The organism is Peribacillus sp. YIM B13481, from assembly GCF_042787985.1.
GTDB classification, from domain to species: Bacteria; Bacillota; Bacilli; order Bacillales; family DSM-1321; genus Peribacillus; species Peribacillus simplex_A.
The window spans coordinates 1-57,671 of the sequence record NZ_JBHZPE010000008.1 but is presented as its reverse complement, the minus strand read 5'-3'; the positions used below and the strand labels follow the sequence as shown (position 1 = coordinate 57,671).

64 protein-coding genes (1 of these 64 running past the window's edge) are annotated in these 57,671 nt (G+C 42.5%); 51 read left to right on the top strand and 13 right to left on the bottom strand.

Annotated features, from left to right (window positions below; genetic code table 11):
* From ACFX4X_RS07585 to ACFX4X_RS07490, 20 genes are all read left to right on the top strand, one after another.
* Positions 1-324 carry the end of a FecCD family ABC transporter permease gene (locus tag ACFX4X_RS07585; RefSeq protein WP_377382750.1) on the top strand. 732 nt of this gene lie to the left of the window's left edge, so 324 of the gene's 1,056 nt are visible here — the last part of the coding sequence; its start codon lies off the left edge, out of view; its stop codon occupies positions 322-324.
* A gap of 6 nt (positions 325-330) precedes the next feature.
* The gene (locus ACFX4X_RS07580; protein WP_377382748.1) at positions 331-1,803 is read left to right on the top strand and encodes a heme ABC transporter ATP-binding protein; all 1,473 of its coding nucleotides are present in this window, start codon (positions 331-333) and stop codon (positions 1,801-1,803) included.
* On the top strand, positions 1,800-2,765 hold the full coding sequence (cbiB, locus tag ACFX4X_RS07575) for an adenosylcobinamide-phosphate synthase CbiB (protein WP_317778024.1): 966 nt from the start codon (positions 1,800-1,802) through the stop codon (positions 2,763-2,765). The genes ACFX4X_RS07580 and cbiB overlap by 4 nt, the downstream gene beginning before the upstream one ends.
* Entirely contained in the window at positions 2,740-3,813 is a 1,074-nt protein-coding gene (cobD, locus tag ACFX4X_RS07570) for a threonine-phosphate decarboxylase CobD (RefSeq protein ID WP_377382746.1), read from the top strand. Before cbiB ends, cobD begins: the two co-directional genes overlap by 26 nt.
* Positions 3,786-4,361, top strand: a complete 576-nt coding sequence (locus ACFX4X_RS07565; RefSeq protein WP_061465832.1) for a bifunctional adenosylcobinamide kinase/adenosylcobinamide-phosphate guanylyltransferase — start codon at positions 3,786-3,788, stop codon at positions 4,359-4,361. Before cobD ends, ACFX4X_RS07565 begins: the two co-directional genes overlap by 28 nt.
* Positions 4,358-5,149: an adenosylcobinamide-GDP ribazoletransferase gene (gene cobS, locus ACFX4X_RS07560; protein ID WP_377382744.1), complete on the top strand. Its 792-nt coding sequence runs from the start codon at positions 4,358-4,360 to the stop codon at positions 5,147-5,149. Before ACFX4X_RS07565 ends, cobS begins: the two co-directional genes overlap by 4 nt.
* Positions 5,107-5,724 (top strand): histidine phosphatase family protein, encoded by a 618-nt coding sequence (locus tag ACFX4X_RS07555; RefSeq protein WP_284469156.1) that lies wholly within the window; start codon positions 5,107-5,109, stop codon positions 5,722-5,724. The genes cobS and ACFX4X_RS07555 overlap by 43 nt, the downstream gene beginning before the upstream one ends.
* Positions 5,676-6,104 (top strand): bifunctional adenosylcobinamide kinase/adenosylcobinamide-phosphate guanylyltransferase, encoded by a 429-nt coding sequence (locus tag ACFX4X_RS07550; RefSeq protein ID WP_377382741.1) that lies wholly within the window; start codon positions 5,676-5,678, stop codon positions 6,102-6,104. The genes ACFX4X_RS07555 and ACFX4X_RS07550 overlap by 49 nt, the downstream gene beginning before the upstream one ends.
* A gap of 13 nt (positions 6,105-6,117) precedes the next feature.
* Positions 6,118-6,702, top strand: coding sequence for a cob(I)yrinic acid a,c-diamide adenosyltransferase (locus tag ACFX4X_RS07545; RefSeq protein WP_098864429.1), 585 nt, complete (start codon positions 6,118-6,120; stop codon positions 6,700-6,702).
* A 2-nt stretch (positions 6,703-6,704) separates the two neighbouring features.
* Positions 6,705-7,199: an ECF transporter S component gene (locus ACFX4X_RS07540; protein ID WP_377382739.1), complete on the top strand. Its 495-nt coding sequence runs from the start codon at positions 6,705-6,707 to the stop codon at positions 7,197-7,199.
* Positions 7,196-7,894 carry an ATP-binding protein gene (locus tag ACFX4X_RS07535; RefSeq protein ID WP_377382737.1) on the top strand — a complete coding sequence of 233 codons (699 nt, stop codon included), beginning with the start codon at positions 7,196-7,198 and terminating at the stop codon, positions 7,892-7,894. Before ACFX4X_RS07540 ends, ACFX4X_RS07535 begins: the two co-directional genes overlap by 4 nt.
* Positions 7,895-8,152: 258 nt before the next feature.
* Positions 8,153-8,353, top strand: a complete 201-nt coding sequence (locus ACFX4X_RS07530) for a hypothetical protein (RefSeq protein WP_377382735.1) — start codon at positions 8,153-8,155, stop codon at positions 8,351-8,353.
* Positions 8,354-8,371: 18 nt separating this feature from the next.
* Positions 8,372-8,515 carry a hypothetical protein gene (locus tag ACFX4X_RS07525; protein WP_377382733.1) on the top strand — a complete coding sequence of 48 codons (144 nt, stop codon included), beginning with the start codon at positions 8,372-8,374 and terminating at the stop codon, positions 8,513-8,515.
* Between the two features lie 14 nt (positions 8,516-8,529).
* Positions 8,530-8,721, top strand: coding sequence for a GntT/GntP/DsdX family permease (locus tag ACFX4X_RS07520; protein WP_377382731.1), 192 nt, complete (start codon positions 8,530-8,532; stop codon positions 8,719-8,721).
* 31 nt (positions 8,722-8,752) lie between these two features.
* Positions 8,753-8,872, top strand: coding sequence for a GntT/GntP/DsdX family permease (locus ACFX4X_RS07515; RefSeq protein WP_125159920.1), 120 nt, complete (start codon positions 8,753-8,755; stop codon positions 8,870-8,872).
* A 22-nt stretch (positions 8,873-8,894) separates the two neighbouring features.
* Positions 8,895-10,439, top strand: coding sequence for a gluconokinase (gene gntK, locus ACFX4X_RS07510; RefSeq protein ID WP_377382729.1), 1,545 nt, complete (start codon positions 8,895-8,897; stop codon positions 10,437-10,439).
* 98 nt (positions 10,440-10,537) lie between these two features.
* Positions 10,538-11,014 carry a Cys-tRNA(Pro) deacylase gene (gene ybaK / locus ACFX4X_RS07505; protein WP_284469162.1) on the top strand — a complete coding sequence of 159 codons (477 nt, stop codon included), beginning with the start codon at positions 10,538-10,540 and terminating at the stop codon, positions 11,012-11,014.
* Between the two features lie 89 nt (positions 11,015-11,103).
* The gene (locus ACFX4X_RS07500) at positions 11,104-12,222 is read left to right on the top strand and encodes a PRK06851 family protein (protein ID WP_089362055.1); all 1,119 of its coding nucleotides are present in this window, start codon (positions 11,104-11,106) and stop codon (positions 12,220-12,222) included.
* A gap of 167 nt (positions 12,223-12,389) precedes the next feature.
* Positions 12,390-13,256: a Cof-type HAD-IIB family hydrolase gene (locus ACFX4X_RS07495; protein WP_377382727.1), complete on the top strand. Its 867-nt coding sequence runs from the start codon at positions 12,390-12,392 to the stop codon at positions 13,254-13,256.
* Between the two features lie 27 nt (positions 13,257-13,283).
* Positions 13,284-14,375, top strand: a complete 1,092-nt coding sequence (locus ACFX4X_RS07490) for a PQQ-dependent sugar dehydrogenase (protein ID WP_377382725.1) — start codon at positions 13,284-13,286, stop codon at positions 14,373-14,375.
* Between the two features lie 129 nt (positions 14,376-14,504).
* Here the strand turns inward: ACFX4X_RS07490 and ACFX4X_RS07485 are convergent, their stop codons facing one another.
* Positions 14,505-14,702, bottom strand: coding sequence for a hypothetical protein (locus ACFX4X_RS07485; protein ID WP_377382723.1), 198 nt, complete (start codon positions 14,700-14,702; stop codon positions 14,505-14,507).
* 71 nt (positions 14,703-14,773) lie between these two features.
* Between ACFX4X_RS07485 and ACFX4X_RS07480 the strand changes: the two genes are divergently transcribed.
* From ACFX4X_RS07480 to ACFX4X_RS07470, 3 genes are all read left to right on the top strand, one after another.
* Positions 14,774-14,995, top strand: a complete 222-nt coding sequence (locus ACFX4X_RS07480; RefSeq protein WP_377382721.1) for a hypothetical protein — start codon at positions 14,774-14,776, stop codon at positions 14,993-14,995.
* A 185-nt stretch (positions 14,996-15,180) separates the two neighbouring features.
* The gene (locus ACFX4X_RS07475) at positions 15,181-15,600 is read left to right on the top strand and encodes a MarR family winged helix-turn-helix transcriptional regulator (protein ID WP_377382720.1); all 420 of its coding nucleotides are present in this window, start codon (positions 15,181-15,183) and stop codon (positions 15,598-15,600) included.
* Between the two features lie 18 nt (positions 15,601-15,618).
* A complete protein-coding gene (locus ACFX4X_RS07470; protein ID WP_377382718.1) occupies positions 15,619-16,824 on the top strand; it encodes an MFS transporter in 1,206 nt (401 codons plus the stop codon).
* Positions 16,825-16,970: 146 nt separating this feature from the next.
* On the opposite strand, the gene bshB2 is transcribed toward ACFX4X_RS07470, so the two are convergent.
* The 3 genes from bshB2 to pdxK all read right to left on the bottom strand — a co-directional run bounded on the left by bshB2 (position 16,971) and on the right by pdxK (position 19,032).
* The gene (gene bshB2, locus ACFX4X_RS07465; RefSeq protein ID WP_061465804.1) at positions 16,971-17,636 is read right to left on the bottom strand and encodes a bacillithiol biosynthesis deacetylase BshB2; all 666 of its coding nucleotides are present in this window, start codon (positions 17,634-17,636) and stop codon (positions 16,971-16,973) included.
* Positions 17,637-17,732: 96 nt separating this feature from the next.
* Entirely contained in the window at positions 17,733-18,080 is a 348-nt protein-coding gene (locus ACFX4X_RS07460) for a YojF family protein (protein ID WP_061465802.1), read from the bottom strand.
* A gap of 124 nt (positions 18,081-18,204) precedes the next feature.
* The gene (gene pdxK, locus ACFX4X_RS07455; protein WP_377382715.1) at positions 18,205-19,032 is read right to left on the bottom strand and encodes a pyridoxine/pyridoxal/pyridoxamine kinase; all 828 of its coding nucleotides are present in this window, start codon (positions 19,030-19,032) and stop codon (positions 18,205-18,207) included.
* 324 nt (positions 19,033-19,356) lie between these two features.
* On the opposite strand from pdxK, the gene mobA reads away from it, so the two are divergent.
* Genes mobA through ACFX4X_RS07435 form a run of 4 tightly spaced genes read left to right on the top strand, consistent with a single transcriptional unit; the run spans position 19,357 to position 21,716 of the window.
* Positions 19,357-19,992: a molybdenum cofactor guanylyltransferase gene (gene mobA, locus ACFX4X_RS07450; RefSeq protein ID WP_284469168.1), complete on the top strand. Its 636-nt coding sequence runs from the start codon at positions 19,357-19,359 to the stop codon at positions 19,990-19,992.
* On the top strand, positions 19,982-20,446 hold the full coding sequence (locus ACFX4X_RS07445; protein WP_061465799.1) for a molybdenum cofactor biosynthesis protein MoaE: 465 nt from the start codon (positions 19,982-19,984) through the stop codon (positions 20,444-20,446). Before mobA ends, ACFX4X_RS07445 begins: the two co-directional genes overlap by 11 nt.
* Complete coding sequence (gene moaD / locus ACFX4X_RS07440) at positions 20,439-20,672, top strand: molybdopterin converting factor subunit 1 (protein WP_061465797.1); 234 nt, start codon at positions 20,439-20,441, stop codon at positions 20,670-20,672. Before ACFX4X_RS07445 ends, moaD begins: the two co-directional genes overlap by 8 nt.
* 24 nt (positions 20,673-20,696) lie before the next feature.
* Entirely contained in the window at positions 20,697-21,716 is a 1,020-nt protein-coding gene (locus tag ACFX4X_RS07435; protein WP_377382713.1) for a MoeB/ThiF family adenylyltransferase, read from the top strand.
* A gap of 75 nt (positions 21,717-21,791) precedes the next feature.
* Here ACFX4X_RS07435 and ACFX4X_RS07430 read toward each other — a convergent pair whose 3' ends face one another.
* Together ACFX4X_RS07430 and ACFX4X_RS07425 are read right to left on the bottom strand one after the other, a co-directional pair.
* On the bottom strand, positions 21,792-22,139 hold the full coding sequence (locus ACFX4X_RS07430; RefSeq protein ID WP_377382711.1) for a YflT domain-containing protein: 348 nt from the start codon (positions 22,137-22,139) through the stop codon (positions 21,792-21,794).
* Positions 22,140-22,278: 139 nt separating this feature from the next.
* A complete protein-coding gene (locus ACFX4X_RS07425; protein ID WP_377382709.1) occupies positions 22,279-23,712 on the bottom strand; it encodes a phospholipase D family protein in 1,434 nt (477 codons plus the stop codon).
* Positions 23,713-23,864: 152 nt separating this feature from the next.
* On the opposite strand from ACFX4X_RS07425, the gene ACFX4X_RS07420 reads away from it, so the two are divergent.
* The 3 genes from ACFX4X_RS07420 (at position 23,865) to ACFX4X_RS07410 (ending at position 25,474) form a co-directional block, all read left to right on the top strand.
* Positions 23,865-24,545: a uracil-DNA glycosylase gene (locus ACFX4X_RS07420; protein WP_089362047.1), complete on the top strand. Its 681-nt coding sequence runs from the start codon at positions 23,865-23,867 to the stop codon at positions 24,543-24,545.
* Positions 24,546-24,815: 270 nt separating this feature from the next.
* Positions 24,816-25,079: a YwdI family protein gene (locus tag ACFX4X_RS07415; protein ID WP_061465786.1), complete on the top strand. Its 264-nt coding sequence runs from the start codon at positions 24,816-24,818 to the stop codon at positions 25,077-25,079.
* 26 nt (positions 25,080-25,105) lie between these two features.
* On the top strand, positions 25,106-25,474 hold the full coding sequence (locus ACFX4X_RS07410) for a DUF423 domain-containing protein (protein ID WP_061466320.1): 369 nt from the start codon (positions 25,106-25,108) through the stop codon (positions 25,472-25,474).
* A gap of 121 nt (positions 25,475-25,595) precedes the next feature.
* Here the strand turns inward: ACFX4X_RS07410 and gerQ are convergent, their stop codons facing one another.
* Positions 25,596-26,099, bottom strand: coding sequence for a spore coat protein GerQ (gerQ, locus tag ACFX4X_RS07405; RefSeq protein WP_284469171.1), 504 nt, complete (start codon positions 26,097-26,099; stop codon positions 25,596-25,598).
* A gap of 423 nt (positions 26,100-26,522) precedes the next feature.
* A complete protein-coding gene (gene hemQ, locus ACFX4X_RS07400) occupies positions 26,523-27,272 on the bottom strand; it encodes a hydrogen peroxide-dependent heme synthase (RefSeq protein ID WP_061465782.1) in 750 nt (249 codons plus the stop codon).
* 256 nt (positions 27,273-27,528) lie between these two features.
* On the opposite strand from hemQ, the gene pta reads away from it, so the two are divergent.
* The gene (gene pta / locus ACFX4X_RS07395; RefSeq protein WP_061466318.1) at positions 27,529-28,515 is read left to right on the top strand and encodes a phosphate acetyltransferase; all 987 of its coding nucleotides are present in this window, start codon (positions 27,529-27,531) and stop codon (positions 28,513-28,515) included.
* 34 nt (positions 28,516-28,549) lie between these two features.
* The gene (lipL, locus tag ACFX4X_RS07390) at positions 28,550-29,398 is read left to right on the top strand and encodes an octanoyl-[GcvH]:protein N-octanoyltransferase (RefSeq protein ID WP_284469172.1); all 849 of its coding nucleotides are present in this window, start codon (positions 28,550-28,552) and stop codon (positions 29,396-29,398) included.
* A 256-nt stretch (positions 29,399-29,654) separates the two neighbouring features.
* Here the strand turns inward: lipL and ACFX4X_RS07385 are convergent, their stop codons facing one another.
* A complete protein-coding gene (locus ACFX4X_RS07385) occupies positions 29,655-30,401 on the bottom strand; it encodes an RsfA family transcriptional regulator (protein WP_284469173.1) in 747 nt (248 codons plus the stop codon).
* A 291-nt stretch (positions 30,402-30,692) separates the two neighbouring features.
* On the opposite strand from ACFX4X_RS07385, the gene ACFX4X_RS07380 reads away from it, so the two are divergent.
* The 3 genes from ACFX4X_RS07380 to ACFX4X_RS07370 all read left to right on the top strand — a co-directional run bounded on the left by ACFX4X_RS07380 (position 30,693) and on the right by ACFX4X_RS07370 (position 33,000).
* Positions 30,693-30,914, top strand: a complete 222-nt coding sequence (locus tag ACFX4X_RS07380; protein ID WP_048683566.1) for a YuzB family protein — start codon at positions 30,693-30,695, stop codon at positions 30,912-30,914.
* A 236-nt stretch (positions 30,915-31,150) separates the two neighbouring features.
* Positions 31,151-32,458, top strand: a complete 1,308-nt coding sequence (locus ACFX4X_RS07375; RefSeq protein WP_061465776.1) for an HD domain-containing protein — start codon at positions 31,151-31,153, stop codon at positions 32,456-32,458.
* A 32-nt stretch (positions 32,459-32,490) separates the two neighbouring features.
* Complete coding sequence (locus ACFX4X_RS07370; protein ID WP_076368383.1) at positions 32,491-33,000, top strand: YwgA family protein; 510 nt, start codon at positions 32,491-32,493, stop codon at positions 32,998-33,000.
* A gap of 28 nt (positions 33,001-33,028) precedes the next feature.
* Here ACFX4X_RS07370 and ACFX4X_RS07365 read toward each other — a convergent pair whose 3' ends face one another.
* Entirely contained in the window at positions 33,029-33,214 is a 186-nt protein-coding gene (locus tag ACFX4X_RS07365) for a 2-hydroxymuconate tautomerase (RefSeq protein ID WP_061465772.1), read from the bottom strand.
* 146 nt (positions 33,215-33,360) lie between these two features.
* Here ACFX4X_RS07365 and ACFX4X_RS07360 point away from each other — a divergent pair, with 146 nt between their 5' ends.
* Both ACFX4X_RS07360 and ACFX4X_RS07355 read left to right on the top strand, forming a co-directional pair.
* Positions 33,361-34,017, top strand: coding sequence for a site-2 protease family protein (locus ACFX4X_RS07360; protein ID WP_089362111.1), 657 nt, complete (start codon positions 33,361-33,363; stop codon positions 34,015-34,017).
* A 38-nt stretch (positions 34,018-34,055) separates the two neighbouring features.
* Positions 34,056-34,565 (top strand): YwhD family protein, encoded by a 510-nt coding sequence (locus ACFX4X_RS07355; protein ID WP_089362042.1) that lies wholly within the window; start codon positions 34,056-34,058, stop codon positions 34,563-34,565.
* 148 nt (positions 34,566-34,713) lie between these two features.
* On the opposite strand, the gene ACFX4X_RS07350 is transcribed toward ACFX4X_RS07355, so the two are convergent.
* A complete protein-coding gene (locus ACFX4X_RS07350) occupies positions 34,714-36,783 on the bottom strand; it encodes a transglycosylase domain-containing protein (protein ID WP_284469176.1) in 2,070 nt (689 codons plus the stop codon).
* Positions 36,784-36,990: 207 nt separating this feature from the next.
* On the opposite strand from ACFX4X_RS07350, the gene speE reads away from it, so the two are divergent.
* The 4 genes from speE (at position 36,991) to argS (ending at position 41,102) form a co-directional block, all read left to right on the top strand.
* Positions 36,991-37,818, top strand: a complete 828-nt coding sequence (speE, locus tag ACFX4X_RS07345) for a spermidine synthase (RefSeq protein WP_061465766.1) — start codon at positions 36,991-36,993, stop codon at positions 37,816-37,818.
* Positions 37,819-37,831: 13 nt separating this feature from the next.
* Positions 37,832-38,710 carry an agmatinase gene (gene speB, locus ACFX4X_RS07340; protein ID WP_061465765.1) on the top strand — a complete coding sequence of 293 codons (879 nt, stop codon included), beginning with the start codon at positions 37,832-37,834 and terminating at the stop codon, positions 38,708-38,710.
* A gap of 277 nt (positions 38,711-38,987) precedes the next feature.
* Positions 38,988-39,428, top strand: coding sequence for a YwiB family protein (locus ACFX4X_RS07335; RefSeq protein WP_061465763.1), 441 nt, complete (start codon positions 38,988-38,990; stop codon positions 39,426-39,428).
* A 3-nt stretch (positions 39,429-39,431) separates the two neighbouring features.
* Positions 39,432-41,102, top strand: a complete 1,671-nt coding sequence (gene argS / locus ACFX4X_RS07330) for an arginine--tRNA ligase (protein WP_284469178.1) — start codon at positions 39,432-39,434, stop codon at positions 41,100-41,102.
* A 48-nt stretch (positions 41,103-41,150) separates the two neighbouring features.
* Here the strand turns inward: argS and uvsE are convergent, their stop codons facing one another.
* Positions 41,151-42,104, bottom strand: a complete 954-nt coding sequence (gene uvsE / locus ACFX4X_RS07325) for a UV DNA damage repair endonuclease UvsE (RefSeq protein WP_377382703.1) — start codon at positions 42,102-42,104, stop codon at positions 41,151-41,153.
* Between the two features lie 27 nt (positions 42,105-42,131).
* Positions 42,132-43,334 (bottom strand): cardiolipin synthase, encoded by a 1,203-nt coding sequence (gene cls, locus ACFX4X_RS07320; RefSeq protein WP_377382702.1) that lies wholly within the window; start codon positions 43,332-43,334, stop codon positions 42,132-42,134.
* A 306-nt stretch (positions 43,335-43,640) separates the two neighbouring features.
* Between cls and ACFX4X_RS07315 the strand changes: the two genes are divergently transcribed.
* From ACFX4X_RS07315 to ACFX4X_RS07270, 10 genes are all read left to right on the top strand, one after another.
* Positions 43,641-45,770: a (Fe-S)-binding protein gene (locus ACFX4X_RS07315; protein ID WP_377382804.1), complete on the top strand. Its 2,130-nt coding sequence runs from the start codon at positions 43,641-43,643 to the stop codon at positions 45,768-45,770.
* A gap of 193 nt (positions 45,771-45,963) precedes the next feature.
* On the top strand, positions 45,964-47,154 hold the full coding sequence (locus ACFX4X_RS07310) for an acetyl-CoA C-acetyltransferase (protein WP_377382700.1): 1,191 nt from the start codon (positions 45,964-45,966) through the stop codon (positions 47,152-47,154).
* A gap of 31 nt (positions 47,155-47,185) precedes the next feature.
* A complete protein-coding gene (locus tag ACFX4X_RS07305; protein ID WP_377382698.1) occupies positions 47,186-48,043 on the top strand; it encodes a 3-hydroxybutyryl-CoA dehydrogenase in 858 nt (285 codons plus the stop codon).
* Between the two features lie 31 nt (positions 48,044-48,074).
* Complete coding sequence (locus ACFX4X_RS07300) at positions 48,075-49,211, top strand: acyl-CoA dehydrogenase (protein ID WP_284469182.1); 1,137 nt, start codon at positions 48,075-48,077, stop codon at positions 49,209-49,211.
* Positions 49,212-49,237: 26 nt separating this feature from the next.
* Positions 49,238-50,377: an acyl-CoA dehydrogenase gene (locus tag ACFX4X_RS07295; RefSeq protein ID WP_089362035.1), complete on the top strand. Its 1,140-nt coding sequence runs from the start codon at positions 49,238-49,240 to the stop codon at positions 50,375-50,377.
* A gap of 115 nt (positions 50,378-50,492) precedes the next feature.
* Positions 50,493-51,125, top strand: coding sequence for a TetR/AcrR family transcriptional regulator (locus ACFX4X_RS07290; RefSeq protein ID WP_061465749.1), 633 nt, complete (start codon positions 50,493-50,495; stop codon positions 51,123-51,125).
* Between the two features lie 30 nt (positions 51,126-51,155).
* Entirely contained in the window at positions 51,156-54,422 is a 3,267-nt protein-coding gene (gene icmF, locus ACFX4X_RS07285; RefSeq protein WP_377382695.1) for a fused isobutyryl-CoA mutase/GTPase IcmF, read from the top strand.
* A 140-nt stretch (positions 54,423-54,562) separates the two neighbouring features.
* Positions 54,563-54,724 carry a hypothetical protein gene (locus tag ACFX4X_RS07280; protein WP_284469183.1) on the top strand — a complete coding sequence of 54 codons (162 nt, stop codon included), beginning with the start codon at positions 54,563-54,565 and terminating at the stop codon, positions 54,722-54,724.
* Between the two features lie 214 nt (positions 54,725-54,938).
* Positions 54,939-55,523: a DNA-directed RNA polymerase subunit delta gene (gene rpoE / locus ACFX4X_RS07275; RefSeq protein ID WP_284469184.1), complete on the top strand. Its 585-nt coding sequence runs from the start codon at positions 54,939-54,941 to the stop codon at positions 55,521-55,523.
* 411 nt (positions 55,524-55,934) lie between these two features.
* The gene (locus tag ACFX4X_RS07270; RefSeq protein WP_061465744.1) at positions 55,935-57,542 is read left to right on the top strand and encodes a CTP synthase; all 1,608 of its coding nucleotides are present in this window, start codon (positions 55,935-55,937) and stop codon (positions 57,540-57,542) included.
* The last annotated feature ends 129 nt before the right edge of the window (positions 57,543-57,671 follow it).

Sequence of the window (57,671 nt, the reverse complement as noted above, 5' to 3'; positions counted from 1 at the left end):
AAACACTTAGGTGTGAACGTGAAGCGGCGGAAAATGTGGATCTTGATAGCCGGTTCGACATTGACAGGGGCAGCCGTTGCCGTTTCAGGGGCGATTGGCTTTGTAGGATTGGTCATTCCTCATTTTGTCCGGAAGATTTGGGGACCTGACCATAAACATTTGCTTCCGTTGTCATTGCTGGTAGGAAGCGGATTCTTAATATTGGCGGATTTTGTAGCACGAACGATCATTGCCCCATCGGAACTGCCGATCGGGGTGATCACCTCACTTATCGGGGCACCGGCATTTGCGCTGATTTTATTAAAGAGACGGAGAGAAGGGTAAAAACGGATGCTTGAAGTAAAAGGGTTAACAGGTGGATATGACAACAAAACTGTTTTGGACTCTGTCTCTTTTGATGTACATAAAGGGGAATTATTCGGGATCCTTGGTCCTAATGGCAGCGGAAAAACGACGCTTTTAAGCATGCTTAGCGGGGTGCTTAATTATAAGGACGGAAGCGTACGGTTAAGAGGCAGGGATTTGAAGGAATATTCATCAAAACAACTTGCACAGGTCATTGCCGTGCTCCCTCAACATTCCTCATTAGCTTTCTCCTATACAGTAAAAGAGACGGTCTCACTTGGGAGGTATGCCCATCAAACGGGCTGGTTCCATAGTTGGTCCGCAGAAGATGAAATGATCGTCCAACGGGTTATGGAACAAACGGGAGTAGCGGATTTCCAGGATCTTCATTTTGAACGATTATCAGGAGGGGAGAGACAACGGGTCTTACTGGCACAGGCACTTGCCCAGGAACCGGAAATTCTTTTTTTGGATGAGCCTACGAACCACTTGGATCTTTCCTATCAAAAGGATCTTCTTGATCTTATGAGAAAACTGGCAAAAGAACAGGAGTTAACCGTTATTTCAATTTTTCATGACTTGAATTTGGCTGGATTATATTGTGATCGGCTTATGTTGCTTGAAAAAGGGCAAATTCAGGTTGTTGATGTGCCGAATGAAGTGCTCCAACAGGAACGGATTCAAGGTGTATATCATACGACGATTGAAAAACATCCACATCCCGCACTTCCGAAACCTCAAATGTTCATCGTTCCGGAGAAGCATGGCAATGACACTATCCCATTGGAAATTGATGAATCTTATCTGACAGTGGGACCTGAGATGATTCAATTGAATTCTCCGATCCCGCTTAGAACGATGTCTTCTGGAGTGACCGGTTCGGGTACGGGCTGGCATAAATATTTCGTGAATAGGCATGTCCATCATGATTATGACTGCAGGGATCATCATGTTGAAATGGCCGGCTATTTAAAAACTCATGGATTTGAACCGCAGGAAACGGTGGGGATGATGACAGCCGTCTTTCTCGATACGGTTGCCTTCAAGTTAATGAGAGCTGAAGATTTCTCGGTTTTTATCATCGTGACGGCTGGTGTAGGGAATGCCATCGACGCTTCTTTAGCTGACCGGCATTCTTGGAGTTCCGCTCCAGGAACCATAAATACATGGATATTCATAAATGGGCATTTGGCAGAAGAGGCTTTCATACACAGCATAGTTACTGCGACCGAGGCAAAAGTAAAGGCCCTTCATGATTCGCATGTCTTGGATAAGGTGACGAATACATGTGCAACAGGAACATCGACTGACAGTATTTTGATTGCCGCAGCACAAAGAGGGGCAAAGCTTCAATATGCAGGCACCATCACTCCGTTAGGGAAGCTGATCAGTCGCGGTGTATATGATTGTACAGTAGAAGCAATAAAGAAAAATCGGAAACGGATTGAGGATCTATGATTTACCATCATCTTATTGCAGTTACACTGGCGTTTTTCCTTGATTTATTAATTGGTGATCCGCCAAATTGGCCGCATCCAGTTAAATGGATAGGAACGATGATAAGCAAGTTGGATCAGGCATTCAATAGAGGGGCATATAAGAAACGGAATGGACTCTTCATGTTGATCATCGTCTTAGCGATGGTGATATTGATTACAGGTCTAACCGTCTACTTGGCTTATCGGATCCATCCGCTTGCAGGTATCCTTTGGGAAGCTGTTGTCATTGCCACTACGATAGCTCAGAAGGGCTTAAAGCAAGCTGGAATGGATGTGTGCCATCCGCTGAATGAACGGGATTATCCTGAAGCGAGGCTTAAACTTTCCTATATCGTGGGCCGTGATACTGCTGATCTTGATGAATCCGAAATCGTCAGGGGGACGGTAGAAACCGTAGCAGAAAATACCAGTGATGGTGTTACTGCCCCAATGTTTTGGGCAGCTGTTGGCGGTGCGCCGCTCGCGATGGTGTACAGGGCAATTAATACCTGCGATTCCATGGTTGGGTACAAAAATGATAAATATGGGCAATTTGGCTGGGCTTCAGCTAAGCTCGATGATATCGTGAACTGGATTCCCAGCCGCCTCACTGGGTTCCTGATGTTGCTGAGCTCAAAATCCGGCTATCATGGATTTGGTGCTAGATGGAAGATATTATTCAATGATGCTAAAAAACATCCAAGTCCGAATAGCGGGTGGTGTGAAGCAGGCGTTGCTGCCATTTTGGGAATACAGCTAGGCGGCCGGAATATGTACAAAGGAATTGTTTCCGACCGTGCGAGGATGGGCGTTCCGCTTGTTCGATTAGAAGCAAAACATATACCAAAAACGATTACCATCATGCATCGGTCATCTTTTCTATTTCTACTGATGCTATGGCTAGGGGGACTTATTCTTGACATTACCTTCTCATGGCTCTAATCCTCATTATCTTTACGAAGCGCTGGAAATCGAAATGCCTGAATCTGTTCTCGATTTCAGTGCTAACATCAACCCATTGGGTCCGCCTTTACGTATAAAGGAACAGTGGCCTAGATTTTTCGAAGGAATCTTACATTACCCAGATCCGCATGCCATTGAACTGACAAAATCAATTGCCAAAAAAGAAGCGCTTCCTGAGCAATCCGTTTTGGTGGGTAATGGTGGTGCAGAAATAATCATGTTGGTAGCGAACAGGTTAACCAATCAAAGGGTGTTGATCATTCAGCCGGCATTTGCGGAATATGCAGAAGCTTGTTTGGCAGCAGGATGTGAGGTCGATTTTCATCAGCTTGATGCACCTGAGTGGAAACTGGACTTGGATCGGTTGATTCCTAGATTATCCGAATATGATGCAATTTTCTTATGTACGCCTAATAATCCGACGGGTGTTTCATTTAAGAAGGATGAAGTTAGGAAATTGATCTTTGAATGTCAAAAAGCGGATTGCCTGGTTGTCATGGATGAGGCTTTTTATGATTTCACGGAAGATGCCTTTACTTATGCTTCTTTAATCAATGAATTTCCACATTTACTCATTCTAAGATCAATGACTAAAATCTTTGCAATTCCGGGTTTGAGACTAGGCTATTTGCTTGCGGCACCTGACATCATAACCCGTGTAAGAACTTATAAACCGCATTGGAGCGTCAACCATGTTGCATTGGAAGTAGGGAAAATCTGTCTTGCTGAAGAAGCATATATGAGAAAAACAAGAGACTATATTCAATTGCAAAAGCAGAAACTATTCCGGTTTTATGAGGAACAAGGGGTGAGTGTCTCTGATAGCGCAGTTAATTTCTATTTAGTGAAAGATGAATCCTTATCCCTTTTTCCCTTTTTGCTAAAAAAAGGAATAGTACCGCGCCATACCTATAATTTCCCGGGGTTGGATGGAAAGTGGCTTCGGTTTGCAGTGAAGAGTGAACGTGATAACGAAGCGCTGATGGAGGGGGTAAGACAGTGGAGAAAGCAAGGCTCTGTTTTATAACCGGGGGTGTCCGGTCCGGAAAAAGCAGTTTCGCGGAAAGAAAAGCCCTTGAATATGCACTTCAAACGGATGGGAACTTGCATTACCTCGCTTGCGGCCGTGTCAGTGATGTTGAAATGGGTGAACGCATCCTTAGGCACCAGAAAGATAGAGAAAGCTGCCCAATCGCCTGGAAGACTTCGGAATACGCAACGGATATTACACGAATAGGAGCGGACATTAATCAGGATTCCATAATCCTGCTCGATTGTCTGACAACCCTGCTTGATAACGAACTATTTGGCCCAGGTGTTCCGCTTGAAAAGGAGTTTTTACAAAGCGTTTTTTCAAAAATAATAACCGGGATCAATGAGATAAGAAAACGATCCAGCTGTTTAATAGTCGTGAGCAATGAATTGGTGCAGGAACCGATTTTCCAGAATGATTTCCTCCATATATACGGAAAAACATTAGGCCTGCTTCATCAAACGATCGTCGGGCAGGCGAATGAAGCCTATCTAGTTGAATCGGGAATCCCATTGCGGAAGAAAGGGTGCATGCAGGAATGAACGCAGTGATTGGATTTTTAATTAACCTGCAGTTCTTTACAGTTTTTCCAATTAAGAAGCAGCTTCCTATGGAGAAGAAATATATACACCGTGCCATTCAAACCTTTCCACTAGTTGGTCTTTTACTAGGCTTGATATTGGGCGGTGTTTTATATGCACTAGTTGAATGGACCCCATTGTCATCGCTTGCAATTGCCTTTTTCCTTTGGTTTTTGACGATGGCATTAACGGGAGGTTTGCATCTCGATGGCTGGATCGATGCAAGTGATGCTTTTTTTTCCTATCAGGATAAAGAGCGGCGATTGGAAATCATGAAGGATTCAAGGACAGGTGCATTCGGTGTCATCTCCGTCATTGTCCTTTTGGCCGCCCGGTTCATATTTATCTATGAAATTGTCGAAAGGGTCAATGAATGGACATACTTCTTGATCATTGCCCTTCCACTCTTAAGCAAATGTGTGATGGGTTATTTACTTATCCGGATGCCACTGGCTAAAAAAGAGGGGCTCGGCGCTTTTTTTCAAAGTGCAGTAAAGAAAAGCAGTTTGCCCATTTATTTGCTGTACCTCCTTGTAAGTCTGGCGATCGCCTGGATCATCGATTCTAAGCTTGTCACCTTATTTTTCATCATGTGTCTGGCTGCACTGTTTTTCCTGTTTTATATAAAACGTAAAGTCATCAGTTGGTTCGGTGGGATAACGGGGGATGTACTGGGGGCATCCGTGGAAGGGGTTGAGCTTTGGTTATGGCTGATATTGTGGCTATTACACTACTTCGCCATGGGCTGACAGTAGCAAATGAGCGAAAGGCCTATTTAGGCTGGACGGATTCTCCATTAAGTACCGAAGGAGAAAAGGAAATTCTAGACTTAAGGGGCTCTTACCCACAGTATGAAAAAATTTACACGAGTGATTTGCCTCGTTGTGTGGAAACTGCAAGACTGCTGTTTCCAGATATAGTTCCGGTCAAAAACGCTTCGTTCCGTGAAATGAATTTCGGCAGTTGGGAAGGGCAGACGTATGATGATTTGAAGGCAGATGAAGATTATCTTAATTGGCTGGAACGTCCCATGGAGGCATTGGTGCCTGGGGGTGAAAGCTTTCCGGGATTTTCCGAACGTGTTAATAATGGCTGGAAACAATTGATTGCCTGTAAGGAGAACCGATTTGCCATAATGACACATGGTGGGGTAATTCGTGACTTATTGGTCCGTTATGCCCCGAAGGAAAAGAATTTTTTTGATTGGGGGATTTCCCATGGCAGGGGATATGAGCTGATATGGGAAGACCGGAACAGCTTAAGGAGGGGAGAACGATGCACTTTGTTACAGGGGGCGCCTATAATGGGAAAACTAAATGGGTAAAGCAATTGTATGGTCTGGAAAGTGATGTCCTTTGGCTATCCGGTTATCGAAAAGAACAGCCGGAATTGATTGATTTTCAAGGCAATACTGTTGTATTGCAGGGGTTGGATGCATGGATACAACAAGATGCAGAAAAGATGGATTCAGATTCGATTCGAAAAAGGTGGAAGGAAATCATGGCTGACTGGCGAATATGGGAGAAAGAAAAGGATGCTCACAACTGCATTGTAATCGGATCGGATATTTCCAAAGGAATTGTTCCGATGGAAGCACTTGATCGCAGATGGCGCGATGCCTGCGGATGGGTCTTTCAAGATGTAGCATCCATATCAAGGCGCGTTGACATCATTTGGTACGGAATTAACCAAAGAATAAAATAGAGGAGGTAATGGGATGAAAATCTATACACGTACAGGGGATAAGGGACAAACAAGCGTAATCGGAGGCCGGCTTGACAAGGATGACATCCGTGTTGAATCGTATGGAACAGTGGATGAAGTGAATAGCTATATCGGTCTTGCGGTGACTGAATTGGATCCCGCTATATTTACGGATGTATTGGCCGATCTAGAGAAAATCCAGCATGAGTTATTTGACTGTGGCGGTGATTTGGCAACTGTTTCCGAGAAGGCACCACAAAAGCTGACGGATGAGGCCATTACCTATTTGGAAGAACGAATAGATGCCTTCATACTCGAAGCGCCGGAATTGGAAAAATTCATCCTGCCTGGCGGCTCAAAAGCGGCTGCAACCATTCATATTGCCCGAACGGTTACACGCAGGGCGGAACGATTGGTCGTTTCATTGATCAAGTCGGGTGCAGCAGTTTCACCATTATCACTTCAATATTTAAATCGTTTGTCGGATTACTTTTTTGCTGTTGCACGTGTGATCAATTTCCGCCTTGGTGTGAAAGATGTGGAATATATCCGCAGTGCAAATGTATTCCGTGGAGGGAAAAGAAAGGAAAAAGAGTAAACATGGACGTAAGAAAAATTAGTGCAATCGCTGTATTCATTGCCTTATCGGCGGTGGGGGCGATGATTAAAATCCCTTCCCCAATCGGCAGCATCGCTTTGGATAGTTTTCCGGCCCTTTTGGCGGCTGTCATACTTGGCCCGGTATCGGGGGCTATTGTAGCGGGGCTTGGTCATATCATCTCAGCGTTCATCGGCAACATGCCACTTGGGCCATTCCATTTTTTGATCATGGCCGAAATGGCAGTCCTCGTATGGATGTTCGGCATTTTATATATACACGGGAAAAAAGTAGGCGCATTTTTCCTCTTCTTTATCTGTAATGCCTTCATCTTGGCGCTGCCTTTCGCCTTTCTGGTCAGCACGGGTTTTTACACGTTGCTTGTTCCGGGATTAACGGCGGCAACGGCGGTAAATGTAGTATTGGCAGCCATTTTACTGCCACGCTTGGAGCCTGTTTTGAAAAAAATGATTTTTAAAGATGGACTCACAGAATGAGTGATTCATTGATTTTACCATTTTCCGAATCAGATTCATTGATTGTTTCAAGTGATAATAGTGGCGGAATCGGTCTGAAGGAAAAAGATCTGGTCCATGTCCCTTATGAGGTCGTTGGATATTATTCCTTTCGGGTTGCCGTCATGGAATGTTTGGGCGTTGGCGGAAGTCCAGTATCCGTCGTTCTAAATAATTTCTGCGGTGATGAAGCCTGGGAAGACTTGACCAGGGGTGTCAGGGAGGGGCTGAAAGAATTGGGAATGGAGGGCCTCCCCATTACTGGCAGCACAGAAAGTAACATGCCGCTTCTTCAATCAGCAATTGGTCTTATGGTGATTGGTAAACGAAGGAATGAAGGTGCTATGAAGCAACATCCTTTACAGAAAATCGCTCTCATCGGCAGGCCGCTCGTTGGAGAAGAAGTTATGGATCAACAAGATTGGATCGCCCCATTATCTTTATATAAAAGCCTATGTGAAATGGAAGAAGTTCAGGCACTTCCAGTCGGTTCAAAAGGGATAGCGTATGAGTGGAAGCATCTGGACCAAAGTGGTGAAGATGTTTCTATCCATATAAGTAATAAAGTCGATATCAAAAAATCGTCTGGACCATCTACCTGCTTCCTCATTGCTTATCCTGAACATCTGGAGGAAGAAATCAAGCTCCAATCCGGTCCTCTTTTTATTGGTGAATGATCATTTCATTAATGAATCAGGTATCGGGTTCCAGTTCACAATGAACTAGTTCGATGCTTTTTTCATTTAGGTCATACATTTAATGTTAATGAGAAAAGCGTTTGAATTCTCTATTATGTTATTTTTTCATTATAAAATATTATTCTGATTTTGCCTTATATACATAGAGAGATTATAAGGGGTTCCAAAGATTCGGGCTGGTTTAGGAATGACAAACAATCATAACGGTCTTTTTAATCAACATCAGACATGCAGCAGATGTCTAGTTTATTGATTTATGGCCAGTTCCAGGATTTTCTTGTTCATTATTATCCAAAAGCTAAATGTCGCCAATGGTTACTGCTTGCTTCCGTCATTTTAAGGATTGTCGCAGGTATGGATGTTCCGGATATTGCAGATGCTGTTCAGACAGGGGCAGTAATACTCCCGGCTTTCGGCATTACCTTAATCACGTTTTAAAGCAGGTTGGTGCTTTCGATGCCGTGTTTGCAGAAGAATGAATTGGCATGCCTTCATTTGAAAAACAATCAAAATAAAGAAGAAATAAACCAATTTATATCCGCCTGTCTTGCTCCAACCGCGTCCATTATTTTGATTATCGGAGCTGGCGAAATGTATTGATCATGAGTGGAGTCGTGAAGCCATTGCAAGTTAAGGGGCTTCCTTTGATATTTCACCGATTCTGTTTGGTAGTTATGATTCAAGAGGCCACAGGTTCAGCAACTGTCGTGATGACAGCTGCGGCAGGTAGTGTACTGCCGATCATATCTTCTTTTCCAGGTGTTAATTTTAAATTGCTGGTCCTTGCTATCGGTTCGAGTCATTAATTCCATCCCACTTGAATGATGAGGATTTGAGATGATCGAAGAGTTCCTTAATTTAACGGTCGCACAAACGGCAAAATCTTGGACGGTTATGGAAACGAATATATCAGTCGTTTCACTTATCCTAATCTTACTATTGAATTCAATTGTTTAAGAGAAAGGAGCATGATGTAAGTATGAAACATTCAGGTTATATGATGGGAATCGATATTGGTACGACGAGTACGAAGGTTGTTCTTTTTTCAAAAAGGGGGGAAGTTATCCAATCTTGTTCGAAGGGATACCCTCTTAAAAGTCCAACTCCTTCCGTTGCGGAACAAGATCCCGAAGAAATTTATAAAGCGGTCATCATTGCTATAGGCGAGGTCATGATTGCAAGCGGTATAGATAAGGATGAACTGGGTTTCATATCGTTCAGTTCGGCAATGCATAGCTTGATCGCCATGGGGAAAGACGGTAATCCGCTAACGAATAGCATTACTTGGGCGGATAATCGAAGTGTTTCTTATGCGGAGAAATTGAAGGCTTCGGAACAGGGGATGCAATTGTATCACAGGACGGGAACACCCATTCACCCAATGTCCCCAATCACGAAAGTAATGTGGTTAAGAAATGAGCATCCTGGGGTTTTTAACGAAACGGACAAATTCATAGGAATTAAAGAATACATCATCTATAAATTTTTCAATGAGTATGTGATGGATTATTCGCTTGCATCTGCAACGGGCATGCTCAACTTGAATGACTTGAAGTGGGATGAAGATGCACTTACCATTGCCGGTATTGGGGCTGACAAGCTGCCAACGCTTGTCCCTACAACGCATACCCTCTCAGGTTTAAGTGAGGAATTAGCTGCAAAAATGAACATTCGGGCAGGTACCCCGTTTGTGATTGGCGCGAGTGATGGTGTGCTTGCCAACTTAGGGCAAAACGCCATCAAGCCAGGAGTTCTGGCAGTGACAATCGGAACGAGCGGTGCGGTAAGAACCGTCAGTGACCGACCGATTACCGATCCGAAAGGCAGGACATTCTGCTATGCCCTTACTGAGAATCATTGGATAATCGGCGGACCGGTCAACAATGGGGGAATCACTTTCCGATGGGCACGCGATCAATTAGGCCGTGTGGAAATTGAAAAAGCGAAGGCTTCGGGCCAGGATTCGTATGAGATACTGACGGATATGGCTTCCAATATCGCACCTGGATCCGATGGGCTAATATTCCACCCGTATATGGCTGGGGAACGGGCGCCATTATGGAGTGCCGATGCTAGGGGCTCCTTCTTTGGACTTGCGCTTCATCACACTCGTGATCATATGGTCCGGGCAGTGTTGGAGGGTGTGATGTATAACTTGTACAGTGTCCTTCTTGCTGTAAAGGAACTGACTGGTGCTCCCAAGAAAATTCATGCAAGCGGTGGATTTGTTCGCTCAAAGCTCTGGCGTCAAATCATGGCTGATATATTCAATCAGAATGTGACAATTCCTAAAAGCTTTGAGAGTTCTAGTTTAGGTGCCGCCGTACTTGGATTATACGCTTTAGGGGAAATCGAAAGCCTCGATGAAGTTGAGGGTATGATCGGTGAAACGAATGAACTTGTCCCAATCGAAGAGAACGTTAAAGTGTATGAAGAATTAATGTCGATTTATTTATCCGTGAGCAGGCAATTGGAAGGCGACTACAAGCGGATTGCTGATTTCCAAAGACGTCATTTAGAATGAATTTAAGTGAAAGCACAGGTGTATAAGCACTGTGCTTTTCTTTTTGCCTGGTATTTAAAAATGGTAAGATGGAAGAAAACGATAAGGAGAATATTAATATGGGAGCAAGTAAAACGAATGCAATGCGAATTCTTGATAACAAACGTATAGAGTATGGCATGATGAGTTATGATGCCAATGATGGAAAAATCGACGGGATCACTGTTGCGGACAAAATTGGAAAAGCTCCAGAGACCGTTTTTAAAACACTTGTTACCCATAGCGGACCGCAGCAGCTTTATGTATTCGTCATTCCTGTAGCCACCGAACTGGATTTAAAAAAAGCAGCGAAAGCGGCAGGTGCAAAAAAAATTGAAATGCTCGCGGTTAAAGACCTGCAAAAATATACAGGTTACATTCGGGGAGGCTGTTCACCGATCGGAATGAAAAAGCAATACCCCACCTTCATCGATGAAAGTGCAACCATCCTGCCTGAAATCATCGTAAGCGGAGGGCGAATCGGTACACAGATAGTTTTAAAACCGTCAGAGTTCCTGGAAATCACACAAGCGGAATCTGTAGCCCTTATAAAATAAACTGTTTATCTTTAGGCATTCACCTAATAGGTTTTTTCTGCATACGCTGTCTTGAATATCACATCTGTATTGTGAGGGAGAGTGTAAAAGTGACAGGAAAAGTGATGCATTATTTCGCTGGAGGCAATACGGCTAAAGGTTTTTATAGTTTATATGATTCCAATTTAGCAGGTTTGGAAAGATTATTCATATTAAAAGGCGGACCTGGTTCCGGTAAATCGACCATTATGAAAAAAATCGGCCAAGAATGGCTGGATAAAGACTATGACATCGAGTTTTTACATTGTTCGTCCGATAATGATTCCATTGATGGAGTAATCATACCGGCTTTGAAGATTGGACTCGTGGATGGGACAGCGCCGCATGTGATTGAGCCGAAGGCACCAGGGGCCATTGAGGAATATGTCAATCTAGGGTCTGCTTGGAATTCCCAGCAGCTGGCTTCCGAAAGAGCGGCAATCATAAGATTGACGAATGCGAGAAGCAAGAGTTTTGAGAAGGCATATGCCCTTTTCGCTGAAGCATTGAAGATACATGATGAATGGGAAGACATTTATAAGGCAAATATTGATTTCGTTAAATTGAATGGGTTGACCAATAAATTGATAGAAGGCTTTTATAGAGATATCGTCCTTAACAAGAAGGCTGATGTTCGTCATCGGTTTTTAGGTGCCGCTACACCAAAAGGTGCAGTTGATTTCGTTCCCAATATTACTGAAGGAGTACAAAAACGGTACTTTTTAAAGGGGCGTCCGGGTTCCGGTAAATCAACGATGCTGAAAAAGATTGCAAAGGCTGCGGAGCAAAGAGGCTTTGATGTGGAAGTATATCATTGTGGTTTTGATCCGCATAGCTTGGACATGGTAATCGTCCGGGAAGTAGGGATTGCCATTTTTGACAGCACATCCCCTCATGAATATTTTCCGAGTTGTGAAGGTGATGAAATCATTGATATATATAAAACGGCCATCTTGCCAGGAACAGATGAAATTTATGCTGATCAGATAAAGGATGTTTCCTCCAGGTACAGGACGAAAATGAATGAAGCTACAGCAAGTCTTGCTAAAGCAAAAGAGCTGCATGACGAACTTGAAAAGATTTATGTGAAAGCGATGGACTTTACAGCAATCGATGACATTCAAAGCGACATCCACCAACAGATTATTGAACGGGCACAGGAAGTGGATAGCCACACGATTCTACATTAAGAGAACAAACTGCACCTTTCTTCATAGGTGCAGTTTATTTATTTACATAATTGGACTTTTTAAATGACTGAAGTTACACCAATAATCAAGACGAGTTTGTAAAACGTGTTTATCCATGCTCTTTCGGTTAAAATAGGGATTATATTGAAAAAAAGGAGCCGGTAGAATTGATAAAGACGATCGCAATTGATATGGACGGAACATTGTTAAACAAAATGCAAAAGGTCAGTAAGGAAAATAGAGACGCAATCCGGAAGGCGCAAAGTGAGGGAGTGGAAGTGATCATTGCTACTGGCAGATCTTATGTAGAAGCAAGGTTCGCTTTAGATGAAGCAGGCATCGTTTGTCCTGTCATCTGTGTAAATGGTGCTGCACTCTTCAGGGAGGATGGAAAGATTGCAGCTTCCAATCCAATGTCAGCCGCCACTGCTAGCATGGTAGGTGAATTCCTCGAAGAACAAGGAATTTATTTCGAAGTATATACGAGTCAGGGAATCTATTCTAAAGACTATGAAAACGCAATAGCTGCTTTGGTGGATGTATTTGTTACAGCCAATCCGGAGATTGACCCTGAGAGAATGAGGAAATTTGCAGAGGAGCGTTTACAGCTTGGGCAGGTGACTTCCATTTCCGATTATTCCGAGTTATTCCGCCATTCGAATGTGGAATATTATAAAATTCTCAGCTTCTCAAAAGATTTAAGTTTATTAAATCAAATTGCTTCTAAATTGAAAGGAAAGGGAGTTACAGTCACTTCATCGGGACGGGGAAATGTGGAAATCATGAGTGGGACAGCTCAAAAAGGTACGGCACTTGAAACTTATGTAAATGAAAAATCCGGCTTGATGCAGGAAACCATGGCCATTGGGGATAATTATAATGATGTATCCATGTTTGAACGGGTAGGTTTGTCTGTTGCAATGGGAAATGCCCCGCTCGATATTCAAAAACTGTGTGATGAAGTAACAGGTAAGAATGATGAATCCGGTGTAGCGGAGGCCATTTTAAAGGTACTTAAACAGTCAGCCTATTAAACTCATCAATCGAAAGGGGAATGACTTTTGAAAAGATGGCTCTTATTTTTCCTTATGGCTACATTGACTTTAACTGGCTGTAACATGATTACAGAGGACAGCAAAACCCAGCCGAAGCCTGATAAAGAAGTGACGGGCACTTTAGGAGAAGATCCGGATGTGCTAGTAACGAACCTGCATTCCCCATGGTCGATTCAGAAAGATGGGGACACAATGTATGTATCAGAGCGGACAGGAACCATCGTAAAATGGGACAAGGGGAAGACGACAAGGCAAAAGGTCCATCTTAAAAAGACATTGTCCGCAAAAGCGGAAGCGGGATTACTTGGATTTTTGTTAACTCCCGATTTCTCTAAGAGCGGGCAAGCTTTCGCCTATTATACGTATGAAGAAGGCGGGGATTCCATCAATCGAATCATCATTTTACAAAAAGTTGGTGATAAATGGAAGGAGATGGAGACCTTGATTGACGGCATACCAAGCGGGGAATACCACCATGGTGGCCGGATCAAGATTGGACCGGATGAGAAGCTATATGCAACAACAGGTGATGCAAGAAAGCCGGAGATCGCACAGGATATTAATTCCTTAGGCGGGAAGGTTTTGCGCATGAATCTGGATGGCACCATTCCGAAAGATAATCCTTTCGGGAATTCATACGTTTATTCATACGGTCACCGTAATCCACAAGGGCTGGCGTGGGATGAATCCGGACAGTTGTATGAAAGTGAGCACGGGGACTCGGCTCACGATGAATTAAATAAGATTGATCCAGGTAAGAACTACGGCTGGCCAGAAATAGAGGGCGATGAGCAAAAACCTGATATGGTAAATCCATTGATTCATTCCGGTGAGAAAACATGGGCCCCTTCTGGAATGGCCTATTTTGACGGAAAGCTTTATTTTGCTGCCTTAAGGGGCGAATCGGTTAAAAGTTATGATGTACAGAGCGGCAAGCTGACTAATATCATTACGGGTTTTGGGCGGATACGTGATGTATCCGTAGATGGAGAATTCCTTTATTTCATAAGCAACAATACGGATGGCCGAGGAAATCCTGATGAAAAGGATGATAAGCTTTATCGTGTGCCACTTTCCCAATTAAAAAATATTCCCTGAAGTTATCAATGAGAAGCTCGGAGATGTGGTATTTGTGTGATTCAAAATAGTTTTCGAATGAAATCATTCCGAAACGCAAAGATCAAATATCGGAAGCCTCGCTTTTTAATAGCGGGGTTCCCTTTTTGTTTATGGCCTCGAAGCATCGACCACGAAGAGCATGGCATGGCCCCAATTTGACCCATACAGTTTCGCCAAACTCACGAGTAAAAGCGTGAAATTCACGAGTAAAACAGCAAAACTCGCGAGTAAACATGCGAAATCACCGAGTGTAGCAGAATTCACGAGTAAAACAGTAAAACTCACGAGTATACGTGCGAAATTCACGAGTAAATGCTCCAAATTTACGAGTAAAAGCGTGAAATTCACGAGTAAAACAGTAAAACTCACGAGTAAACATGCGAAATTCACGAGTAAACAGCGCGAAATCACCGAGTGTAGCAGAATTCACGAGTAAAAGCGTGAAATTCATGAGTAAAACAGCAAAACTCACGAGTAAACATGCGAAATCACCGAGTGTAGCAGAATTCACGAGTAAAACAGTAAAATTAACGAGTAAACGTGCGAAATTCATGAGTAAAACAGCTCGAAATCATGAGTGCAGCGGAATTCACGAGTAAAAGCGTGAAATTCACGAGTAAAACAATAAAACTCACGAGTAAAAGCGCGAAACTCACGAGTAAACATGCGAAACCACGAGTAAATGCTCCAAACTCACGACAAGTGTTTTCTTCATCGAAGGCTGGACATTTCTAAAGAATAAGTTTATAGTTACCTAGGTAACTAATTAACAGGAGGAATACCTTTGTCCTTTCAAAATGGTTTTTTTCATCATAACTTACAATTTTCAAGGTCATTTACCAAAAAGTTAAATGAACAATTGGCTAAGGTTGATCTTTTTCATTCCCAGTGGCTGATTGTATATTATCTGAATCAGTATGGCTGTTCTACGCTTGTTGAAATAAGCACTTATCTAGATGTGGAGAAGCCGACGGTAACCCGGACGGTAAACCGTTTGGAAGAACTTGATTTGATTGAACAAATCCCAGGAAAAGATAAGCGGGAACGGAGAATACAGTTAACGGAAACTGGTGTAAGGACTTTTCAAGAGGCCAAAAAAGTGGTTGAAGAGTTTGAACTTCAATTAATGAGTGGTTTGGCTGAAGAGGATCGTGAGGCAACGTTACGAACTTTGACTTTCCTGAAGGGAAAATTAAAACAATAGTAAGGAAGAAGGATTGAAATGAATGACAAACCGAAATTGTGGACGAAAGACTTTCTGATTGTCTCGTCTGCGAACTTTTTTCTTTTTTTAACTTTTTATGTCTTGATGGTGACATTGACCATTTATACGATGGATAGCTTTCATGCGTCGCAAGCACAAGCAGGACTTGCCTCAAGTATCTTTGTCCTCGGGGCAGTGCTTGTCAGACCGATTGCAGGAAAAAAAATTGATAAGATCGGCCGCAGAAAAATGTTGCTTGGATCCTTGATTCTATTCCTGGCCGCATCCATTGGCTATTTCCTGGTGAATAGTTTACCCCTCTTATTGATCGATCGTCTTATTCATGGTTTTGCTTTTGGCCTTGCCACAACGGCAACTGGAACGATTGCTGCAGATATCATTCCGAATGAAAGACGCGGGGAAGGTACAGGCTATTTTGCCATGAGTACAAACTTGGCAATGGCATTCGGTCCGTTTATTGGATTGCTGATCACACAGCATTTTAGCTATTCGATCATTTTCTATGCTGCCTCTTTATTTGCCGCATTTTCTTTAGTCGCATCGTTGTTCATGAATGTGCCTGAAGGGGAAAAAGGCAGAGCTCTACCACAAAAGGGATTTAAAATCAGTGATTACTTTGAAAAAAGGGCCCTGCCCATTTCCATTTTTATCGGATTTGCCGGATTTACCTATTCGAGCATCTTGTCCTATTTAACATCTTTTGCAAAGGAAATCGATTTAATGGATGCGGCGAGCTTTTTCTTTGTCGTATTTGCAGTATTCCTTTTGGCATCCCGCCCGTTTACAGGACGAATGTTCGATGTGAAGGGGGAGAATGCAGTCATTTACCCATCACTCTTCCTATTTGCCATGGGTATGGTCATCCTCAGCCAATCCCATCATGGTGTCACGCTTCTGATTGCCGGTGCCTTTATCGGAGTGGGATATGGTACGTTCCAATCAAGCAGTCAAGCGATTTCTATCAAGGAATCCCCATCAAATCGGATGGGATTAGCCACATCCACGTTTTTTACAATGTATGATTTTGGTATTGGTGTTGGCCCATTCCTATTGGGCTTCCTTATCCCATTTACCGGGTTCAAAGGGTTATTCATGGGAATGTCAATCTTTGCATTCGCCCTTATCGGGATTTATTATTTGGCACATGGAAAAAAAGCCTCGGCAAGAAAGAAAATGCATCATGAGGAACGTGTGTCTGCTTAATTTTTTTATATGTCTGTATAAAATAGGAAATTCAGGGGATACTTTATAATGATTAATTTTCCAAATTATCCCCCTTTTCTCCGCCTGTAATCAGCAGGCGCTTTTTTTATGCCATAAACAAAGAAACCGCCATATTGGCGGTTTCTTTAAAATTTATAGGTCCATAATCGTTCTTTGCGGATCCAGTCGAGAAAATCAGCATCCTGATTTTCGAATTTCTCTTTCCAATCGATCACCATCGCTTGCGTTTGCGAACGATGGGCAGTGAATGCAGCTACCTTTTTTTCTTCTACGGCAGATATATCATGGATGATGTCGGGCTGTCCTAACTCATCGATGCAGTTATTGGAGAACGCGACACAATGAAGTTTAGGTCTCTCTTTTTCTTCGATTCTTTCCACAGCCCGAACCACAGCCCGTGCTGTTGCTTCGTGGTCTGGATGGACACTGTATCCTGGGTAAAACGTAATGATCAATGAAGGATTCAATTCATTGATAGCATCGGTAAATAATGAAGTCAGCTTTTCATCATCTTCGAATTCGATTGTCTTATCACGCAAACCGAGCATGCGTAAGTCCTGGATTCCAATCGCATTTGCTGCATCGATTAATTCCTTTTTACGAATTTTAGGGAGCGATTCTCTTGTTGCAAATGGAGGATTTCCTAAATTACGTCCCATTTCTCCTAAAGTTAAGCATAAATAGGTGACGGGAGTGCCCTCTTCTCTATGAAGGGCAAGCGTTCCAGAGACCGAGAAGGCTTCATCATCGGGATGTGGGAAAATAACTAATACATGACGTTCTTTTTCCAAGGTATATTTCTCCTTCCGTTCTACTTACAGTGAGTATGGTTATCGGTGAATGGGAGTATTCATCGGAATAATATTGAAATATCAAGCAAGTTGTACTCATTCAAAGGGAGTAGGGCTGAGCTGCATGGAGACAGCAAGCTTCCCGGAAAAATCAAGTCCTGCCAACAGCAACCTACCTTGTTCATCCATTTCGAAGTGGTTAACGCCTTCTGCATATACCCAGCCAATATTGAGCTTTAAGCCGATGCGGTAGGGTCCATCCCCAACTATCTTCCCGTGTTCATACTGTATTAATGCATTACGAATATAAGCACCTGCCGAAAAGAAAGCTTCATCTACATGAGTGGCATAGGCACCATTTGTCGTTTCAAGGTGAAGATATACATCTTGTCCGGCGAAAGTATCAATAGCATTTTGCACCTCTGTACGGTCTATAGGTTTCATTCTATAATTTCCTCCTTAACTGGGCGGCTAGATAAGCTTTTCCTTCTTTCTAGTTTACTAAATAAAAACAAAAAAAGCGAAAAAGGCCGCTCGATGAATTTGAGCGGCCACTAAACTTGATGTTTTATTTTTGGGTGTTTTCAGCAATTCCATATTTATGGTATGCACCATGGTTGACAGGTCCTACATAGTCATTCATCTTCCAAGAATGGCGAACCGCTTCGGTAATGAAGTCCTTCGAAATGTGGATAGCCTCACGAGGACTTTTCCCTTCAGCCAATTGAGCTGCAATAGCTGCTGAAGATGAACAGCCGGCACCATGTGTGTTGGTTGTTTCGATTTTCTCGGATTCAAGGATCTCAAATTCTTTTCCATCATATAGAAGGTCGATGGCTTTGTCATTCCCCAGCTTATTTCCGCCTTTGATCAAGACATATTTAGCACCAAGTGCATGAATCTTTTCAGCTGCACCCTTCATATCATCGATCGTCTTGATAGGTGCTGTCCTCGCTAACTGGGCAGCCTCGAACAGGTTTGGCGTAACTACTGTTGCACGTGGAACAAGAAGTTCACGCAAAGCTACAGCTGTTTCAGGGTGCAGCACTTCATCTTCACCTTTACATACCATAACTGGATCGATTACGACTTTGTCCAGTTTCAACTCGTCTATTTTACGGGCAACAAGTTCAATGATTTCCACTGATCCAAGCATTCCCGTTTTCATGGCATCAATGCCGATTGATAAAATCGTTTCGATTTGGGCTTCCAAAACCTCAACCGGTGTAGGGAATACATTATGGGACCACCCATTCTTAGGATCCATCGTCACGATTGTCGTTAAAGCGGACATACCGTAAACGCCGAATTCTTGAAATGTCTTTAAATCTGCTTGAAGACCCGCTCCGCCGCTCGAATCCGATCCGGCAACTGTCATAGCTCTTTTCATAGTCATTATGTGACCTCCTCAGGAGAATTAGATATCGATATTATCAGCATACCAGGTAATATCCTATTTTTAGAATATACCAAAATTTCTTTTATGTAAAACTTAGTTGTCACCCTATATGAGTCCTTTAATAAGGAAATGGAAAGGCCTCGTCTGCTCCTTGGAAATATGCTTTGTCCAAACTTTTGATATATAAGCAAAGATGTGAAAGTGTCATTATTTTCAAAGTTGATTTAAAATATTTAAATATAGGGACGCTTCATTAGGGGACATTTATTATAGCTTTACCGTTGGGTGCGGGATTAAACCCAAAATAGGGAGGTGATTCGTTTGGAATGGACTATGTTACTTTTAGCTGGTGGGAAATCAAGTCGTATGGGAGTGAATAAAGCTCTGTTGACCATAGGTGGCGTTACGAACATTTCAAGAGTGGCAGCCGAATTGAAAAAGGTGTCAGAAACCATTCTGGTCATTACCAATATTTTTGAAGATTATCGTTTTCTGCAACTTCCGTTAATACCGGATATACATAAAGATCAAGGACCTCTTGGCGGATTGCATGCAGGGATGACCGCTGCGAAAACGGAGCTTCAATTCCTTACGGCCTGTGATATGCCCTTTGTGAATGCGGATGCCATAAATGATATCATTTCCTATTATGAACCTGAATTCGATGCTGTCATTCCGGAAATAAATGGAAGGATCCAGCCGCTTTTTGCTGTTTATCATAAAAGGTGTCTTCCTGTACTGACGGAGTGCTTATTAAAACGCGAGTTGAAAATGGGTCTATTTTTGGAAAAAATTTCGGTGAAAATCATGAAGGAAACCGACTTTAAGTTATATCACGAGAATCCTGAACATCTTCAACACCTTTTTTTCAATATGAATACGAGGGAAGATTATAAAGAGGCAGGGTATATTGATCAAACTGAATTATATATAAAGGATGGTAGACATGAATTATAAAATTTCAAAAGAGCCGATTGTCATCCAGGAAGTGATTGATAAAGTAGTAGAGCGGAATGCAGGTGCCGTCACGACCTTTATTGGTACAGTGAGGGAAATGACGAAAGGAAAAAAGACTCTTTTCTTAATTTACGAAGCATATGAACCGATGGCCATTAAGAAATTAGAGCAAATCGGTTCTGAAATTAAGGAGCGGTGGCCAGATTCAGAAACGGCAATCACCCATCGTGTTGGAAAACTTGAAATCACGGATATCGCAGTCGTTATTGCCGTTAGTACGCCACATCGAAATGATGCATATGAGGCAAACAGGTATGCGATTGAAAGAATAAAAGAAATTGTCCCTATATGGAAAAAGGAACATTGGGAAGATGGGGAGACATGGGTCGGAAATCAGTTGGAAACCGTTCCATATCCAAAAGGGAAACCGGAAGAGGTGGATATCAATGATTAATGTACTTTTATTTGCCCAATTGAAAGATGAGTTAGGCAAAGAGACTCTTTCTATAGAAGGAAATGGAATGAGTGTGGCCCAGCTTAAAGGCAAAATGAGGGTGGAATTTCAATTGGAAGGTCTTGAAACCGTGATGACAGCGGTCAATGAAGAATTTGCTGACGATGACACGATTCTATCTGATGGTGATACAGTGGCTTTCATTCCACCTGTCAGTGGAGGCTGAGCAAATCGAATGGGAGGGTTCATAGTGCAAGAGCGATATTCAAGACAGACTTTATTTTCCCCCATTGGTGAAGGGGGCCAATCGAGAATTTTGAAGAAGCATGTCTTACTTCTAGGGGCGGGAGCATTGGGGTCTGCTAACGCAGAGGCCCTTACTCGTGCGGGAGTAGGGAAGCTTACCATTGTCGACAGGGATTATGTCGAAACCAGTAATTTACAGCGCCAACAAATGTATACGGAACGTGATGTCGAGGAGAAACTGCCAAAAGCAGAAGCTGCAAAGCGCCATTTATTTGATATCAATCATGAAGTCGAAGTCAATGCCATCATCATGGACGCAACTGCACAGAACCTTGAACAGCTGCTTGGTGATGTTGATTTGATATTGGATGCAACCGATAATTTTGAGACACGGATGATTATTAATGATCTGTCACAAAAGCTACAGATACCATGGATTTATGGGGCATGTGTGGGGAGTGTGGGCATGACTTTGACCATCCTTCCAGGACAGACGCCATGTTTGCACTGTTTACTTAAAGCTATCCCCATTCAAGGAATGACCTGTGACACGGGAGGAATCATATCACCAGCTGTAACGATGGTAGTGGCACACCAAACTGCTGAAGCTTTGAAAATCCTCGTTGAAGATTGGGAATCGGTTCGACCTGCACTTGTTACTTTTGATCTGTGGAGGAATCAATACCAAACCGTAAAATTAACAAAAGCGAGAAAGAAAGATTGTCTCTCTTGCGGAGATCAGAGGACATATCCCTTTTTAACTATGGAAAACGCAACGAAAACTGCGGTTCTTTGCGGTAGGGATACTGTACAGGTCAGACCGCCAAAACCTTTGAAACTGCAACTCGAGAAATTAGCCAAAGATCTGAACGGCAGTGGTTATTTGGTGAAATTCAATCCATTTCTTCTCTCTTGTGAAAAAGATGGGAAACGTATTGTCATTTTCGAGGATGGCCGGGCGTTGATTCACGGAACGAAGGATATGGTCCATGCAAAGGCCACATACCAAAGTATCCTGGGATAATGAATATAAAAAGCGAGGCTGCCGGTAGGGTGCCTCGCTTTTTTATGAATCATATAGGGCAGTGGTTATCGGGTATTAGTTTGTAACCCCGTCTTTATTATCTTGTTTGGAAGCAACGATGACGACTTTGCCTTCGTCGAGCACCTCCTCGTAACGTTCTGCTTCCATATCGCTAAGACCAAGGTTGCTCATTCGATTACGAAGTTCGTCTCCACGTGATTTAAAGAGATTTCCAACGGTATCAAGGAAGCCTTGTTCCTTCATGCCTACATCTTCTGTATTTGTATTCTCGGTAAGGTGCTTCGAACGGGTTTTATCATGGGCGAACAAATATACATCGTCCTTCGTATATCCTGATGTAGTTAATTCATCGATTTTTTCCTTTGCTTGTAAACCGTTTTCTACTACATGTACTTGATACATATAAACTCCTCCTTGAATTTCAGTGTAAGATTCTCTTGGATATGGGTAAATGGAATCTTGCTTTATCATAGTTGTTGATTGGTTATAGTAGTATATAACCTTATTTGGGCATGTATAAACATTTAATATCGAAATATATTTAGTAAGTGGTGAAGCGGAACACCTTTTGTATGCGGTAGGTCAAGTATTTGAAGACAGGTAGTTTCTTTTGATATTCACTGTAATCTACCGTGTATGTTCCATTTTGATTTGTCCAAAGTCTTTGAAAATAGTTATCGACATCATAAGAAACGTCCGCATCATTTGGAGCATGGATTTCAACATTAGCTTCAAGATTGTAGTCATCCAGATTGCGTGAGGTATAATTAGCCGATCCTCCAAGAATAATCGTTTCATTAGCCTTTTGGATCATCATCAACTTTGTATGGAACTGTTCTTTCTCTGTTTGGTACCAGCGGATCGAAATGTTTTCATCCCCCAGTTTTTCGAATTCAGCGGCAACTGGAAGATTAGGAAGACCGATTTTCTCACTTCCGAAAGCGTTTTGATTCGGATCCAATATCATTTGAATCTTCACACCCCGTTTAGCTGCATCGGTTAATGCCTCGACAACATCACGATCGGCAATGTAGAACATGGCAAGATGGATCTTGTCGCCTTTTTGTGCATCCTTTATTGCCTTAAGGACATGTTTATTGATTTTTCCTTCCGTTAGCAATTGTACCGATATTGGTCCTTTATCTGCAGATATCCCTTTTAATTCAGGAAATGACTTTGGGCCACCCGAAAATTTCGAAGTGGCTTCTTCTGCTTTAACAAAGTCGCCGATGATATTCCCATCCATCTGAAATGCAATATTGGAATGGAATCCACTCGCGTCATGAGGATTGGCTGATGAAATGATGGCCGTTTTTTCGGTAGCGACCACTTTTCTGTGATTGGCTTTAATGTTCATCAGTCTTAGATAAGAACGTAAGGTGACCTTTGGTGCGCTTTTAGCCATTGGATTCACAATCCATCCTTTCCCGCTTTCACCGAACCATTGGAAAAAGGTCCGATATACACCTGAATAGAGAGGATTCGGATCCCGAAGCCGGTCTAAGTTGGTAACGATGACCTCAATGCCATTTTTCTTCATCGTTTCCAATGCCTCTAACTGGTAGGCATTATAGGAAGTATTCACTTCATCAGTAATGAATATAACCTGGAGGTCAGGTTTCTTTTTCTTCTGTTCAACCAGTTTATCCTTCAGATTCTCGGTTAACTTTGGAAAGTTTATCTTTTCATCATAAAAAGCATTAAACAAAAACATATCGATTACGACAAAAGAATCCGCGTCCTCTATGGCTTGATATATGGTTTGGAAAATTCGCTGCTCATGTTGCAGATTCCCTTGCTCATCGTGATAGGAAAGGTCATAAATGAAATCCATATCCTCGACATGATGAACCTTCCCTTCATAAGAAATGCCATCAGGGAGAGGCTTGTAGCTGTTATAGTTGATTACGGCTGTAATGACGATCACAATGCTGACAAGCAGATAAAATCGTTTTCTTTTGTACCATTTTTTCATAGGGAATCCTCCAACATGAATAAATTGATTGCTAACTATCTAATTTCCCACTTTAGGGGTATATAGAAACATAAATCGTAATCTATGGAAAAAGGTAAGGCGATTAAGTTTGATATAATATAGTTTCAAAAAGTGGAAAGGGGCTGTGGCAAATGGAAAATCAATTATTAACAAATGATTGGTGGCCTCTATTGGAAGAGGAATTCAAAAAAACATATTACAAGGAGCTAAGGGGATTTATAAAGCAGGAGTACAGTCAGCAAGTCATTCACCCGGATAAGGATGATATTTTCAATGCGTTTCACTATACTTCTTATAAGGACGTAAAGGTTGTCATCCTTGGACAGGACCCTTATCATGGACCGGATCAAGCACATGGCCTTAGTTTTTCAGTTAAGCCGGAGGTTCGCATCCCACCTTCTTTAAGGAATATCTTTAAAGAGTTACACACTGATCTAGGACATGAAGTTCCTGATAATGGTTACCTTGTTGAATGGGCGGACAAGGGGGTGCTGCTATTGAATACCATCTTGACTGTCCGCGAGGGAGAGGCTCACTCACACCGCGGAAAAGGGTGGGAAACCTTTACGAATCAAGTTATTCGCCTATTGAATGACCGTCCGAAACCGGTTGTATTCATCCTGTGGGGGAAACCTGCCCAAACTAAAATCCCCTTGATTGATGAAACCCGTCATAAAATCATTAAGTCCGTCCATCCGAGTCCGTTGTCGGCCTCCCGTGGTTTCTTTGGCAGCAAACCTTTTTCCAAAACAAATCAATTGCTGATGGAAATGGGGGAATCTCCAATTGATTGGAAAATCTCGAAGCGATGATTGGGGCGAGAAAACGGAACGGGTTAATTGCATGGCGTGCAGTCATTTCTATATAACTTGGGATCCCAATTTTCCAAAGGGCTGCCGTGCTTTTCAATTCAAAACACCAAACCTGCCCTCCCTTGATGTCGTTCGTTCTTCAGGACAGCCATGCTTGAAATTTCAATCCAAGCCAATTAAAAAGTAGGGAATATGCAAGGTGTTTTCTTCTCTGATTTTTGCTATGCTAGTTATGAAAGTTTTGACCTGTATATAGACGAGGTGGTAAAGTTGGATATTTCATCAAGACAAATGTTAAATAAAATCGAAGAGCTTGTTTTGAAAGCGAAACAGGCAAATTCAGAGGATAAGGTACAGGGGTATGTAATCGCCATTAAATCCCTTTGCGAGGTAATGGTAGATGAAAAAGCTGGGAACATCAGCATTCCAAATCCTAACCCAATCACATTGACCCAACCCGTTATGTCGGCTACATCGAATGTAGAACCGGTTAAAATGGATGAGGCAAATGGGGAGTCCTTGTTCGATTTTTAAATTAGGGAAGGGAAGGCGAAATAATAGTGAAACTGTTCATCATTTTAGGTGCATTGAATGCGTTTATTGCTGTAGCACTAGGTGCATTCGGTGCACATGGGCTGGAAGGGAAGATTCCTGATAAATATTTAGAAATATGGAAAACGGCAGTTCAATATCAAATGTTCCATGCTGTGGGTTTATTAGTGCTCGGTTTATTGGCTGGGAAGATTTCAAGTCCGCTAATCAACTGGTCCGGCTGGCTTATGCTAATAGGAATCATCCTGTTTTCCGGAAGCCTATTCGTTCTAAGCGTTACGCAAATCAAAGTCCTGGGGGCCATCACTCCACTTGGCGGTGTCTCATTCTTGGTTGCTTGGGTCCTAATGGCCATTGCTGCATATAAATACTTGTAATGAAGGCAGCTGACCTTCTTAGGTCAGCCTTTTAAGATTCCATTTTGGAAAAAAGGTCATCCCAATAAAGAAGAGCCTCAGAATCAAATAGATTCTGAGGCTCTTCTTTATAGAATTTTCTTCACCTTGGCGAATAGGTGGCAAGCCCAGCGCCTCCAAATGGATACTCATATTCGATTTCTTCATCGAAGGTTATATAATCTAAGTATACCATCGGGATTAAGAATCGTTTTCCTGTTTGAGGGTCGCTAATGATCAAATGATCGCGCCCTGCAGCCTCGATGATTCCTTTGAAGATCTTTGCATTCCATTCCTTGTTGTTTTCAAACGTGGTATAAACAGTGACTAATTTCCCTTTATTCAAACGCAATATGTTCTCGATGTACGATGCTTCGACTGGAAGCATGCCAGGTACCTGTGGTCCGGAAGTGGCTGGATTCATCGGCATGGGCACTTGTTGTGGAGTACCTGCCTTAGTGGGCAGTTGTGGCTGGTATGATGGCTGTTGGTATGCTTGTTGCTGGTAAGGAGCCTGCTGCTGCCGCGGGTCAGACTCATTGTTTTCATATGGGTAATAGGGGCTTCCGCCGTACGGGTAATTACCATATGGGTTATTTTGTGACATTGCATTCCCTCCTAAAAGGTTTATTGGATTTTGTGGAATTTGGACAATCCGAGAATGTGGACTGGGAGAAACAGTGCGATTTATAGCGACCGGTAGTATTGTATTTGTTTACGGCTGTTCTGGACAATCCCCGGGTGGCTTAAAAAACCACAATGAATTTTAAGTGATACTTAACGGTTGCGTTCATGATTCAAGTCATATCCTCTTGTCGGCTAATGAATAGAAGTAACGTTCCTTCACCTCGCTGGAGTCAGGAATTGCCTTGGTCAATTTTCCTGATGCTGAATGGACTGTAAAAAAAATAAATTCATCACTATTGAAAATGTATGGGATGTGCATTGGATTTATTCCATAGCCGGGGAAAAATAAAAGGGAGGGGACGCAAAAAGAAAAAAAGCTTCCGGAGACCGGAAGCCCATCGCCTTATACGTATAAGAAAGAAGTAACGTTTTCTTCAGGCAGGATATTGCCTACAAAGAAAGAACCAAATGCAGCGTAACGTGCACTCACTTCATCAAAACGCATTTCATAGATCAATTTTTTAAATTGAAGGACATCATCTGCGAATAGTGTAACGCCCCATTCATAATCGTCAAAACCGACAGAACCGGAAATGATCTGTTTTACTTTGCCGGCATAACTGCGGCCAATCAAGCCGTGTGAACGCATTAAGCCTTTGCGTTCTTCCATGGAAAGCATATACCAATTGTCATCTCCATCACGACGCTTGTCCATCGGATAGAAGCATACATGTTTCGCTTTTGGAAGTATCGGATAGAGTCTAGAACGAACATGAGGGTTCTGATAAGGGTCCTCACCATCTCCACCTGCTAAGTAATTGCTTAATTCCACGACGGAAACGTATGAATAAGCGGGAATTGTATATTCGGCTAGCTTCGTTTTGTTGAATTCGTTTTCAATTGCATTCAATTCTTCCATGGTCGGGCGGGCAAACATAAGCATGAAGTCCGCTTTCTGACCAACGATGGAATATAGGGCATGGCTGCCTTCATTGTCACTTTGTGTCATATTCCATTTATCCAGTAAACCTTGGAATTCTGAAATAGCTAATTGGCGTTCGTCACTTGATAACGTTTTCCAAGAAGTCCAGTCGATCAAACGGAAATCATGTAAACAATACCAGCCGTCCAGTGTTTGTGCTGCTTCACTCATTTCGATTCACTCCTAAGTCTTTTAATAACTTTAAATATACCATAGTTTCAGTATAAGGAAATTTATATCAACCCGCAAACACCATCACTGTTTTTCGGTGTTCAAACAATTTTCAAATTTGCGGATTGGGAGGGACCAAAGTGGCTGGAATTTACCTGGCTGCTAGAGTATTCTTAAAAGAAGACGACTAGAAGTTTACCGAATGGTTAAATATAGGGAAAACAGGGGAAACGTATCTGAATAGGAGGATGAGCCAGTGAGTGATTTATTTGAAATATTGGAATCGAAGGTTATGGGGCATAATTTAAAGATCGTTTTTCCAGAAGGATTGGATGAACGGATTTTGGGAGCGGCAGGCAGGCTTGCCAAAGCGAAACTAGTGACACCAGTATTGATCGGGGATATCGGGTTGATTCAAGAGAAGGCGAAAGATTTAAAAATCTCCCTTGATGCAATCGAAATATATGATCCGAAGAATTATATCATGATGGATGAAATGGTTGAAGCGTTCGTGAAGGTCCGTGACGGTAAAGCTACTGATGTACAAGCACGGGAAATCTTAAAGGATGAGAACTATTTTGGAACCATGCTCGTCCAAATGAAACTGGCACATGGAATGGTGAGTGGTGCAACGCATTCGACTGCCGATACGGTACGTCCTGCCCTAAGGATCATCAAAACAAAGCCAGGCGTCAATAAAACATCGGGCGTATTCATCATGGTCCGGAACGAAGAAAAATATGTGTTCGCGGATTGTGCGATTAATATAAACCCTAATTCTCAGGACCTGGCTGAAATTGCTATAGAAAGTGCGAAGACTGCACTAATGTTCGATATCGAACCGCGTGTGGCGATGCTGAGCTTTTCTACGAAAGGGTCGGCAATATCCCCCGAGACCCTAAAAGTCGCAGATGCTGTCGAATTAGCAAAAGAAATGGATGCTCAAATCATTCTGGATGGGGAATTTCAGTTTGACGCGGCATTCGTTCCTTCGGTAGCAAGAAAGAAAGCACCGGATTCTCTTATTCAGGGGGATGCGAATGTTTTTATTTTCCCAAGTCTCGAAGCAGGGAATATTAGCTATAAGATGGTACAGCGCTTGGGTGGCTTCGAAGCGGTCGGTCCGATCCTTCAGGGGCTGAACCGTCCTGTAAATGACCTTTCGAGGGGATGCAGTGAAGAGGATGTATATAAACTGGCTGTCATTACAGCGGTACAAGGGTTTGTGGCGCAGTATCAATAGGCAGCATGAGGATTAAATGTAGAGGGAGATTCATATGAGTGAAACAGATTCATTATTAATGCAGCAAGAGTGGCGGGTTATTGATCAATCTTCCGTTGGACCTCAGTTTCCTGCTCTGGAGTCCTTTGCGATGGATGATACATTTTGCACTTCCGTAGGTTCAGGTAAATCAGCGGCAGTGGCCAGAGCGTGGGTACACCATCAAACCATCGTAATGGGTATACAGGATACGAAGCTGCCTTTTCTTAAAAAGGGTTTGGAACATTTAGAAGAGCAGGATTATCAGGCCATCGTACGGAATTCTGGGGGGCTGGCAGTCGTGTTGGATGAAGGGGTCCTTAACTTTTCGCTCATCTTTCCTGAAAACGATCAGAAAATTGAAATCAATCGTGGATATGATGCAATGTGGGAGCTTGTCCAATTGATGTTTTCCGATTTCCAAGTAAATATGGAGGCAAGGGAAATCGTCGGCTCATATTGTCCTGGAAGTTATGATTTAAGTATAAATGGGCAAAAGTTTGCCGGTATATCCCAACGCAGGATTCGCAATGGCGTAGCTGTTCAAATCTATTTATGTGTCAATGGAAGCGGGGCTGAACGTGCAAGTCTCGTGAAGGGTTTTTATGATGCAGCTAAAGGAAATTCAGAAACGAAATTCGCCTATCCTGATATCGACCCTTCGGTTATGGCGTCCCTTTCAGAATTGTTGGGGGTGCAATTGAGCGTTCAGGACGTGATGCTCAGATTCCTTCATGTATTGAAGGCACATAGCGGAAGGATATTCTCTGACACTCTTTCTGTTGAAGAATGGCCGTTGTATGAGGCATATTTGAAAAGAGTGGTAGAACGCAACGATAAGGTATTCGATTCATTAAATGATTGATTTGCAAAAAGCCGTTCCAGTAAGTCAGGAACGGCTTTTTGCATTTAATACGACTTTAGCATTCACTGAAACTGTGAAGGGGAATGTATGATAGGTAGCAGAGATATAATCAACGAGCGTTTTTAGACGATTTTATTCCTTTTTCTTGGAACCATGAAAAAAAGAGCCTTGTTTAGGCTCCTTCTTTCGGATGAACTTTGGTGATTCGGCCATTAGCATGTGGTTGATCTATGTAACTGAACCCCACATTATCTTATTACTCAGCCATTTTTTCCAAATTGCCATTCCGGTCCATCTTGAACTTAGTTGCCGGACGTTCCTCTTCCTCTAACAAGACCAGCTTTCTTGCCCGATTCATGATATTCATCAAAGTTTCATAATCTTCCTGCATCAAGCCGCTGTTTTGTTCAAGGTGGCTGATTTTATTCTCCAAATCTTCGTTTCGCTTTTTCAGCCCTTTGATTTCAAGCTTCAATCTTTCATTTTCGGTTTTTAATACTTCGGCTTGAAGCATACGGCCGTTCATAGATTCCAAATAGGCGATGACGGTATCAAGGTTCATGGCCTTTTCCAATGCCACAGGAGTGTGCTGTGGTTTAGGGGGGAGTGCTTCAGCCACAACGAATTCTTCTGCTGCTTCATAATTGGTAGTATCGACTTCGGATTCCAACTCTAGTTCCACTTCTTGTTCATGAGGAACCATTATGTCAGAAATCGTAGGGGACGGCGGAGTATAAAGAAGCCGTTTTTTCCCTCCTTGATCTTTTCCAAGAATCCTTTGCCGCTGCTTACGCTGTTTCTTGGCAAGGGATAGCGCTTTGTCATAATTATGGCGGACAACAGCATTCCAGCGGAATCCGCATGCGGCAGAGGTGCGATTCAACTTATCCCCTACCTCTTCAAAAGCATTCAGCTGAGTGCTGCCTTCCCGCACATGGCGCAATACCGTTTCTGCCAAAAGCAAATCATCTTCTTCTGTCCAGGCATCTTGACGAACCTTCATTTCTACATACTCCCTTTCTGGTAACTTTTAAAATAAACAACTATATAAAATTTCGTGTAGCAGGATTAATGGAGTGCTCTACTAGCATTTTGGACAAAATCTGGATTTTTTATACAAAAAGGTTAAAAGGATACTAGTTTTTTGATGAATTACATCATTTGCTAGCGGCGGCCCCTTCTTTTTCACATCATCCAGCCCTCTTGATATTCATAAGTAGAAACGGTAAAATACCCTTTAGTTATATAAATGGAATGAAACATAGTTTGTCATGGAAAGGATGGTGACCGGAGGATGTCCAATGAATTCAGAGTGTGCGATGACTGCTTGGCGGTAAACATTAAAACATTAATCCCCCGTCTTGAAAAGCTTGATCCCGACGCGAAAATCGAAGTGGGCTGTCAATCCTATTGCGGTCCTGGCAGAAAGAAGTCTTTTGCCTTTGTCAATAACCGTCCAGTTGCTGCACCGACAGAAGACGAGTTACTAGATAAAATCAATAAAAAACTAAAGTAGGATCCATGATATATAGGTAGAGTGGATTATTTGCTTTTGATAAATGGAACAAGTAATCATCACCCAGATTCAACACACTGCGGTGATTTTTTATTTCCTTATTTTCGAAACAAAACCAGACTGAAACTTCCGTTTTCTTACAAAATGACCCCTCTTACTAGCAAGGTGGAAGTTAGGTTTTTTTGTCAAAACACGCTATAATGTGTGCATCGAGATTATGAAAAAGAGGGTAGTTCATGGAATATTCCGCCGAAAAATTACAAGAAGAAAAAGTATTCAAGGACCCTGTGCACCGATATATACATGTTCGTGACCGGGTTATATGGGATTTAATAGGGACGAAGGAATTCCAGCGGCTTCGAAGGATCAAACAGCTGGGAACGACTTATTTAACCTTTCATGGTGCGGAACATAGCCGGCTTAGCCATTCGCTTGGAGTATATGAGATTGTTCGGAGAATCGTGGATGATGTTTTTGAGGGAAGACCGGAATGGAAACCTGAGGAACGGTTACTATCTTTGTGCGCAGCCCTTCTGCATGATTTAGGTCATGGTCCTTTCTCTCATTCTTTTGAAAAGGTGTTTGACCTGGATCATGAGCAATTCACGCAGCAGATAATCCTCGGCGATACGGAAGTGAATAAGATCCTCCTTAGAGTTGGGCGTGATTTTCCTAAAAAAGTGGCAGAAGTCATTGCGAAAACCTATAAAGGCAAATTAGTAGTCAGCCTGATTTCAAGTCAGATCGATGCTGATAGAATGGATTATTTACAGCGTGATGCCTACTTCACTGGCGTGAGTTATGGACATTTCGATATGGAAAGGCTTTTGCGTGTAATGAGGCCAAGGGAAGAACATGCCGTCATCAAACAAAGCGGGATGCATGCGGTTGAGGATTATATCATGAGTCGCTACCAAATGTATTGGCAGGTTTATTTCCATCCAGTTACGAGAAGTGCGGAGGTCATACTTACCAAGATCCTACATAGAGCGAAACATTTATATGAATCCGGTTATGAGTTTGCCCAAGAACCGAACCATTTTTATTCATTGTTCAAGGGAGAAGTGACTTTAACGGACTATTTGAAAATGGATGAAGCGGTGATGCTCTATTATTTCGAAGCATGGGAAGAGGAAAACGATGCGATTTTAAAAGATTTATGCACTCGCTTCGTTAACCGTAAACTATTTAAATATGTGGAATTCCATCCATCGAACAGTCAGATGAACAGGTTGATGGAATTAAGGACGCTTTTCAAGAAGGCAGGCATCGATCCGGATTATTATCTTGTCGTCGATTCTTCATCAGATCTGCCGTATGATTTTTACCGGCCAGGTGAGGAAGAGGAGAGGCTGCCGATTCACTTGCTGAAAAATAATGGCGAAATTCGTGAATTATCACGTGAATCCGAAATTGTCGATGCAATTTCAGGGAAAAGAAGAACGGATCATAAGTTGTACTATCCAGCAGATTTATTGCGTGATGAATCTACGAAGAAAAATATAAAAAAACAAATTCGTAAGCTTTTGGAGCTATCGGATTAAAGTGGTACATTTTTGGTGAGGAGTGACGAGCCTTGTTTAAGGATCATGCAAACATTATCAATGCAATTTCTACTGCCGGTGAAATCTCGGGTCGGAAAAAATTACAAAAAATCGTTTATATCGCGAAGAAGCTGTCCTTCCCATTTCATGAAAAGTTTCAGTTTCACTTTTATGGACCGTATTCGGAGGAGTTGACCTTACGGATTGAAGAGCTCTGCGAAATGGGTTATTTGAATGAAGTAAGGGAAAAAAAAGCAGGCTATTATCAATATTGTTATTCGATAACGGATGCCGGCCAGGATTTCCTATCCATACAGGAAGTGGAGATGCCGGCACTTGAGGCATGCTTACTCGATATGAACGAACAGAATGCCCGGTTTTTGGAGCTGGTTTCTACGGTGTTATACTTTGACACGCTAGAAAAAGAGGAAGTCACCGAGAAAATTTTCACGCTGAAAAGCAAACAAAAATATACGCTTGAAGAAATTGATGAGGCATATGAATATATTGAGCAGTTAAAAACAAAAGCTAAGCCGAATTGATGGCTTAGCTTTTACCATTATGTAAATCTTATTGATCGCTTTTACGGACACCGGCTACTGCTAAATGATTTTTTGACATTTCTTCAATGAAAATCGTCACGGCTTCAGCTGGTGCTCCAGTTGTTTCCGTAACGGCTGCCGTCACCTTTTCAACTAAAGCCTTTTTTTGTTCGTCTGTACGGCCTTCAAGCATTTTGACTGTTACATATGGCATCTCTCATTCCCCCCTTCCTCTCTTATCTTGTAGTGTTTCACAATGGAAAAGTAATTGCAAGATGTGGAAGTCAGAGTTTTTTCACTTCTTGCTCTTTTGATGTATACTAACGGTAATAAATATTGGGGGAGAAGCTATTGGACCAAATAGAAAGATTTTTAGCTTATAGGTTGGAAGACCTTCCATATGTCATTGTGTCACTGTTAATCGCCTTTACGGTTCATGAATTTTCACATGCTTATGTAGCCTATAAGTTCGGTGATCCGACAGCTAAAAATGAAGGAAGAGTCACATTGAATCCGATTTCTCATTTGGATCCGATCGGAACATTGTTGATATTAATAGCTGGATTTGGTTGGGCTAGGCCTGTACCGGTTAATCGTTTTCATTTCAAGAATCCAAAATTGGCAGGAGTGCTCGTCTCTTTTGCCGGCCCGTTCAGTAATTTGCTTGTTGCAATTTTAGGGTATTTAATTTTTTACGGATTACTGGCGGCAGGCGTTGGACCTGATTTACCGTTTTTCATTCAGCCATTCTTCGAGATGCTCATCAACTTAAATATCCTTTTGTTTGTATTTAATCTGATACCGCTGCCGCCGCTCGATGGTTATAGGATCGTACAGGATCTTGTTTCAGCTGATTTGCGGGCAAAAATGACCCAGTATGAACAATATGGCTCCCTGATTTTTTTGATTCTGATCATCACACCGCTAAGCCGTTATACAATTAGCCCGATTTTGAACAATGTTGTGCCATTGGTAGGCGGCGCCTTGAATCAGTTCTTTACACTTTTGCTTTTTTAAATTATATGGAATGACAAACGATAAAGGGGGATACAAACATGGAAGAACAACCAAAGAAAAAGGTAGGCTTCAATATTATAAAAAACGACCCTACAGAAGGTCATGGCGGATATGGAGCAGGGGTTTTGACGCTCGATAATATCTCTCCGGTCATCATCGATGTGGATGCAGGTGAAGCCGAGGTCGATATCGGCGCGATGCATGCAAGGAGTGCAGTGGAAAAAGGGATCAAGTTTTTAAAGACTAAAGAGGAGGTCCCGAATGCCAAACCTTACTGGCTTGTTTGGGTGACCATTGAAGCCACTCAAAATGGTCCGCACTATGCAGGTGTGACAGCGTGTGAAATGATGGTCGACCGGTCAATTAGACGCGGTTACAAATCCCTTCCGGAGCATGTTAACCGGATGGATAAATCGCTTAAACGGCATATCATCGTCGAGGACATGGACGATAAATCAAAACGTATACTTGCAGACTTCCTGAAAAACCATGATGCAGGAATGTGGGAGCGCTCTTCAGCAAAGCTCAAGGAGTCATTGACGGTTTGAATTTGATTTAATGGATGAAATGTTAAGTTTAGTGAAAAATGCACTTGTAGGAAACGGATAAAATCAGTAAACTTAAAGACAGCAGTTTAGACACTGTGGAACTAGGACAGAAAAACCCCGAAGCCGCTACCGGCTTCGGGGTTTTTCGTTATCCCCATGGTTTTAAGACTTTTTTATACCACGGGGACTTTTTTTGCTCTCCTTCTTTTGGGGCATGTTTCGGACCCTTACCCTTAAAGTGCTCGGCACAGTATTCGACAGGTTCAGTTCCTTTAACATAATAAGTCAGTCTTGAGACAGGACAATCCTTTGTTGCCAATTTTCCGCTTGCGGGATTCACGTTTACCCCGATTACGTTTTTCGTTTCCTTAAACGATTTTGCCGGTTTCCCCTGTAGGCCCTTTTCCATATAGGAAGCCCAGATTTTCTTAGCATAGCTTTTTTCAGCGGGGATCTCGATCTTTTTCCCTTGATCATACCCAGTCCATACTCCAGCTACAAGCTCCGGTGTGTAACCGATCATCCAACTATCCGTCGGGGTGGAACCTGATTTGCCGGCATATGGGCGGGTCAGCTGGGAGTTGATGGTGCTGCCAGTCACTTTCGTATAGCCATTTAAGGTTTCATCGAAAACCCCTGTAAGCATTTGAGTCATGACAAATGCCTTATCCTCATCCAAAATCTGTTCTGGTTTCTTATTTTCATCAAAAATCACTTCACCTTTTTGATTTTCAACCTTTTTGATAAACACGGGTTCAACTTTCTTGCCACCGTTAGCCAGAATGCTGTATGCGTTCACCATTTCAATCGCCCTTACACCTGACGTACCGAGTGCCAAGGACGGAACTGCATCCATTTTCGCCGTGATGCCGAAACGATGCGCCGTATCGACCAATGTCTGTTCCCCAAGGAACAAGTGCGTTTTTACGGCGAAGATATTATCGGAAAGAGCTATGGCCTGGGCCATCGTGATTTCGCCTTCCGCATATTGATGGTTGTAATTATGCGGTGTGTAAGATGAGTGACCATCATCGAAAGAAAATGTAGTGGTCTCGCTTTTTAAGGTGGTAGACGGTGTGAAACCGTTCTCCAGCGCTGAATAGTATAGCAATGGCTTAATGGTGGAACCGGGCTGGCGAACGGCCTGCGTAGCTCGGTTGAATGGCGACTCCGCGTAATCTTTACCGCCGACCAGTGCACGGACCTCCCCGGTGTCCGGATCCATTGCCACTATCGAGGCTTGGATCCCTGAAGACTTGGGTATGATATTGGAGAGAACTTTTTCGGCAGCATCCTGCTGGGTTTCATCCAGTGTTGTATAGACCTTAAGCCCGCCCAGCTCGATCATCCGGTCATCTAAATGAAGCTGTGATTTTAAAGCCTGCTTGACTGCATCCTGGAAATAGGGAGCGGTTTTATTTGTAACCGTTCCGTGCTCACCCTTTAATGCAAGGGATGTTCGCAACGCTTCTGCGATATTTTGTTCTGAAATGTAGTTTTTGTTTTTCATGGCTTGAAGGACAACTCTCTGCCTTGATTTCGCTTTTTCAAAATTATCCAATGGAGAATAATTTGACGGCCCTTTTGGTATTCCTGCCAGCATGCTCGCTTCAGGAAGGGTCAAATCCTTGGCATCCTTGCCAAAGTAATATTGACTTGCAGCTTGGGCCCCATATGCACCATGGCCATAGTAAATCGTATTTAAATAACCTTCTAGAATATCCTTTTTTGAGTAATTCATTTCTAAACGTACCGTATAAAAGGCTTCATTAAATTTACGCGACCACGTTTTGTCATGACCAAGAAACAGGTTCCTGGCATACTGCTGGGTAATGGTGCTTGCGCCCTGGACTTTGGACATTGCCTTAATATCCGCAAGGATGGCACCGCCGATCCGTTTTATATCAAATCCATTATGAGTGTAAAATTGACGGTCCTCAACAGCGACAGTCGCTTTGATGAGCTGTGGTGAAATCGAACCCAGCCCGGCCCAATAACGTTTCTGGCCATTATCGGTTTCGCCGATCACATTTCCATTATCACTATAGTAAAGAGTGGACTGCGGCACGACCAAAGGAGGCGGACCTAATATTTTTGCATAAATCAGTAAAGAGAGAAGCAATACAAAGAGTATCGTGAGCCCGATTGTGGCAAGGATAATGAAGGCCCGTACATATTTAGTTGTCCTTTTGAATCGTTCGCTTGGAATCAATTCCATTGCTTTCACCTCTCTTATCAGAAAAGAATCTATTATCTATTACTATTATGGAAAAAAAAGAAATTTTTAAACATAAGAACTGCATTTATGAAATTTATCTTGCAATTCTGCTAGATTCGTCTATAATTTTTCTAGCTAATGACTATAACGATTTTGGGGAACCTATTAGGTGACTGACAATATGAAATGGAAAAGGAGCGTTAATAAATGAGCATTTGGTTTACTGAAAAACAAACAGAGAATTTTGGTATTACGATGAAAGTGAATCGTACTTTACATACGGAGCAAACTGAGTTTCAAAAGCTGGATATGATTGAAACGGAAGAGTGGGGCAATATGCTATTGTTGGATGACATGGTAATGACTTCACAGCGCGATGAATTCGTTTACCATGAGATGGTAGCCCATGTTCCTTTATTTACTCATCCTAATCCAGAAAACGTTTTGGTTGTAGGAGGAGGGGACGGAGGAGTTATCCGTGAAATCCTTAAACACCCAAGCGTAAAAAAAGCTACATTGGTTGATATCGATGGGAAAGTTATCGAATACTCAAAGATATTCTTGCCTGAAATAGCAGGCATGCTTGAAGATCCGCGTGTAGACGTACAAGTGGGGGATGGCTTCATGCACATCGCCAAAAGTGAAAATGAATATGACGTGATCATGGTCGACTCGACTGAACCTGTTGGACCTGCTGTCAATTTATTCACTAAAGGTTTTTATGCCGGGATTTCCAAAGCTTTGAAAGAAGATGGGATTTTTGTGGCACAATCAGATAATCCTTGGTTTAAGGCAGACTTAATTCGTGATGTACAACGTGATGTGAAAGAAATATTCCCAATCACTAGCCTTTATTTAGCGAATATCCCGACGTATCCAAGCGGCCTTTGGGCGTTCACCATCGGATCAAAAAAATATAATCCATTAGAAGTGACAGAAGACCGTTTCCATGAAATCGAAACGAAATATTATACAAAAGAACTTCATAAAGCAGCTTTCGTCCTGCCTAAATTCGTTCAAGACTTAGTGAAATAAGGGGGGCATGACAATGAAATTCGATGAAGCCTATTCAGGCAATGTATTCATTAAAAGCCATCCCGTTTTTGAGGAATCTGAAGCTGTGCTATACGGTATGCCGATGGACTGGACGGTAAGTTTCCGTCCGGGCTCTCGCTTTGGCCCTACCCGGATTCGTGAAGTTTCGATTGGTTTGGAAGAGTACAGCCCGTATTTAGATCGTGAATTAGAGGAAGTTAAATTCTTTGATGCAGGGGATATTCCATTACCATTCGGTAATCCGCAGCGCAGCATCGATATGATTGAAAAATTTGTCGACAGCGTGTTGGATGCAGGTAAGTTCCCAATGGGGATGGGAGGGGAACACCTTGTCACATGGCCTGTCATTAAAGCCATGTACAAAAAGTATCCCGATATGGCCATCATCCATATGGATGCCCATACAGACTTACGTGAGGACTATGAGGGCGAGCCGCTTTCCCATGCGTCCATCATCCGTAAATCTGCGGAACTTATCGGTCCGAAAAATGTATACTCTTTCGGCATTCGTTCCGGTTTGAAGGAAGAATTCCAATGGGCAAAAGAAAACGGCATGCACATCTCTAAATTTGAAGTTCTTGAACCTCTGAAAGAAGTACTGCCGCAGTTGGCAGGTCGTCCTGTATATGTGACAATCGACATCGATGTTCTAGATCCTGCACATGCGCCAGGAACAGGCACCGTAGATTGTGGGGGCATCACTTCAAAAGAGCTTTTAGCTTCGATTCATGAGATAGCCCGTTCTGAAATTAATGTAGTCGGCTGCGATTTAGTTGAAGTGGCACCGATTTATGATCCATCCGAGCAAACGGCGAACACGGCGAGCAAGCTGATTCGCGAAATGCTTTTAGGTTGGGTACAAAAAGGTTAATGGATGGAAGACTTGACTGTTCCTGTTTTTTAGCGGGGATGGTCTTTTTTTCATCCAATCCGGAAAAGAATTTTACACCTGATGGACTCTTTTTTTATAATTCCACCCCAATGAGTCATTCTTGCGTTAAAATCAAATGAATTGCTACAATATGATTTCGCAGGTTTATCCTCACTTTATTGGATTTACACTTTATTTTCCCGCTCCAAGTTGAAACTTCCTTGAAGAATATTTATACTTATAAAGTTAAGAACGACATGATGAAGGAAGTGTAGCTTTGACTCTTCATGATATAGATAAGCATACTATTAAAGTGACTTTACAAACAAAAATCAAGCACGGCTCAGAAACGGAAACGTATGAGCTGGTCACTTTTGGTACAAAAATGTATAAAGGTTCAGACTTATATTTGCAATATAAAGAGGAAAATGAAGCCGGTCAAACACAAACGACCATCAAGCACAAAACGGATGAAACGATCCTGCTTAGAAATGGTGCCATTAAAATGAGGCAGCTTTTCCGCTTGCAGGAAGCGACAAATGGACATTATGAAAGTATATACGGCAGGTTAGGGTTACGGACGACCGCGAAAAAAATTCATCATCAATGGGATGAGCAGTCCAAACAAGGGAAACTTGTCCTTAAATATACGTTACATATGCAGGGAAGCGAACCCGGTCAATATGAGATGACGATTTCCTATAAGGAGGAAGCATAGCACATGAATATAGTAAAAGAGGTACAGGAAAAACTGAAAGAAGAAATTAAAGCGGCAGTCATTAAAGCTGGTTTAGCAACGGAAGAGCAGATTCCAAACGTTGTATTGGAACTTCCAAGAGATAAAACACACGGAGATTATTCCACGAATATGGCCATGCAATTAACGAAGATTGCAAAGAAAGCACCAAAAATGATAGCGGAAGCAATCATCGAAAACTTTGACAATTCAAAAGCATCCATCGAAAAAATTGAAATTGCTGGTCCAGGATTCATAAATTTCTACATGAATAATTCTTATTTGACAGAATTGATTCCAGTCATTTTGAAAGTGGATGGAGCATATGGGGAAAGTGACTTTGGAAAAGGCGAAAAAATCCAAGTGGAGTTCGTTTCAGCGAATCCGACCGGTGATCTCCATCTCGGCCATGCCCGCGGTGCAGCAGTGGGTGATACGTTATGTAATATCCTGTCTAAAGCAGGTTATGATGTTTCACGTGAATATTACATCAATGATGCAGGAAACCAAATCAATAATTTGGCCTTTTCCATCGAAGCACGTTATTTCCAAGCACTTGGCCTCGAAAAGGATATGCCTGAGGGTGGTTATCATGGCGAAGATATCATTGGCATCGGTAAAACGCTTGCCAGTGAATATGGGGATAAATATGTAAATGCAGATGAAAAAGAGCGTTTTGAATTTTTCCGAGAGTACGGCTTGAAATATGAAATGGAAAAACTGAAAACAGACTTGGGGAATTTCCGTGTCGGATTTGATGTATGGTACTCCGAAACTTCCCTATATCAAGACGGTAAGATTGATGAAGCACTCAAAGTGTTGAGGGAAAGAGGCCATGTCTACGAGGAAGATGGGGCTACATGGTTCCGCTCTACAGAATTAGGCGATGATAAAGACCGCGTGCTTATTAAACAGGATGGGTCCTACACATATCTGACACCGGATATTGCCTATCACCGTAATAAACTGGAGCGCGGCTTTGAAACGTTGATCAATATCTGGGGTGCGGACCACCACGGCTATATACCGCGTATGAAAGCAGCGATCGAAGCATTAGGGTACAAACGCGAGCAGCTTGAAGTAGAAATCATCCAGCTTGTTCACCTTTATAAAGACGGCGAGAAAATGAAGATGAGTAAGCGTACCGGTAAAGCCGTCACGATGCGTGATCTTATTGATGAAGTGGGTCTGGATGCAACACGTTATTTCTTTGCAATGAGAAGTGCGGATACTCATATGGACTTCGATTTGGATCTTGCGGTATCACAATCCAATGATAATCCGGTTTATTATGCGCAATATGCTCACGCCCGTATTTCCAGCATTTTACGCCAAGGTGTGGAACAAGGGATCAGCTATGAAGGGGTCACTGATTTCTCGGCCCTTTCTACTGAAAAAGAAGTGGAGCTTCTGAAGAAATTAGGTGAGTTCCCGCAGGCAATAGCGGAAGCTGCCGAAAAACGTATGCCTCACCGCATGACGAATTATATATTCGACTTGGCTTCTACATTCCACAGTTTTTACAATGCCGATAAGGTTTTGGATGTTGAAAAGATGGAAAGAAGTAAGGCACGTCTAGGACTGGTCAAATCCGTCCAAATTACTTTAAAGAATGCATTAGCTATAATCGGGGTTTCGGCGCCGGAAAAAATGTAAAGGAAAAAGCGTCTGTTTCTAACGAAACAGACGCTTTTTTTAATTTGATTAACACTCGATGGCACCGCCGCATACCCTTTTTACACCACGTACCTTAGCTATATCTTCAATCAGCTGCAACATCGCCCGGTCCTTCATCTTGGCTTCAATCATGAAATCCACGTCTTGTCCAAGTCCCTTAAGCACTTTAAAAAGGGGCATGATGAATTCCAAATCGATATAATCAGCATGCGAGCGAAATTCACCTGCCGATTTCGGGGATGAAATATGAATCTTTGGTACCGCCCCTGCCTGACTCCAAGTGGTGAACACCTCGGTGAGCAGCTCGTTAAGAGGCTCAGTTGAAAGGTTTGCGAGATGGTGGTGGTAATCAAAGACAAGTGGAATGCCTTCCTTCTTACATACCCTCAGGGTTTCTGATGCTGTATAGGTTTTATCATCATTCTCCAAGGTCATTCTTTCCTTGACGTGGATAGGAAGCGATTTAAGATTGTCATGAACCCTTACTATGGCGGAATCTTTGTCACCATAGGCTCCGCCGACATGGATATTGATAAAAGAAGAGTCTGCAATGCCCATTGCATCAAGCATTTTATAATGGAACTCCATATCTTTTACGGCATTTTGAGTAATCTCGGGTTTAGGGCTGGTAAACAGCGTAAACTGATTGGGATGGAAGCTAATCCTCATCTTATGTTCAGAAACCCAATCTCCAAGCTGTTTCCACTCTCTTCTAAAAGGAGTGACGAAATCCCATTCTATTTCGGGATGCGTGGCTAAAGGAACAATTGAACTGGACATCCGGTATATTTCTATTTGGTGGGCCGTGTTATATTGAAGGACCCTTAAGGTATTTTCAATGTTCTGCCTAGTCACACTCAGCAGTTTTTCCATCCCTTTTTCCGGGCCAAGTGTGCTATATCGCTTGAAAGTAAGTGTCTTAGCTGGAGAAGCTTCCCATAAACAGGTTGCGTTGGATACAAATCCAAATCTTATTTTCATTATATTTTCTCCTTGAACAGCGGGATTTCAAAGAAAAGGAGAAAGGACGGAGGCCAGCGATTCTTTTGCTGATCGGACAACATTCATGGAGGAAAGCGCGTCACTGCTTAATGGCTTGGATTCAGCTAGGTCCACCGCCAATTCCTTTTCTGCATCTGCTATAAATGCCCGGTCAAATACCAGACAATTAATTTCACTATTTAAAAAAAGGCTGCGTTTATCAAAATTAGCCGTACCGATATCACAGATTGTATCATCAATAAGTATCACTTTAGAATGGTAGAACCCTCTTTGGAATTGCATGATTTCAGCCCCATCTTTTAATAGTACCCGGAAGTAGGGAAAGGATGCTTCTTTGACAAGGGCATGGTCTGATTTTTCAGGTACGATGACCGTTACGGAAACATTGCGTGCAAGGGCCTCCCTTAATTCTTGAAATAGAGTTTCACTGGGAATGAAGTATGGAGTCCCGATGATGATTTTATTATTGGCTTGCTGAATCATGCGTGCTAAGGACTGTTCAAGATCACTTCCATTCGTGACAAAAACCTGATGTACCTGCGACCCGGGAGTCAATGTCGGGAAATAGGCAGGTGTTCCCCTGTGATCCTCGTTTGTATCATAGAACCAATCCGAGAGGAAGACTTCCTGCAGGTCCCTTACCCCCTCCCCGGTCATTTTCAAATGATAATCCCTCCAAGGGTTGAGCTTTTCCCCTTGGTTAATATACTCCTTACCGATATTAAAGCCCCCAAGATAGCCGATTTTGCCGTCTATCACAGTAATTTTTCGGTGATTTCTTTTTTGTATTGTATAGAAAAGGAAAGGAAGTTTCGGTTTGAAGCTAAAAGAAAAATGAACCCCGCTTTTAGTTAGCCCCTGAATGGTTTTGCGGGAAATCTTTTTACTTCCAACCCAATCTACTAAAAGTCGCACTTCCACGCCCTCTTCCGCTTTTGATTGCAGTAACTTCAAAAAATCCTTGCTGAATTTATCATTTTTCACAATATAAAAAAGGATATGGATGGAATGCTGGGCTCGCTTGACTTCTTTCATAAAATCATCAAACAGGATTTTTCCTGATGTGAATATAGTCATGTCACTGTTCCGAGGCGGGTATTTAATGTTGGTTGCCTGCTTCATATAACGCTTATGCCCTAACTTAAGATCAACCCAGCACCAAGTGAAGATCAATAAAAATATAGAGGCAATCGTAGTGATAATCTTCAAAAAAAATCCCCCCTAAATGATTTCATTTAGTTTGGCTCAAATTCCCTGTTAGTAACCATTAAAAAGCGGGGAGAGGAACCTCAATTTTTTTTAGAATACAAAAGGGAAATTAACGGAATTGTCGAACTATACAATAAGGTGTAGAAAAATCAAATATGTTTTTAGAAGAAAAAAGTTGACTGAATGCTCATTCATTATATAATGGAGTTAATTAAATTTCAGAAAAATGCCAAATTTTCTATTTTATTTAAATGGCTGCCTTTTGGCATTTTACAATTTACAAAAAGGGGGAAAGACTGCATGGAAATGAATGGCTTGCTGTGGATCAACTTAACTGCATTCCTGATTGTAACCGCTTACGCCGCGGGTTTATTTATCTATTTGGTAAGGACTCGTATAGCTTATATAAAACTTGGCAAAAAAGTGGAATTCGATAACCGTGTGAAAGATCGTCTTGTGAAAATAGGGGTTTATGTATTTGGACAGAAGAAGCTCTTTAAAGATAAGAAAAGCGGAATCATACATGCCATGTTATTTTATGGTTTCATCTTAGTGCAATTTGGGGCACTGGACTTCTTCATTAAAGGCTTAAGACCGGGATGGCATTTACCGTTTGGCCCTGTTTATCCGGCCTTTACTTTCTTCCAGGAAATTGTGACGCTTACCGTTCTTGTCGCAATCCTATGGGCGGCATACCGTCGTTATGTCGAGAAGCTCGTTCGCTTGAAAAGGGATCTCAAAGCAGGATTGGTTGTCATCTTCATTACTGGAATCATGATTACCGTGTTACTGGGGAATGGAATGGGAATGATCTGGCATGAACACGATGCAACTTGGTCAGAGCCAGTCGCATCAAGCATTGCTTTCCTTTTTGGCTGGATGGGAACAGCAGCGGCAACAGTTGTTTTTTATGTAGCTTGGTGGCTGCATTTACTGATCATATTATCGTTCCTTGTTTATATCCCGCAATCTAAGCATGCCCACTTGATTGCCGGTCCGATAAATGTATTCCTCAATCGCCTGGACAATCCGGGAAAATTGAAGCCGGTTGATTTGGAAGAAGAAGTTTTCGACAAAGAAGGCAATCAATATTACGGCGCCAAATATATCGAAGACTTGACGCAATATCAAATGGTGGACCTCTATGCCTGTGTGGAGTGCGGGCGTTGTACGAATATGTGCCCTGCTACTGGTACCGGTAAAATGCTGTCACCGATGGATATCATCATCAAGATGCGTGACCATTTAACAAATACAGGCGCTGCTGTTACAACGAAGCAGCCATGGGTGCCATCTTTTGTTTTTGGGAATACGGAGGGAAATAAGATAGCTCTAGCGAGTGCCGCAAAGGGGGCGCAGGAATCAGCTGCAGCGACCGAAGCATACAGTCCGAGCCTGATTGGCGAAGTCATTACGGAAGAAGAACTTTGGGCATGTACGACTTGCCGGAACTGTGAAGATCAATGCCCGGTAATGAATGAACATGTCGACAAAATCATCGATATGCGCCGTTATCTGGTATTGACAGAGGGTAGGCTGGATCCAGATGCACAACGTGCCATGACAAATATCGAACGTCAAGGAAACCCGTGGGGGCTTAACCGTAAAGAGAGAGAAGATTGGAGAAGCCTTCGGGAAGATGTCAGCGTTCCTACCGTGAAGGAATTACAAAAGGCAGACGAGGAATTCGAATATTTATTCTGGGTAGGTTCAATGGGATCATACGATAACCGAAGCCAGAAGATTGCCCTTTCCTTTGCAAAATTATTGAATGAGGCGGGCGTCAAATTTGCAATCCTTGGAAATAAGGAGAAAAACTCAGGGGATACTCCTCGTCGATTGGGAAATGAGTTTGTTTTTCAAGAGCTTGCCATGAAGAATATAGAAGAATTCCAGAAGAATGAAATCAAGAAAATCGTAACGATCGATCCGCATGCATACAATATTTTTAAGAATGAGTATCCGGATTTTGGCTTGGAAGCTGAAGTGTATCACCATACTGAATTGTTAGCCAAACTTGTAAGTGAAGGCAGATTGGTGCCTCAGTATCCAGTGAATGAAACGATTACATTCCACGATTCCTGTTATTTGGGAAGGTACAATGAAGTATATAGCCCGCCGCGTGAAATTTTACAATCCATTGACGGTGTGAAACTTATTGAGATGGAGCGTAACCGTGAAAAAGGGATGTGCTGTGGAGCTGGAGGCGGTTTGATGTGGATGGAAGAGGAAACAGGAAACCGCATCAATGTGGCACGTACTGAACAAGCACTCGCCGTCAGTCCAACAGTGATCAGTTCCGGATGTCCTTATTGCCTGACCATGCTATCTGATGGGACGAAAGCAAAAGAAGTTGAGGAAAATGTTAAAACGTATGATGTAGCTGAACTGCTCGAAAAAGCGGTCATTGGTGAAAATAAATCGATTGCATCTTAATTTAAAACGGAATGCCTGCTTCTTCTATATGGAATGAGTCAAATGGAAGCAGGCAATTTTTAAATATTTACAAACTAAATATTTTAATTTTTGTAAAAATTATGTAAAATGATATTAAGCGCTTACAAAACGATTTTTTTTAACTTCATATTGAGCGAGCGTTCAATCAATGTTATTGAAGGGGGAAATAATGATGGCAAAAACAGTGATTATTAGTGGTGTGAGAACACCTTTTGGTAAATTTGGCGGCGGCCTCAGCAGTTTGACAGCATCTCAGCTTGGTGGAATAGCAATTAAAGAGGCACTTGATCGGGCAGGGGTTGATGGCGGGCAAGTAGGCGAGGTCATCATGGGGAATGTACTTCAAGCGGGCCAAGGTCAAATACCGTCACGACAGGCAGCACGTCATGCTGGAATGCCTTGGGAAGTGAAAACGGAAACCATTAATAAAGTATGTGCATCAGGACTTCGCAGTGTTACATTGGCTGATCAGATCATTCGCTTAGGTGAAGAAGAAATCATTGTTGCCGGAGGAATGGAATCGATGAGCAATGCGCCTTATATTCTTCCAAAAGCAAGGTGGGGCCTAAGGATGGGAGATGCACAACTTAAGGATACCATGATTTCGGATGGACTTAGTTGCAGCTTTACAGGCGTTCATATGGGCACTTACGGAAACAGTACTGCCGAAGATCTTGAAATCACCCGTGAGGAACAGGATAGCTGGGCTTACGAGAGTCATCAAAAAGCGATAAAAGCAATCGATGGCGGTATTCTTGCAGAAGAAATCATTGCCGTACAGGTGCCGGTGCGAAAAGGCGAACCAATTACCATCGAACATGATGAAGGCCCAAGAAAAGATACATCTGCCGGGAAGTTAGCTAAATTAGGTCCAGCTTTTAATAATGAGGGAACCATTACGGCAGGTAATGCACCTGGCGTCAATGATGGGGCAGGAGCACTCGTATTGATGAGTGAGGAACGTGCGGAAAAAGAAGGGAAAACGCCTTTTGCCTATATTGTGGCTCATGCAGAAGTGGCAGTGGAAGCAAAGGACTTCCCTAAAACGCCAGGTTTGGTCATAAATGAAATCCTGAAGAAGACAGGTAAATCGATAGAGGATATTGATTTATTTGAAGTGAACGAAGCATTTGCAGCGGTTGCACTCGCCAGTGGAAAAATTGCCAACATCGAGCCTGGAAAAGTGAATGTTAACGGCGGTGCTGTAGCATTAGGTCACCCAATCGGGGCAAGTGGTGCTCGCATCATCATTACGCTGATGCATGAATTGAAACGCCGCGGAGGAGGATTGGGCATCGCAGCGATCTGTAGTGGAGGCGGGCAGGGAGATGCCATTTTAATCGAAGTGCCAAAACAAGGATGATAGTTTCATAGATAAATGAGGAGGGGTTTTCATGAGCATTCAAAAAGTGATGGTCATTGGTGCGGGACAGATGGGATCTGGCATTGCCCAGGTTTGTGCAATGAGCGGTTATGAAGTACTTTTACACGATTTAAAAGAAGAATATGTAGAAAAGGGACTAGGGACAATTACCAAGAATCTTTCCCGTCAAGTAGAAAAAGGGAAAATGGGGCCCGGGGAAAAAGATGCGATCCTTTCCCGTTTGACAGCATCGACGGATTTAAAAAATGCAGCTGCCGTTGATTTAGTGATTGAAGCGGCAGTGGAAAATATGGAAATAAAAACAAAAATATTCGCCGAGCTGGATGAAATCACGCCGCAGCAGGTCATTCTTGCATCCAATACTTCTTCGCTTCCGATTACTGAGATAGCCGCTGCCACGAATAGGCCGGAAAAGGTAATTGGCATGCATTTTATGAACCCCGTTCCAGTCATGAAGCTGGTTGAGATCATCCGTGGCCTTGCTACATCGGATGAAGTTTATAAAGAGGTTGATAAGATGGCTGAAACCTTGAACAAGGTACCGGTGGAAGTCAATGATTTTCCAGGTTTTGTAGCGAATCGGATTTTGATGCCGATGATCAATGAGGCCATCTATACACTTTATGAGGGCGTCGCTACTAAAGAGGCGATTGACGATGTAATGAAGTTGGGAATGAACCATCCCATGGGCCCGCTTACGCTAGCTGACTTCATTGGGCTCGATACATGCTTATACATAATGGAAACCCTTCACCAGGGGCTGGGAGACGATAAATACCGACCGTGTCCGCTGTTAAGGAAATATGTGAAAGCAGGGTGGCTAGGCAAGAAAGCAGGACGTGGATTTTATGAATATAACCAATCATAGAAAGCATTTGCAGCTAGGGAGGAGTGAAGGAATGGATTTCAAGTTTACCGAAGAACAGGAAATGATGCGGAAGATGGTAAGCAATTTTGCAGAAAATGAGATTACACCTCATATCGAGACAATGGAAAGGGGAGTGTTTCCAAAAACGATCCTGCAAAAAATGGGTGGGCTTGGTTTGATGGGAATCCCCATTCCAGAAAAATACGGTGGCGCAGGTATGGATTTCATGTCGTATATCATCGCCATCAATGAGATTTCCAAAGTAAGTCCAACTCTTGGTGTCATACTGTCCGTTCATACTTCTGTTGGCACAAATCCAATCGTTTATTTTGGAACGGAAGAGCAGAAGCAAAAATATGTGCCTAAGTTAGCCGCTGGTGAATATCTGGGAGCCTTTTGCTTAACTGAGCAAAGCTCGGGTTCAGATGCCGCGAGCTTGAAATCCAAGGCAGTAGCGGTAAAGGAAGACGGAAAATATCGAATAAATGGGTCCAAGGTTTTTATCACCAACGGCGGGGAAGCGGATGTGTTTATTGTTTTTGCTTCAACCGATCCTCAGAAGGGAAGCAAGGGAATCTCTGCTTTTATCGTAGAAAAAGGGACGCCAGGCTTAATCATCGGTAAAGATGAACGTAAAATGGGCCTTCATGGTTCGAGCACCGTACAGGTGACGTTCGAGGATATGAAAGTGCCTGCTGCCAATCTCTTAGGCAAAGAAGGTGAAGGCTTTAAAATTGCAATGGCCAACTTGGATGCTGGAAGGATTGGCATTGCTTCTCAAGCTCTGGGAATTGCAGAAGGCGCCATGGAACATGCTGTCCAATATGCAAAAGACAGGGTTCAATTTGGCAAACCCATTGCAGCACAACAGGGGATCGGTTTCAAACTGTCCGAAATGGCAACAGGCATAGAAGCATCAAGGCTACTGGTCTATCGGGCGGCGTATTTACGCTCAAGTGGATTGAAGTGCGGTAAAGAAGCGGCCATGGCTAAGCTATTTGCTTCGAGGACGGCTGTCGATGTGACGATAGAAGCAGTCCAAGTGTTCGGAGGCTACGGGTATACAACAGAATATCCGGTCGAGCGCTATTTCAGGGATGCAAAGGTAACCGAAATTTATGAGGGAACGAGTGAAATACAGAGAATGGTCATCAGTAAGAGTCTATAAATACGAAAAAGACGGGGGACATGGTCATGCAATTTAAACTAACGGAAGAACATGAAATGATTAGGAAGATGGTACGCAACTTTGCCCAGAATGAAGTGGCTCCGACAGCTGCCGAGAGGGATGAAGAAGAACGATTTGACCGAGAGATTTTCGATAAAATGGCTGAACTTGGACTGACAGGGATTCCGTGGCCAGAGGAATACGGCGGAATTGGAAGCGATTACTTAGCGTATTGCATAGCGATTGAGGAACTTTCCCGCGTTTGCGCTTCTACTGGAGTGACTCTATCAGCCCATACTTCGCTTGCAGGGTGGCCAATATATAAATTTGGTTCTGAAGAGCAAAAACAAAAATACCTTCGCCCGATGGCACTGGGGGAAAAAATCGGTGCATACGGCCTTACTGAACCTAGCTCAGGCTCAGACGCAGGCGGTATGAGAACGTCTGCAAAGCTTGTAGGTGATGAATATATTATCAGCGGTTCGAAAATCTTCATTACGAACGGCGGGATTGCTGATACATATGTCGTCTTTGCATTGACAGATCCTGAATCGAAACAAAAAGGAACGAGTGCCTTTATCATTGAAAAGGACTTCCCGGGTTTTAGTGTTGGTAAAAAAGAGAAGAAGCTGGGAATCCGTTCATCACCGACCACGGAAATCATCTTTGATGAGTGCCGAGTTCCTAAAGAAAACCTTCTTGGAAAAGAAGGAGAAGGCTTTAAAATTGCGATGATGACGCTTGATGGGGGCCGTAATGGAATTGCAGCACAAGCTGTAGGCATAGCCCAAGGTGCACTGGATGCCGCAGTTGACTATGCAAAAGAGCGCGTACAATTCGGCAAGCCAATTTCTGCACAGCAAGGAATCGGTTTTAAATTGGCGGATATGGCAACGGGTGTTGAAGCTTCAAGGCTATTAACCTATCAGGCTGCCTGGTTGGAATCAGTGGGCCTTCCTTATGGAAAAGAGTCGGCCATGTCCAAACTCTTTGCTGGAGATACAGCAATGAAAGTGACGACGGAAGCCGTGCAGGTTTTCGGTGGTTATGGTTATACAAAAGATTACCCAGTGGAGCGGTATATGCGTGATGCGAAAATAACCCAGATCTACGAAGGTACACAGGAAATTCAAAAGCTGGTCATCTCAAGGATGATTACTAAATAGTATTGAAATCGAGGTTTTCCGATGAGGCATCGTCCTTACCGGAATACCCTTTTCAATTTCTTCGGAAGTATGTCTTTGGTAATTAATTGAAGGGATTCAAAAAAGGGGTTTGAAAATGGAAAAAAGAGAAGTTCTTGCATCGGTAAAGGATGAGCGGCTGGTTGAAAAAAGGCGTACACAAATGATTAAAGGGGCGGTGACCCTTTTTAAGGAAAAGGGATTTCATCGAACGACTACCAGGGAAATTGCCAAAGCCGCTGGCTTCAGTATTGGCACGTTATACGAGTATATCCGGACCAAGGAAGATATATTATATCTCGTCTGTGACTTTATCTACGATGAAGTCCAGGAAAAGCTTCAAAAAGAAATAGAACAGAGTGATGGGACACTTGAAAGTTTGAAGCTGACGATCGCTTACTTTTATAAAGTGATGGATGAAATGCAGGACGAAGTGCTGGTCATGTATCAGGAAGTGAAAGCTCTGACGAAAGATGCTTTACCTTATGTTCTGAACAAAGAAATTCGGATGGTGGGCATGTTCGAAAAGGTCATAACGAAGTGTGTTGAGAATGGGGAGCTATTGTTGACGGAAAAACAAATAAGCCTTGTTTCACATAACATTTTTGTTCAGGGACAGATGTGGAGTTTCAGAAGATGGGCTTTGCATAAAAATTACACGCTTCAAGAGTATGTTGAACTGCAGACGCAATTATTGATTCAAAATGTATCGCTTCAGAAAAGTCTCTGATATAAAAACGTTTCAATAAGGAGGAGCTAAATGAGTACAGTTGAGGTGTATAAACCAAAGAACCATATCAGATTCGTTACAGCTTCGAGTTTATTTGATGGACATGATGCATCTATCAATATAATGAGGAGAATCCTTCAGTCCAGCGGGGCGGAAGTAATTCACTTAGGACATAATCGTTCGGTGGAGGAGATCGTGAATGCTGCCATCCAGGAAGATGTTCAGGGAATAGCCATGTCATCTTACCAAGGCGGTCATGTGGAATATTTTAAATATATGTATGACCTGCTGAAAGAAAAGGGAGCCGAGCACATTCGGATTTTTGCCGGAGGTGGCGGTGTCATCATCCCGAAGGAAATTAAAGAACTCCATGATTATGGGATTGCCCGCATCTTTTCTCCTGATGAAGGGCGGGAATATGGGCTTCAAGGCATGATAAATGTATTGATGGAGGAGTGTGATTTCTCGACTGTCAAACCATCTTTACAGGAACGCTTTGATGAATTGATTGCAGGGGGAACAAATGCCATTGCCCAATTTATTACCTTTGCTGAAAATAGACTCGACGCTTCAAAGGAATCTGCGGCAGCGGTGGAGAGTCTTTTTGAGCAGATCAAGACTTCCGAAAAGAAGGTTCCTGTTCTTGGGATTACAGGGACGGGCGGCGCTGGAAAAAGTTCGTTGACTGATGAATTGATACGGAGGTTCATTAACGAAATTCCAGACGAGAAAGTCGCCATTCTATCTGTCGACCCGACCAAGCAAAAAACAGGCGGTGCCCTGTTAGGTGACAGGATTAGAATGAATGCGATTTTTTCAGAGCGAGTTTATATGAGGAGCTTAGCCACGCGTCATTCAAAAAGTGAGTTGTCTTTGGCGATAAAAGATGCCATTTCAGTCGTTAAGGCAGCTGGATTCGACCTAATCATCGTTGAAACGAGCGGAATTGGTCAGGGAGATGCAGAAATTGCCGAAATATGCGATGTATCCATGTATGTAATGACGAGTGAATTCGGTGCGCCTTCACAACTCGAAAAAATCGATATGATTGATTACGCAGACTTGATAGTCATTAATAAATATGAGCGTAAAGGCTCCGAGGATGCAAAAAACCAAGTTCAAAAACAATATCAAAGAAGCCGTACGCTTTTTGATCAAGATCCATCGGAAATGCCGGTATACGGTACAATAGCTTCCCAATTCAATGACCCAGGAACAAATGCATTATTCGCAGCACTGATTGAAAAGCTTAATGAAAAATCAGGGACGGGTTGGATTACTGCCTTTTCGAAAGAAGCGGATGTCTATAAGCAAAATGTCATCATTCCAACCGATCGCCGTTATTATTTACGTGAAATCAGTGATACGGTCAGATCGTATCATAAACGCGCGGCTGAACAAGTACGTATTGCCCGCAGGCTTTTCCAGCTTGAAGGAGCTATTGAAGCAGTTAAGGAAAATGATGGTAACGGAGGAATTGTGGCTTCTTTAGAGAATTTGAAAAAGGAAACCGCTTCAAATCTATCACCTGAATCTAAAAAAATCCTTTCAGGATGGATGGATTTAAAAGAAAAGTATGCAGGGGAGCAGTTTGTAACGAGAGTCAGGGATAAGGAAATCGTCACAAAGCTGAAAACTAAAAGTTTATCAGGTTTAATGATTCCGAGAGTATCATTGCCTAAATATGTTGATTATGGAGAAATCTTAGGATGGGTATTCCGTGAGAACGTTCCCGGCTTCTTTCCTTACACAGCGGGAGTCTTTCCATTCAAGCGTGAAGGGGAAGACCCGAAGCGGCAGTTTGCCGGTGAAGGATCGCCCGACCGGACCAACAGGCGTTTTCATTATTTGTCAAAGGATGATAATGCTAAACGGCTAAGTACGGCTTTCGATTCTGTAACTTTATATGGCGAGGATCCTGATCATCGGCCTGATATCTATGGAAAGGTAGGGGAAAGTGGAGTCAGTATCTGTACGTTGGATGACATGAAAAAGCTTTATGCAGGCTTTGACCTTTGCCACCCCTCAACCTCTGTATCCATGACCATCAATGGACCGGCACCGATCATTTTGGCCATGTATATGAATACGGCAGTCGATCAGCAGATTCAACGGAAAGAAGAAGAGCTAGGCCGCCCCCTTACGGATGCCGAAGCAGAAGAAGTGCAGGCTTATACTCTTCAAACGGTACGCGGAACCGTTCAAGCGGATATTCTGAAGGAGGACCAAGGCCAGAATACTTGCATCTTCTCTACGGAATTTGCCTTAAGGTTAATGGGAGATATCCAAGCATATTTCATTGATCGGAAAGTCAGGAACTACTACTCTGTATCCATTTCTGGCTATCACATTGCTGAAGCGGGTGCCAATCCCATTTCACAGCTGGCTTTTACATTAGCGAATGGCTTTACTTACATCGAATATTATTTAAGTCGCGGAATGAATATTGATGACTTTGCCCCGAATTTGTCATTCTTCTTCTCAAATGGGCTTGACCCGGAATATACGGTTATCGGGAGGGTGGCAAGAAGGATTTGGGCGACAGTCATGCGGGATAAATATGGTGCGAATGACCGTAGCCAGAAGCTGAAATACCACATACAGACTTCAGGGCGCTCCCTTCATGCGCAAGAAATTGATTTTAATGATATTAGAACGACACTACAGGCTTTAATGGCACTACAGGACAACTGTAACTCGCTGCATACTAATGCGTACGATGAAGCTATCACGACGCCTACTGAAGAATCCGTACGCCGGGCAATGGCCATACAAATGATCATTACAAAGGAGCATGGGCTCTCAAAAAATGAAAACCCGATGCAAGGTGCCTTTATCGTAGAGGAATTGACGGATCTGGTTGAAGAAGCTGTACTGCAAGAGTTCGATCGGATCAATGATCGAGGCGGGGTGTTGGGTGCTATGGAGACACAGTATCAGCGCGGGAAAATCCAGGATGAATCCATGCATTACGAAATGAAAAAGCATACGGGTGAATTGCCGATCATTGGGGTCAATACGTATTTGAACCCCAATCCTCCTTCCGAGGAAGCTGTGAACAGCATGGAAATTGCCCGTGCAACAAAGGAAGAAAAGGAAGGGCAAATCATAAATCTCCGGGCATTCCAGGAAAGGAATAAGGAGTTCACGGATGAGGCGCTAACTAAACTGAAATTGGCAGCCATGAATGGGGAAAATATCTTTGCTGAACTGATGAACTGTGTGAGAGTGGCCAGTCTTGGCCAGATAACCAGGGCGCTATATGATGTAGGCGGTCAGTATCGAAGAAATATGTAGAGCAAGAAGGGGGGGCACCGATTTTTAGGGGGCCCCTTTTTTAAATAATTTCCGTCTTTTTTAACAAAATGAAGATTTTACCTTATAATTATTTGGAAAAGGGGCATAAATGAAGAATCAGCCCTATTGGAGTTGAGAAAATGAACCTGAAAATGATTGGGAAAATCATAGGTTACATTCTTGCCATCGTTATTTTAATTGAATTGTATGAGCATCAATTGGGTGCCATCTCTTTTTTTATCCTGACTGTTGTATTTTTTACGGCAGCCTTTCGTCAGAAATCGAAAAAAGAAAGTGCATGATTTTTTCTGCTTAAGGGTTCCGGTGAAAGATAGACATTTAGGTAAATCTGTGAAAGTATCAGATAGAACTAGCATAAACCCATTTAGATTGTTTATAATGGAGTATATGTCTAGCAGGAATTGTCGTTATTTTATCGAAATACTGTTTTAGATTATTTTTTTATGTGAAAAAACACGGAATTCAGTGTTTGAATAGAGAAGGGAAGTGCGGAATTTGAGTTTAAAAGAACACTCAAAAGAGCAATTATTGGAAATGTCCTTAATAGAGATGGCATATGATTTGTTGGTGGAAAGAAATGAACCGATTCCATTTAAAGACTTAATAAGCGAATTAGCATCGCTGCACCATTTATCTAAAGCGGAAGTGGCAAAGAAAATTGCACAATTCTATACGGATTTAAATGTGGATGGCCGCTTCACTTCACTTGGGGACAACCGCTGGGGATTGAAAACATGGTATCCAGTTGACCAAATCGAAGAAGAAGTCGTGCATGTTGTAAAACCTAAAAAGAAAAAGAAAACGAAAAAGGCTGCTGTCGTTATCGACGATTTCGATGAACTTGAAGACGAAGATCTTGACTTTGAAGAAGATGTCGATGATCTGGATGAGGATGAAGATGACGACGATGATGATGATATTCTAGGTTCTCCAGTTATTGACGAAGTGCTTTTGGATGATGACGTGGATGATGATGATGATCTGGAAGAAGAAATAATTGAAGATGAAGCATTTGTCCTGGAAGATGATGAGGACGAAGATGAAGACGAAGAAGAGTTGAAAGAAGAGAATGACAAATAAATAATCGCCCTTGACTTTTTGAGGCGAAATTTGTAGAATCATTTTTGGGCTCCTTAAAAAAGGACACAATGATTAAATTATATCGCTCCCTTACTTTTATTGTAAGCGGAGCGTTTTTGTTTTTAATGATGGAATGAATAAATGACATCATTTTTTTATTTTTAAAAATGATTTCTCTTAGAATTGTAAAAACTATAGAGAACATATTTATGTTAACTGTCATTTAAGGAAATTTATTCTTGTTCATGTATCCTGCATGACTCTCACTAAAAACCTTTAAGTGATTAAAGGTTTGTACAGATTTTATGGTTATAGCTTTAACCGCCTGTGTGGCGGAAGATTTGATGCAGGTTCTGATTAAATGATATGAAGAACGGCATTCGAAGAAAACAATCTATAGGAGGATATAAGATGACAAAATATATTTTTGTGACAGGTGGAGTAGTTTCTTCCTTAGGAAAAGGGATAACTGCAGCTTCTTTAGGTAGACTTTTAAAAAATAGGGGATTGAATGTTACGATCCAGAAGTTTGACCCTTATATCAACTTGGATCCTGGTACGATGAGTCCATATCAACATGGTGAAGTGTTTGTAACAGATGATGGTGCTGAAACGGATTTGGATCTTGGGCATTATGAGCGTTTTATTGATATCAACCTTGGTAAACACAGCAATGTGACTACAGGTAAAATTTATTCAACCGTCCTGAGAAAAGAACGCCGTGGTGATTATTTAGGTGGAACAGTTCAAGTCATTCCCCATATCACGAATGAAATTAAAGAACGGGTTTTCCGTTCAGGTAATGAAACGAATGCCGATATAGTCATTACTGAAATTGGTGGTACTGTAGGGGATATCGAGTCTCTTCCGTTCCTTGAAGCGATTCGCCAAATTAAAAGTGATATCGGGATCAATAATGTTATGTATATCCACTGTACACTGGTCCCTTACATCAAAGCTGCTGGTGAAATGAAAACAAAACCGACACAGCATAGTGTAAAAGAATTACGCAGTCTTGGCATTCAGCCGAATATCATCGTTGCACGTACAGAAAGCCCAATTTCACAAGATATGAAGGATAAAATCGCTTTATTCTGCGATATCGATAAAAATTCTGTCATCGAATGTCTTGATGCGGATACACTTTACTCCATCCCTCTTGCGCTTCAAGCACAAAATATGGACCAAATCGTTTGTGATCACTTGAAATTGGACTGTGGCGAAGCGGATATGGAAGATTGGAAGGAACTTGTCAAAAAGGTAACTTCTTTATCAAAGAAAACGAAAATCGCTCTAGTCGGAAAATATGTTGAATTGCAAGATGCTTATCTTTCTGTTGTGGAAGCACTTAAGCATGCAGGTTACGCATTTGATGCAGATGTTGAAATCGACTGGGTGAATTCTGAAGATGTAACAAAAGAAAATGTTGCTGAACTTCTTAAAGATGCAGATGGAATCCTTGTCCCTGGTGGCTTTGGAGATCGTGGAATCGAAGGGAAAATTGCAGCGACCGAGTTTGCCCGTACGACAAAAACACCGTTCTTCGGAATCTGTTTAGGCATGCAGTTGGCATCCATTGAATATGCACGCAACGTCCTAGGATTGCCAGAAGCGCATTCAGCTGAAATTAAGGAAGATACTCCAGATCCAATCATCGATCTTCTTCCTGAGCAAAAGGATGTAGAAGATTTGGGCGGAACACTGCGTCTTGGTCTGTATCCATGTAAGCTTATCGAAGGAACTAAAGCATACGAAGCATATAATGATGAGGTTGTTTATGAACGTCACCGTCACCGTTATGAGTTCAATAACCACTACCGTCAGGCTATGGAAGAGGCAGGATTCGTCTTCTCAGGTACAAGCCCAGATGGCCGTCTGGTTGAAATCGTTGAATTGAAAGATCATCCTTGGTTTGTGGCTTCCCAATTCCATCCGGAATTCACGTCACGCCCTAACCGTCCACAGCCGCTATTCCGTGACTTTGTCGGTATGTCTTTAAAGAGCAGCAAAAAACTTTAATAAATAAAAAAACAGCCCATGTGGCTGTTTCAGTTTGTAGACAAAAGGGGTCCGGAATTAAAAAATTCCGAACCCCTTTTTGAGATTCCCTTTGAATTTTTGCCTGAAGTTAGGAGATTGGGGCTCTAC

Bases quoted from the DNA above. Each gene is read 5' to 3' on its own strand.
- ACFX4X_RS07580 (WP_377382748.1), top strand. From the start codon at position 331: ATGCTTGAAGTAAAAGGGTTAACAGGTGGATATGACAACAAAACTGTT.
- cbiB (WP_317778024.1), top strand. From the start codon at position 1,800: ATGATTTACCATCATCTTATTGCAGTTACACTGGCGTTTTTCCTTGAT.
- cobS (WP_377382744.1), top strand. From the start codon at position 4,358: ATGAACGCAGTGATTGGATTTTTAATTAACCTGCAGTTCTTTACAGTT.
- ACFX4X_RS07555 (WP_284469156.1), top strand. From the start codon at position 5,107: ATGGCTGATATTGTGGCTATTACACTACTTCGCCATGGGCTGACAGTA.
- ACFX4X_RS07550 (WP_377382741.1), top strand. From the start codon at position 5,676: ATGCACTTTGTTACAGGGGGCGCCTATAATGGGAAAACTAAATGGGTA.
- ACFX4X_RS07545 (WP_098864429.1), top strand. From the start codon at position 6,118: ATGAAAATCTATACACGTACAGGGGATAAGGGACAAACAAGCGTAATC.
- ACFX4X_RS07540 (WP_377382739.1), top strand. From the start codon at position 6,705: ATGGACGTAAGAAAAATTAGTGCAATCGCTGTATTCATTGCCTTATCG.
- ACFX4X_RS07535 (WP_377382737.1), top strand. From the start codon at position 7,196: ATGAGTGATTCATTGATTTTACCATTTTCCGAATCAGATTCATTGATT.
- ACFX4X_RS07530 (WP_377382735.1), top strand. From the start codon at position 8,153: ATGTCTAGTTTATTGATTTATGGCCAGTTCCAGGATTTTCTTGTTCAT.
- ACFX4X_RS07525 (WP_377382733.1), top strand. From the start codon at position 8,372: ATGCCGTGTTTGCAGAAGAATGAATTGGCATGCCTTCATTTGAAAAAC.
- ACFX4X_RS07515 (WP_125159920.1), top strand. From the start codon at position 8,753: ATGATCGAAGAGTTCCTTAATTTAACGGTCGCACAAACGGCAAAATCT.
- gntK (WP_377382729.1), top strand. From the start codon at position 8,895: ATGAAACATTCAGGTTATATGATGGGAATCGATATTGGTACGACGAGT.
- ybaK (WP_284469162.1), top strand. From the start codon at position 10,538: ATGGGAGCAAGTAAAACGAATGCAATGCGAATTCTTGATAACAAACGT.
- ACFX4X_RS07480 (WP_377382721.1), top strand. From the start codon at position 14,774: ATGCGAAATTCACGAGTAAACAGCGCGAAATCACCGAGTGTAGCAGAA.
- ACFX4X_RS07470 (WP_377382718.1), top strand. From the start codon at position 15,619: ATGAATGACAAACCGAAATTGTGGACGAAAGACTTTCTGATTGTCTCG.
- ACFX4X_RS07460 (WP_061465802.1), bottom strand. From the start codon at position 18,080: ATGAAACCTATAGACCGTACAGAGGTGCAAAATGCTATTGATACTTTC.
- pdxK (WP_377382715.1), bottom strand. From the start codon at position 19,032: ATGACTATGAAAAGAGCTATGACAGTTGCCGGATCGGATTCGAGCGGC.
- ACFX4X_RS07445 (WP_061465799.1), top strand. From the start codon at position 19,982: ATGAATTATAAAATTTCAAAAGAGCCGATTGTCATCCAGGAAGTGATT.
- moaD (WP_061465797.1), top strand. From the start codon at position 20,439: ATGATTAATGTACTTTTATTTGCCCAATTGAAAGATGAGTTAGGCAAA.
- ACFX4X_RS07430 (WP_377382711.1), bottom strand. From the start codon at position 22,139: ATGTATCAAGTACATGTAGTAGAAAACGGTTTACAAGCAAAGGAAAAA.
- ACFX4X_RS07425 (WP_377382709.1), bottom strand. From the start codon at position 23,712: ATGAAAAAATGGTACAAAAGAAAACGATTTTATCTGCTTGTCAGCATT.
- ACFX4X_RS07420 (WP_089362047.1), top strand. From the start codon at position 23,865: ATGGAAAATCAATTATTAACAAATGATTGGTGGCCTCTATTGGAAGAG.
- gerQ (WP_284469171.1), bottom strand. From the start codon at position 26,099: ATGTCACAAAATAACCCATATGGTAATTACCCGTACGGCGGAAGCCCC.
- hemQ (WP_061465782.1), bottom strand. From the start codon at position 27,272: ATGAGTGAAGCAGCACAAACACTGGACGGCTGGTATTGTTTACATGAT.
- lipL (WP_284469172.1), top strand. From the start codon at position 28,550: ATGAGTGAAACAGATTCATTATTAATGCAGCAAGAGTGGCGGGTTATT.
- ACFX4X_RS07385 (WP_284469173.1), bottom strand. From the start codon at position 30,401: ATGAAGGTTCGTCAAGATGCCTGGACAGAAGAAGATGATTTGCTTTTG.
- ACFX4X_RS07380 (WP_048683566.1), top strand. From the start codon at position 30,693: ATGTCCAATGAATTCAGAGTGTGCGATGACTGCTTGGCGGTAAACATT.
- ACFX4X_RS07375 (WP_061465776.1), top strand. From the start codon at position 31,151: ATGGAATATTCCGCCGAAAAATTACAAGAAGAAAAAGTATTCAAGGAC.
- ACFX4X_RS07365 (WP_061465772.1), bottom strand. From the start codon at position 33,214: ATGCCATATGTAACAGTCAAAATGCTTGAAGGCCGTACAGACGAACAA.
- ACFX4X_RS07355 (WP_089362042.1), top strand. From the start codon at position 34,056: ATGGAAGAACAACCAAAGAAAAAGGTAGGCTTCAATATTATAAAAAAC.
- ACFX4X_RS07350 (WP_284469176.1), bottom strand. From the start codon at position 36,783: ATGGAATTGATTCCAAGCGAACGATTCAAAAGGACAACTAAATATGTA.
- speE (WP_061465766.1), top strand. From the start codon at position 36,991: ATGAGCATTTGGTTTACTGAAAAACAAACAGAGAATTTTGGTATTACG.
- speB (WP_061465765.1), top strand. From the start codon at position 37,832: ATGAAATTCGATGAAGCCTATTCAGGCAATGTATTCATTAAAAGCCAT.
- argS (WP_284469178.1), top strand. From the start codon at position 39,432: ATGAATATAGTAAAAGAGGTACAGGAAAAACTGAAAGAAGAAATTAAA.
- uvsE (WP_377382703.1), bottom strand. From the start codon at position 42,104: ATGAAAATAAGATTTGGATTTGTATCCAACGCAACCTGTTTATGGGAA.
- ACFX4X_RS07315 (WP_377382804.1), top strand. From the start codon at position 43,641: ATGAATGGCTTGCTGTGGATCAACTTAACTGCATTCCTGATTGTAACC.
- ACFX4X_RS07310 (WP_377382700.1), top strand. From the start codon at position 45,964: ATGGCAAAAACAGTGATTATTAGTGGTGTGAGAACACCTTTTGGTAAA.
- ACFX4X_RS07305 (WP_377382698.1), top strand. From the start codon at position 47,186: ATGAGCATTCAAAAAGTGATGGTCATTGGTGCGGGACAGATGGGATCT.
- ACFX4X_RS07300 (WP_284469182.1), top strand. From the start codon at position 48,075: ATGGATTTCAAGTTTACCGAAGAACAGGAAATGATGCGGAAGATGGTA.
- ACFX4X_RS07295 (WP_089362035.1), top strand. From the start codon at position 49,238: ATGCAATTTAAACTAACGGAAGAACATGAAATGATTAGGAAGATGGTA.
- ACFX4X_RS07290 (WP_061465749.1), top strand. From the start codon at position 50,493: ATGGAAAAAAGAGAAGTTCTTGCATCGGTAAAGGATGAGCGGCTGGTT.
- icmF (WP_377382695.1), top strand. From the start codon at position 51,156: ATGAGTACAGTTGAGGTGTATAAACCAAAGAACCATATCAGATTCGTT.
- ACFX4X_RS07280 (WP_284469183.1), top strand. From the start codon at position 54,563: ATGAACCTGAAAATGATTGGGAAAATCATAGGTTACATTCTTGCCATC.
- ACFX4X_RS07270 (WP_061465744.1), top strand. From the start codon at position 55,935: ATGACAAAATATATTTTTGTGACAGGTGGAGTAGTTTCTTCCTTAGGA.